This is a genomic window from Modicisalibacter muralis (assembly GCF_900102945.1).
Classification (GTDB): domain Bacteria; phylum Pseudomonadota; class Gammaproteobacteria; order Pseudomonadales; family Halomonadaceae; genus Modicisalibacter; species Modicisalibacter muralis.
Map to the genome: position 1 here is coordinate 1 of NZ_FNGI01000004.1, position 56168 is coordinate 56168.

Annotated in this window: 54 protein-coding genes, 1 rRNA gene and 1 riboswitch; of the genes, 16 read left to right on the top strand and 39 right to left on the bottom strand. The window is 63.1% G+C overall.

The features are described 5' to 3' along the window. The 4 genes from BLR92_RS08530 to BLR92_RS08545 form a co-directional block, all read right to left on the bottom strand. Positions 1-329, bottom strand: a 16S ribosomal RNA gene (locus tag BLR92_RS08530); the annotation flags it as partial. 498 nt (positions 330-827) lie between these two features. Further along, a complete protein-coding gene (locus BLR92_RS08535) occupies positions 828-1481 on the bottom strand; it encodes a LutC/YkgG family protein (protein WP_089727537.1) in 654 nt (217 codons plus the stop codon). Next, on the bottom strand, positions 1478-2914 hold the full coding sequence (locus tag BLR92_RS08540; protein WP_089727539.1) for a LutB/LldF family L-lactate oxidation iron-sulfur protein: 1437 nt from the start codon (positions 2912-2914) through the stop codon (positions 1478-1480). Before BLR92_RS08540 ends, BLR92_RS08535 begins: the two co-directional genes overlap by 4 nt. Continuing rightward, positions 2911-3666: a (Fe-S)-binding protein gene (locus tag BLR92_RS08545; RefSeq protein WP_089727541.1), complete on the bottom strand. Its 756-nt coding sequence runs from the start codon at positions 3664-3666 to the stop codon at positions 2911-2913. Before BLR92_RS08545 ends, BLR92_RS08540 begins: the two co-directional genes overlap by 4 nt. Before the next feature lie 351 nt (positions 3667-4017). On the opposite strand from BLR92_RS08545, the gene BLR92_RS08550 reads away from it, so the two are divergent. Genes BLR92_RS08550 through BLR92_RS08560 form a run of 3 tightly spaced genes read left to right on the top strand, consistent with a single transcriptional unit; the run spans position 4018 to position 8478 of the window. Continuing rightward, positions 4018-4803, top strand: a complete 786-nt coding sequence (locus BLR92_RS08550) for a GntR family transcriptional regulator (RefSeq protein ID WP_089727543.1) — start codon at positions 4018-4020, stop codon at positions 4801-4803. Positions 4804-4829: 26 nt separating this feature from the next. Continuing rightward, positions 4830-7103: a sensor histidine kinase gene (locus BLR92_RS08555; protein WP_089727545.1), complete on the top strand. Its 2274-nt coding sequence runs from the start codon at positions 4830-4832 to the stop codon at positions 7101-7103. Then, a complete protein-coding gene (locus tag BLR92_RS08560; protein ID WP_089727547.1) occupies positions 7096-8478 on the top strand; it encodes a sigma-54-dependent transcriptional regulator in 1383 nt (460 codons plus the stop codon). Before BLR92_RS08555 ends, BLR92_RS08560 begins: the two co-directional genes overlap by 8 nt. On the opposite strand, the gene BLR92_RS08565 is transcribed toward BLR92_RS08560, so the two are convergent. The 3 genes from BLR92_RS08565 to BLR92_RS08575 form a co-directional block, all read right to left on the bottom strand. Continuing rightward, the gene (locus tag BLR92_RS08565) at positions 8454-9125 is read right to left on the bottom strand and encodes a metal-dependent hydrolase (RefSeq protein WP_089727549.1); all 672 of its coding nucleotides are present in this window, start codon (positions 9123-9125) and stop codon (positions 8454-8456) included. The genes BLR92_RS08560 and BLR92_RS08565 overlap by 25 nt on opposite strands. Positions 9126-9222: 97 nt before the next feature. Continuing rightward, entirely contained in the window at positions 9223-9765 is a 543-nt protein-coding gene (locus BLR92_RS08570) for a gamma carbonic anhydrase family protein (RefSeq protein WP_089727551.1), read from the bottom strand. A 25-nt stretch (positions 9766-9790) separates the two neighbouring features. Further along, positions 9791-11131 (bottom strand): sodium-dependent transporter, encoded by a 1341-nt coding sequence (locus BLR92_RS08575; RefSeq protein ID WP_089727553.1) that lies wholly within the window; start codon positions 11129-11131, stop codon positions 9791-9793. A gap of 149 nt (positions 11132-11280) precedes the next feature. Here BLR92_RS08575 and prlC point away from each other — a divergent pair, with 149 nt between their 5' ends. Beyond that, positions 11281-13332: an oligopeptidase A gene (gene prlC / locus BLR92_RS08580; protein ID WP_089727555.1), complete on the top strand. Its 2052-nt coding sequence runs from the start codon at positions 11281-11283 to the stop codon at positions 13330-13332. Positions 13333-13353: 21 nt separating this feature from the next. Further along, on the top strand, positions 13354-13599 hold the full coding sequence (locus tag BLR92_RS08585) for a YheV family putative zinc ribbon protein (RefSeq protein ID WP_089727557.1): 246 nt from the start codon (positions 13354-13356) through the stop codon (positions 13597-13599). A gap of 93 nt (positions 13600-13692) precedes the next feature. On the opposite strand, the gene sodC is transcribed toward BLR92_RS08585, so the two are convergent. The 3 genes from sodC to BLR92_RS08600 form a co-directional block, all read right to left on the bottom strand. Next, a complete protein-coding gene (sodC, locus tag BLR92_RS08590; RefSeq protein ID WP_089727558.1) occupies positions 13693-14220 on the bottom strand; it encodes a superoxide dismutase family protein in 528 nt (175 codons plus the stop codon). A gap of 104 nt (positions 14221-14324) precedes the next feature. Beyond that, entirely contained in the window at positions 14325-15164 is an 840-nt protein-coding gene (gene metF / locus BLR92_RS08595) for a methylenetetrahydrofolate reductase [NAD(P)H] (RefSeq protein ID WP_089727560.1), read from the bottom strand. A gap of 201 nt (positions 15165-15365) precedes the next feature. Continuing rightward, entirely contained in the window at positions 15366-15947 is a 582-nt protein-coding gene (locus BLR92_RS08600) for a helix-turn-helix domain-containing protein (protein ID WP_245704151.1), read from the bottom strand. 148 nt (positions 15948-16095) lie between these two features. Between BLR92_RS08600 and tdh the strand changes: the two genes are divergently transcribed. Further along, positions 16096-17121 carry an L-threonine 3-dehydrogenase gene (tdh, locus tag BLR92_RS08605; RefSeq protein ID WP_089727564.1) on the top strand — a complete coding sequence of 342 codons (1026 nt, stop codon included), beginning with the start codon at positions 16096-16098 and terminating at the stop codon, positions 17119-17121. Between the two features lie 79 nt (positions 17122-17200). Next, entirely contained in the window at positions 17201-17941 is a 741-nt protein-coding gene (locus BLR92_RS08610; RefSeq protein ID WP_089727566.1) for a trimeric intracellular cation channel family protein, read from the top strand. Between the two features lie 10 nt (positions 17942-17951). On the opposite strand, the gene BLR92_RS08615 is transcribed toward BLR92_RS08610, so the two are convergent. After that, positions 17952-18899: a cation diffusion facilitator family transporter gene (locus BLR92_RS08615; protein WP_089727567.1), complete on the bottom strand. Its 948-nt coding sequence runs from the start codon at positions 18897-18899 to the stop codon at positions 17952-17954. A gap of 176 nt (positions 18900-19075) precedes the next feature. Here BLR92_RS08615 and BLR92_RS08620 point away from each other — a divergent pair, with 176 nt between their 5' ends. Continuing rightward, the gene (locus tag BLR92_RS08620) at positions 19076-20005 is read left to right on the top strand and encodes an AEC family transporter (RefSeq protein ID WP_089727568.1); all 930 of its coding nucleotides are present in this window, start codon (positions 19076-19078) and stop codon (positions 20003-20005) included. 5 nt (positions 20006-20010) lie between these two features. Here BLR92_RS08620 and BLR92_RS08625 read toward each other — a convergent pair whose 3' ends face one another. Next, positions 20011-20664: a glutathione S-transferase family protein gene (locus BLR92_RS08625; protein ID WP_089727570.1), complete on the bottom strand. Its 654-nt coding sequence runs from the start codon at positions 20662-20664 to the stop codon at positions 20011-20013. Beyond that, positions 20661-21536, bottom strand: a complete 876-nt coding sequence (locus BLR92_RS08630) for a UDP-2,3-diacylglucosamine diphosphatase (protein ID WP_089727572.1) — start codon at positions 21534-21536, stop codon at positions 20661-20663. Before BLR92_RS08630 ends, BLR92_RS08625 begins: the two co-directional genes overlap by 4 nt. Positions 21537-21701: 165 nt before the next feature. On the opposite strand from BLR92_RS08630, the gene BLR92_RS08635 reads away from it, so the two are divergent. From BLR92_RS08635 to BLR92_RS08650, 4 genes are all read left to right on the top strand, one after another. After that, positions 21702-22076, top strand: a complete 375-nt coding sequence (locus tag BLR92_RS08635; RefSeq protein WP_089727575.1) for a DUF6152 family protein — start codon at positions 21702-21704, stop codon at positions 22074-22076. Between the two features lie 9 nt (positions 22077-22085). Further along, on the top strand, positions 22086-22550 hold the full coding sequence (locus BLR92_RS08640; protein WP_089728034.1) for a hypothetical protein: 465 nt from the start codon (positions 22086-22088) through the stop codon (positions 22548-22550). A gap of 84 nt (positions 22551-22634) precedes the next feature. After that, complete coding sequence (locus tag BLR92_RS08645; RefSeq protein WP_089728036.1) at positions 22635-23081, top strand: DUF411 domain-containing protein; 447 nt, start codon at positions 22635-22637, stop codon at positions 23079-23081. A 7-nt stretch (positions 23082-23088) separates the two neighbouring features. Further along, positions 23089-23520, top strand: coding sequence for a YqaA family protein (locus tag BLR92_RS08650; protein ID WP_089727577.1), 432 nt, complete (start codon positions 23089-23091; stop codon positions 23518-23520). A 38-nt stretch (positions 23521-23558) separates the two neighbouring features. On the opposite strand, the gene mntR is transcribed toward BLR92_RS08650, so the two are convergent. Beyond that, entirely contained in the window at positions 23559-24056 is a 498-nt protein-coding gene (gene mntR, locus BLR92_RS08655; RefSeq protein ID WP_175488761.1) for a manganese-binding transcriptional regulator MntR, read from the bottom strand. Positions 24057-24258: 202 nt separating this feature from the next. Here mntR and BLR92_RS08660 point away from each other — a divergent pair, with 202 nt between their 5' ends. Further along, positions 24259-25395: a multicopper oxidase domain-containing protein gene (locus tag BLR92_RS08660; protein WP_089727582.1), complete on the top strand. Its 1137-nt coding sequence runs from the start codon at positions 24259-24261 to the stop codon at positions 25393-25395. Between the two features lie 4 nt (positions 25396-25399). Further along, positions 25400-26554 (top strand): ZIP family metal transporter, encoded by a 1155-nt coding sequence (locus tag BLR92_RS08665; RefSeq protein ID WP_089727583.1) that lies wholly within the window; start codon positions 25400-25402, stop codon positions 26552-26554. Between the two features lie 108 nt (positions 26555-26662). Here the strand turns inward: BLR92_RS08665 and BLR92_RS08670 are convergent, their stop codons facing one another. The 24 genes from BLR92_RS08670 to dmeF all read right to left on the bottom strand — a co-directional run bounded on the left by BLR92_RS08670 (position 26663) and on the right by dmeF (position 51168). Next, complete coding sequence (locus BLR92_RS08670; RefSeq protein WP_089727585.1) at positions 26663-27247, bottom strand: manganese efflux pump MntP; 585 nt, start codon at positions 27245-27247, stop codon at positions 26663-26665. 83 nt (positions 27248-27330) lie between these two features. After that, a complete protein-coding gene (locus BLR92_RS08675) occupies positions 27331-27975 on the bottom strand; it encodes a cation efflux transmembrane domain-containing protein (protein WP_089727587.1) in 645 nt (214 codons plus the stop codon). A gap of 120 nt (positions 27976-28095) precedes the next feature. Continuing rightward, a complete protein-coding gene (locus BLR92_RS08680; RefSeq protein WP_089727589.1) occupies positions 28096-28926 on the bottom strand; it encodes a carbohydrate ABC transporter permease in 831 nt (276 codons plus the stop codon). A gap of 1 nt (position 28927) precedes the next feature. Continuing rightward, complete coding sequence (locus tag BLR92_RS08685; RefSeq protein ID WP_175488762.1) at positions 28928-29896, bottom strand: carbohydrate ABC transporter permease; 969 nt, start codon at positions 29894-29896, stop codon at positions 28928-28930. Further along, on the bottom strand, positions 29893-30951 hold the full coding sequence (locus BLR92_RS08690) for an ABC transporter ATP-binding protein (protein ID WP_089727593.1): 1059 nt from the start codon (positions 30949-30951) through the stop codon (positions 29893-29895). Before BLR92_RS08690 ends, BLR92_RS08685 begins: the two co-directional genes overlap by 4 nt. Before the next feature lie 91 nt (positions 30952-31042). Beyond that, complete coding sequence (locus tag BLR92_RS08695) at positions 31043-32488, bottom strand: extracellular solute-binding protein (protein WP_089727595.1); 1446 nt, start codon at positions 32486-32488, stop codon at positions 31043-31045. Between the two features lie 170 nt (positions 32489-32658). Further along, positions 32659-33057 carry a Cd(II)/Pb(II)-responsive transcriptional regulator gene (gene cadR, locus BLR92_RS08700; RefSeq protein ID WP_089727597.1) on the bottom strand — a complete coding sequence of 133 codons (399 nt, stop codon included), beginning with the start codon at positions 33055-33057 and terminating at the stop codon, positions 32659-32661. A gap of 295 nt (positions 33058-33352) precedes the next feature. After that, positions 33353-34756, bottom strand: a complete 1404-nt coding sequence (locus BLR92_RS08705; RefSeq protein ID WP_089727599.1) for an NADH-quinone oxidoreductase subunit N — start codon at positions 34754-34756, stop codon at positions 33353-33355. Continuing rightward, a complete protein-coding gene (locus BLR92_RS08710; protein WP_089727601.1) occupies positions 34756-36255 on the bottom strand; it encodes a complex I subunit 4 family protein in 1500 nt (499 codons plus the stop codon). Before BLR92_RS08710 ends, BLR92_RS08705 begins: the two co-directional genes overlap by 1 nt. Next, positions 36252-38135: an NADH-quinone oxidoreductase subunit 5 family protein gene (locus tag BLR92_RS08715; RefSeq protein ID WP_089727603.1), complete on the bottom strand. Its 1884-nt coding sequence runs from the start codon at positions 38133-38135 to the stop codon at positions 36252-36254. The genes BLR92_RS08710 and BLR92_RS08715 overlap by 4 nt, the downstream gene beginning before the upstream one ends. Further along, the gene (gene nuoK, locus BLR92_RS08720; protein ID WP_089727605.1) at positions 38135-38440 is read right to left on the bottom strand and encodes an NADH-quinone oxidoreductase subunit NuoK; all 306 of its coding nucleotides are present in this window, start codon (positions 38438-38440) and stop codon (positions 38135-38137) included. Before nuoK ends, BLR92_RS08715 begins: the two co-directional genes overlap by 1 nt. Positions 38441-38467: 27 nt before the next feature. Then, a complete protein-coding gene (locus BLR92_RS08725; protein ID WP_089727607.1) occupies positions 38468-39088 on the bottom strand; it encodes an NADH-quinone oxidoreductase subunit J family protein in 621 nt (206 codons plus the stop codon). Further along, positions 39085-40011, bottom strand: coding sequence for a complex I subunit 1 family protein (locus tag BLR92_RS08730; protein ID WP_089727610.1), 927 nt, complete (start codon positions 40009-40011; stop codon positions 39085-39087). The genes BLR92_RS08725 and BLR92_RS08730 overlap by 4 nt, the downstream gene beginning before the upstream one ends. Further along, positions 40008-41318, bottom strand: a complete 1311-nt coding sequence (locus tag BLR92_RS08735; RefSeq protein WP_089727613.1) for an NADH-quinone oxidoreductase subunit D-related protein — start codon at positions 41316-41318, stop codon at positions 40008-40010. The genes BLR92_RS08730 and BLR92_RS08735 overlap by 4 nt, the downstream gene beginning before the upstream one ends. Continuing rightward, positions 41309-41656 (bottom strand): NADH-quinone oxidoreductase subunit A, encoded by a 348-nt coding sequence (locus BLR92_RS08740; RefSeq protein ID WP_089727615.1) that lies wholly within the window; start codon positions 41654-41656, stop codon positions 41309-41311. The genes BLR92_RS08735 and BLR92_RS08740 overlap by 10 nt, the downstream gene beginning before the upstream one ends. Before the next feature lie 201 nt (positions 41657-41857). Then, the gene (locus tag BLR92_RS08745) at positions 41858-42601 is read right to left on the bottom strand and encodes an acylneuraminate cytidylyltransferase family protein (RefSeq protein WP_089727617.1); all 744 of its coding nucleotides are present in this window, start codon (positions 42599-42601) and stop codon (positions 41858-41860) included. Positions 42602-43124: 523 nt separating this feature from the next. Next, positions 43125-44414: a sensor histidine kinase gene (locus tag BLR92_RS08750; RefSeq protein ID WP_245704152.1), complete on the bottom strand. Its 1290-nt coding sequence runs from the start codon at positions 44412-44414 to the stop codon at positions 43125-43127. Between the two features lie 10 nt (positions 44415-44424). Further along, entirely contained in the window at positions 44425-45090 is a 666-nt protein-coding gene (locus BLR92_RS08755) for a response regulator transcription factor (protein WP_089727621.1), read from the bottom strand. 21 nt (positions 45091-45111) lie between these two features. Next, complete coding sequence (locus BLR92_RS08760) at positions 45112-45828, bottom strand: c-type cytochrome (protein ID WP_089727623.1); 717 nt, start codon at positions 45826-45828, stop codon at positions 45112-45114. A 32-nt stretch (positions 45829-45860) separates the two neighbouring features. Beyond that, entirely contained in the window at positions 45861-46631 is a 771-nt protein-coding gene (locus BLR92_RS08765) for a copper resistance protein B (protein ID WP_089727625.1), read from the bottom strand. 11 nt (positions 46632-46642) lie between these two features. Further along, positions 46643-48469: a copper resistance system multicopper oxidase gene (locus tag BLR92_RS08770; RefSeq protein ID WP_089727627.1), complete on the bottom strand. Its 1827-nt coding sequence runs from the start codon at positions 48467-48469 to the stop codon at positions 46643-46645. Positions 48470-48633: 164 nt separating this feature from the next. After that, positions 48634-49875 (bottom strand): cation:proton antiporter, encoded by a 1242-nt coding sequence (locus BLR92_RS08775; protein WP_089727629.1) that lies wholly within the window; start codon positions 49873-49875, stop codon positions 48634-48636. Between the two features lie 105 nt (positions 49876-49980). Continuing rightward, positions 49981-50103 (bottom strand): hypothetical protein, encoded by a 123-nt coding sequence (locus tag BLR92_RS20075; protein WP_281242908.1) that lies wholly within the window; start codon positions 50101-50103, stop codon positions 49981-49983. A 129-nt stretch (positions 50104-50232) separates the two neighbouring features. Beyond that, positions 50233-51168 carry a CDF family Co(II)/Ni(II) efflux transporter DmeF gene (gene dmeF, locus BLR92_RS08780; RefSeq protein WP_089727631.1) on the bottom strand — a complete coding sequence of 312 codons (936 nt, stop codon included), beginning with the start codon at positions 51166-51168 and terminating at the stop codon, positions 50233-50235. A gap of 234 nt (positions 51169-51402) precedes the next feature. On the opposite strand from dmeF, the gene BLR92_RS08785 reads away from it, so the two are divergent. Further along, positions 51403-53976, top strand: a complete 2574-nt coding sequence (locus BLR92_RS08785; RefSeq protein ID WP_089727634.1) for a heavy metal translocating P-type ATPase — start codon at positions 51403-51405, stop codon at positions 53974-53976. Between the two features lie 49 nt (positions 53977-54025). Next, the gene (gene cueR / locus BLR92_RS08790; RefSeq protein WP_089727636.1) at positions 54026-54514 is read left to right on the top strand and encodes a Cu(I)-responsive transcriptional regulator; all 489 of its coding nucleotides are present in this window, start codon (positions 54026-54028) and stop codon (positions 54512-54514) included. A 97-nt stretch (positions 54515-54611) separates the two neighbouring features. Here the strand turns inward: cueR and ahcY are convergent, their stop codons facing one another. After that, positions 54612-56015: an adenosylhomocysteinase gene (gene ahcY / locus BLR92_RS08795; protein WP_175488763.1), complete on the bottom strand. Its 1404-nt coding sequence runs from the start codon at positions 56013-56015 to the stop codon at positions 54612-54614. A 17-nt stretch (positions 56016-56032) separates the two neighbouring features. After that, a riboswitch (S-adenosyl-L-homocysteine riboswitch) is annotated at positions 56033-56122 on the bottom strand. Between the last annotated feature and the right edge of the window lie 46 nt (positions 56123-56168).

Genomic DNA, 56168 nt, shown 5'->3' on the forward strand with positions numbered 1-56168 from the left:
CGTGTCTCAGTCCCAGTGTGGCTGATCATCCTCTCAGACCAGCTACGGATCGTCGCCTTGGTGAGCCGTTACCTCACCAACCAGCTAATCCGACATAGGCTCATCCGATAGCGCGAGGTCCGAAGAGCCCCCGCTTTCTCCCGTAGGACGTATGCGGTATTAGCCTGGGTTTCCCCAGGTTATCCCCCACTACCGGGCAGATTCCTATGCATTACTCACCCGTCCGCCGCTCGCCACCAGGAAGCAAGCTTCCCGTGCTGCCGCTCGACTTGCATGTGTTAGGCCTGCCGCCAGCGTTCAATCTGAGCCATGATCAAACTCTTCAGTTGCAATCATTGTGATCCTTGCCCTTCCGAAGAAGAAAGCGGATCAAGCTTGGCTCGAGCTCAAACGTCTCAAACTTGACGAGTCGCTTGTCTCGATCGTCGGTGACTGATCACCGCATCGTCGACAAGCGCCCACATGAATTACCTGATCGATTGTTAAAGAGCGGCCCCGGGCTCTTATAAGAAGAGTGGAGCGTCGCAGCCGAAAGTGAACACAACCGCCATTCCCTTCCTCGCCCCTCGGGGCGGCCTCGCTGCGAGAGAGGCGTATTCTACCGATCCGGGCCATTCTGTCAAGGCCGAATCGGCGGTGGCGCGCTGGCGATCGCGTTGTGGAAACTCACATCCGACATTGCATGCCGAACCAGAAACCCCAATGCAATCAAGCCGTTGCACTACCTTTTACCGCTGACAACGGTTGCTCGTTGCCGGCAGCGGATGCGTACTCTACGGCCTGGAGGGCGCCCTGACAAGCTCTTTTTACAACTAATGCATAAATCGCTAATGACGCACCAAAATCACCAGCTCGCGCGGGCCATGCACGCCATAGGCGAGGGTCTGCTCAATGTCCGCCGTCTTGCTTGGTCCGGAAATCAGCAGCGCATTGGTGGGCATATTGCCGGCCCAGTCATGCCGTTCGACGACATCGAAAAAGGTATCTTCGATGGCGTCGGCATCGAGCACGGCAATATGCAGCGGTGGCACCAGGCTCAGCCGGCGCGGCTCATCCGAGGTTGGCCATAACCACAGGCTGCCGGTCTCGGCGATACCACCACGCGTCGAGGTCAGCCCAGCCTCCAGTGAGTCGAACTGCTCGCGCTGCCAGGACTCGATATCGCGATCGGCGTCGGTCAGCTCTATCCCGCTATCCGCCAGCGCCGTGCGCGCCTCCTGGGCTATCGGGTGCTCGCGCCCCAGCCCCAGGCGCTTGATGTCCTTATCGGCCAGCATGCTGATCAGCGCTTCGATCCAGGCGGCATGGTCGGTATGGATGACTTCGCCATGCACCGAGGCGATCTTGTCTTCGAAACGCCTCAGGCGCTCCTCATGCGACCAGCCACGGCCAGTGACCACGCTAAAGTCACAGGCGGGCGCAGCCAGCGGTCCATCCAGGCGCTCTCGCAGGCGGCCGAGTATCGTGTCACGGGCACTCATGATTTGCCCTCCTGCTTAGCATCTCGACGATGTCGCTTGACCAGCGCATGCAGCGAGGTCGCCGCCGGTTTAGGCGCCGTGCGGTAATCGGTCCAGGGCCCTAGCTTCGCAGGCGTCAGCGCGCGCAGCTTGCCGGCTATGCCGGTACTTGCCCGCCAGGCGCCGGGGTGCGTAGCCAGCCATTGAAAGCCCTTCCACGCCAACACTTCGGAGCGATTACGCTTGGCCCCGGCGCCCGCGACATTGCCTCGCCCTTCGCCCACCGCCTCCTTGCGCAAGCGCACCAGCAGATCGGGAATCGGTATCTTCACCGGACAAACTTCGCCGCAAGCGCCACACAGGCTGGAAGCACTGGGTAGATCCTTGGTCGCTTCCAGCCCTTGCAGATGCGGCATCAGGATACTGCCGATGGGACCCGGGTAGGTGGTGCCGTAGGTATGGCCGCCAACTCGCGTATACACCGGACAATGGTTCATGCAGGCACCACAACGAATGCAGCGCAGCGTGTCGAGCAGTTCGTCGTCCTGATAGATAGCCGAGCGGCCGTTATCCACCAGCACCAGATGGACTTCTTCCGGGCCGTCATGCTCCTCGGGCTTGCGCGGCCCTGAGATCATATTGAAGTAAGTAGTAACGTGCTGCCCGGTGGCCGAGCGTGTCAGTAGCGCATATAGAGGCGCCACGTCGCGCAGATGCTCGACGACCTTCTCGATACCGGTCACGGCGATATGCACCGGCGGCACCGTGGTGGTCATGCGCCCGTTGCCCTCGTTCTCGACCAGGCACAACGTGCCGGTTTCGGCGACGGCGAAATTGACCCCCGAGATGCCCACGTCGGCGGCCATGAAGCGCTCACGCAGCTGTTGGCGTGCGGCAGCAGTCAGGTAGTCGACATCGCGGGTGCGCTCGGTGCCGGTCTTGGCATGCATGAGATCGGATATCTCATCGGTATTGAGATGGATCGCCGGCATGATGATATGCGAGGGCGTCTGCTCGTTGAGCTGCACCAGGTATTCGCCGAGATCCGACTCCAGCGCCTCGATGCCGGCCGCCTCGAGATGCGCATTGAGGTGCATCTCCTCGGAAACCATCGACTTGCCCTTGATCACGCGCTTGGCGCCACGCGCTTCGCATAGCCCACGAATGATCTCGCAGGCTTGCTCGCCATCTTCGGCCCAATGCACCTTGATACCGTTGGCCTGGCACTTGGCCTCGAGCTGCTCGAGCAAGTCCGGCAACTTGGCCAGCGCTCGCAAGCGGATGTTCGCCCCCAGCTCACGCAGGGTTTCCACGTCCCAATCGCCGAAGGCGTCGCGGCGCTTGCCCATCAGGCCATCCATCGCCTGACGAAAATTGGCGCGAATCTGCGGGTTGCCCAGCGCATCGTGCGCCTGGCGGTGAAACGCCTGCGGTGTATAGGTCTCGACACTCATGACGTGCGCCTCCACAGATAGCTGGCGATATGCTCGCCACGCAGCGATTTGTTCTGGTGCTCGAAACGCCCTCCGATATTCATCAGGCAACCGCAATCGGAAGTGACGAAATGCTCGGCGCCGGCAGCCTCAATGGCCTGGGACTTGTCTTCGACCATCGCCGCCGACACCTCGGGATGACGCACCGCGAAGGTGCCGCCGAAGCCGCAACACTCGGCGGCTCGGGCCTGCTCGACCAGGGTCACTTGCGCGAGCTGCCCGAGCAATGCCGGGGCGGTGTCGGCCAGACCCATTTCGCGGCGCGCACTGCATGAGGTGTGCATGGCCACGCGCTGCGGCTCACCTTTGTCGGCAAGCCGAACATGGCAGACATGCACCAGAAACTCGGTGAGCTCGAAGACCCGCCCGGCCAGCTCGCGGGCGCGGTCCTGCCGTTCGGTGCCGGCAAATAGTTGTGGGTAATGCGTGCGCATCATGCCGCCGCACGAACCCGATGGCACAATGACCGGCCAGGGTTCGGGAAACAGCGCCAATTGCGCTTCGGCGACCGCGCGGGCCTCGTCATGATAACCGGAGGTATAAGCAGGCTGACCGCAACAGGTCTGTTCAAAGGGAAAAATGACTTCGATCCCCTCGCGCTCCAGCAGGCGAATGCCGTCGAGCCCCGCCTCGGGATAGAACATGTCGATCAGACAGGTGCCATAGAAATAGACCTTGTCCGGCTTCGGCGGGTACAGTTTGAGCGGTGTCATGTCAGGCTCCTCGAGCCCGCCACCAACGCAGGGTCGGCCGGTAGGCACGGCATCGATTGTTTTATGCGGTAAATTGGTTTTACCAATTTACCGACGGTATCGGTGCACAGTAGGAGCAAGGCCAGGCCGGAGTCAAATATTGCTATGCGATTCCTACCGGCAAACCTCTTAGACTTTAGTATTGCCCCGCTAGATGGCGCAACAACCTATTGCCCGCATTGGAAAAACTTGACGCCCCGGGAATTGGCAAGCCGACCTGCAGTCGTTATTATTGGTAATACCAATTTTTACATTCGTGCGTCTCGGCCGCTTTTGCCGCCGCTCCATCATCACATTACCGGATTCTCGAGTATGGTTTATCAGCCGGTTCGACAACCGCGCATCGCCGACGTCATCACCGAGCGCCTCGAGGCGATGATTCTCGAGGGTAGCCTGACGCCCGGGCAGCGACTTCCGCCGGAGCGTGAACTTTCCGAACGCTTCGGCGTTTCGCGGCCCTCGCTACGCGAAGCGATTCAGAAGCTCTCGGCGCGCGGCCTGCTGACCAGCCGTCAAGGCGGCGGCACCTTCATTAGCGATGAGCTGAAAAGCGGCTATAGCGACCCGCTGCTGGAGATGCTCTCGCGCCACGGCGAGTTCAACCTCGACCTGCTGGAATTTCGCGACGCCCTGGAAGGCATCTCCGCCTACTACGCTGCGCTGCGCTCCACGCCCGCCGATAAGGAACTATTGATTCGCCGTTTCGAGGAACTCGATGCCAGTTACGCCGAACCGCGCCTACAGGATGACCCACACCGCGAGGCCAAGGCCGACGCCGCCTTTCATTTGGCCATCGCCGAGGCCGGCCACAACGTGCTGCTGCTGCATACCATTCGCGGTATCTTTCACTTGCTGGAGAAGAGTATCGTCGCCAACCTGGCACACCTGTTCGAAAGGCCCGGCTCTCGCGAGCAATTGATGAGCCAGCATCGCGCGCTGCTCGATGCCATTCTCGAGGGTCGCGCCGAGGATGCCCGTTCGCGCGCCCATGAGCATCTGGTTTACGTCGAGGAGGGCCTGCTCGAGCTCGAGCGCGCCGAGACCCGTGCCCAGCGCGCGCTGCGCCGCGCCCAGGCGCTGCCCGAGCGCCAAGACTGAACGCTGCCGATACCCGAGGGCCCGCCATGCAAGCCACTCGACTACCGCGCCCTTGGCGACACCTGCTGCTGTTATTGATCCCGCTAGGGTTGGTTGCGTGCGTCTGGCAGGCGGCGCAGATAGCCCGCGAGCAAGCGCTCGAGGCGCTCTACACCGAGGCCCACAACGAGCTGCGCCTGTCGGCCGCCGGGGTCACCGCCTACCTCTCACGCCACGATTATCTGCCTCGGCTGCTGGCCAATCGCGAAGCCGTCCAACAGGCCCTGGCGCACCCCAACGATCTTGCCGGCCTGATGCAGCTCAACTTGATGCTCGACAGCTTTCGCGCCATTGCCGACGTCTCGGACATCTACCTGCTCGATCGCCATGGCACCGCCCTGGCCGCCAGCAACTGGTATCTGCCGCATAGCTTCATCGGCGGCAATTACGACTTTCGCCCCTACTTTCGCGACGCCATGGCCGGACGCATGGGCCGCTTCTACGGACTCGGCACCCACTCGGGCGAGCGTGGTTATTACTTCTCGGCACCGGTGCGGCTCGCCGATGGCGACAACGACATCGACGGCGTGCTGGTGGTCAAGGTATTGATCGCGCCACTCGAAGCAGACTGGGCCAGCCAGAACGGCGAACTACTGATCAGCGACGATCATGGCGTGATCTTCATCGCTAGCCAACAGGGGCTGCGGCTGACCAGCCTGGCACCGCTAAGTGCCGACACCCGGGCGAAACTGAGCACCACGCGACGCTACGACGGCGCCGCACTGACGACGCTACCCGTCGAGCGACTCAGCGAGCGTGCCGATGGCTCGCGTATCGTACGTTTCAGCGAAGGCCCGCTGGCCGACGACCTTTACCTGTCGCTGGCCCGCGATCTACCGTCGTTGCACTGGCACATGCTGATACTCAAGTCGCTGGAGCCGCTGAAAGGCGCTCAGTGGCAGGCCGGTATGCTCGCCGCCGGCCTCTACGGCGTGGTCATCCTGGCCGCTGGCATCGGCTGGCAACGCTGGCGGCTACGTCGCGAACGCGAGCTGTTTGCCAAGCGCGAACGCCGCGCACTGGCCGAAGGCCAGGCCCGCGTGCGCGGCATCATCGATCGTACCCGTGCCGGCCTGCTGGTACTCGACGAGCAGGGCGCGCTGACCTACATCAACCCCACCGCCCAGGCGCTGTTCGGCCATACGTCATCGAGTGTCGAGAACCGCCGCCTGACGGAACTGCTCTCTCCCGCCGATGCGTCACGCATCGCCGCCTTGCGCCACGCCCCGGCGCCCAGCCCGGTGGAAGTGCTGGCGGTACGCGCCGGCGGCGATCGCTTTCCACTGGAACTGACGGTCAGCCCGCTGGACAGTCCTCATGGACCGCGCTGGCTGGCCACGATATTCGATATCAGCGAGCGCAAGACCCAGGAGCAAGCACTGGCGCGTGCCCGCGACCAGCTGGAGCAGCGTGTCGAGGAGCGCACCCGCGATCTGCTCGACTCCAACCGCCGCCTGTCCGGCGAGATCGACGAGCGCAAGCGCGCCGAGGCCAACCTGCGCCAAACCCAGGATGAGCTGATCCAGGCCGCCAAACTGGCGGTGCTCGGCCAGATGTCCGCCGGCATCAATCACGAGCTCAACCAGCCACTCGCCGCCATCCGTGCCTATGCCGAGAATGCCAATGTGTTCATCCAACGCGGTCGCAGCCAGGCGGCCAGCGCCAATCTGGCGCAGATCGTCGAGCTCACCGCACGCATGGCCGAGATCAGCGCCCAGCTCAAGCAGTTCTCGCGCAAGAGCGGCGACAATCTGACAGCGGTCTCCGTGCAGGCCTGCTTCAATTACGCGCTACGCCTGTATCGCGCGCGACTCAAATCCAGCGCGGTGACGGTCGACTATCGCTGGCCGGCCGGCGACGTCTGGGTGCGCGCCGATCTGGTGCGTCTCGAGCAGGTACTGGTCAACCTGATCGGCAACGCCCTGCAGGCGATGGCTGACTGCTCCGCTCCGCTGCTGATACTGAGCATCGAAACCAGCGGCCAGGAAGTACGCATCGGCGTGCGCGATACCGGCCCCGGCATTGCCGAGGCCCATCTCAAGCGGGTTTTCGAGCCCTTCTTCACCACCAAGACCACCGGCAAAGGGTTGGGGCTGGGCCTGTCGATCTCGGCGCGTATCGTCGACGACCTCGGCGGGCGCCTCGAGGCCGTCAATGACAGCGGAGCCCTATTCACCGTCAGCCTGGCGGCCTGCGCCGCGCCAGCAAGTGCCGGCGACGAAGCGACGCCCCCGCCCTCCAAGGAGCATCCTCATGCATGACCCGGTTGCGCCGCCGGTGCTGATCGTCGACGATGAAGAGCACCTGCGCATTACCGCCAGCCAGACCCTGGAACTCGCCGGCTACGCACCGCAGACGTTCGCCAGTGGCGAGGCCGCGCTCGACGCACTGAGCGCCGATTATCCCGGCGTGCTGGTCAGCGATATTCGCATGCCCGGCATGGACGGTCTGGCCCTGTTGCGCGAGGTGCGGCGCCGCGACCCCGATCTACCGGTGATCCTGGTGACCGGCCATGGCGATATTTCAACCGCGGTCGAGGCGATGCGCGAAGGCGCCTGGGACTTTTTGGAAAAGCCGTTCGCCGGCGAACGCCTGGCGGACGTGGTGCGCCGCGCCGCCGAGAAGCGTCAGTTGAGCCTCGAGAACCGCCGCCTCAAGGCCGAACTGGAGGCACAACGCGGCGCCCCTGGGCCACGCATCGTCGGCCGCACCCCGGCCATGCAACGGCTAACGGCGATGCTCCAACGCATCAGCCAGGTGGAAGCCGACGTGCTGCTGTTCGGCGAGACCGGCGTCGGCAAGGATCTCATCGCCCGCTCGCTGCACGAGCGCAGCCTGCGCGGTGGCCAGCCATTCGTCGCCATCAACTGTGGCGCGGTGCCGGAGAGCATCATCGAATCGGAGCTGTTCGGACACGAGAAAGGCGCCTTCACCGGCGCAGTCGAACGCCGCATCGGCAAGTTCGAACACGCCAATGGCGGTAGCGTATTCCTCGACGAAATCGAATCGATGCCATTGGCGCTACAGGTCAAACTGCTGCGCGTATTGCAGGAACGCAGCGTCGAGCGACTCGGCTCCAACCAGCCGGTGGCGCTGGACATTCGCGTGATCGCCGCCACCAAGATCGATCTCAAGGCGGCCGCCGAGAGCGGCGGATTTCGTGAGGACCTCTATTACCGCCTCAATGTGGTGACGTTGCCGATACCCCCACTGCGCGAGCGCCGCGAGGACATTCCGCTATTGTTCCAGCACTTCGCCGTGGTCGCCGCCAACCGTAGTGGGCTCGAGGCGCCACCGCTCGATGCCACCGGCGTATCGGTACTGCTGGCCCATGACTGGCCGGGTAACGTGCGCGAGCTGCGTAATCTCGCCGAGCGTTTCGTGCTGCTCGGCGGCGCCTACGACTATCGCCTCGACATGTTGCTGGAGGGTGCCGACCCAGGCCCCAGCGAGATGCCCCTGCCGCAGCAGGTCGAGCTGTTCGAGAAGAGCCTGATCAGCCAATCGCTGGCCAACCATCAGGGGCGCATCAGCGCGGTCTGCGAGCACCTTGGGCTGCCACGCAAGACGCTCTACGACAAGCTCAAGAAGTACGCGCTCAAGGCCGATGACTACCGCCACAACCGGCTACTCTGAGCCACCAGATCGAGCAATGCCGACCAGGGCGGCAGCCACGGCGCCAATCCCACGGCCAGCGCCAGCAAGAGTAGCGAATTGAGCGGCTCGCGGTAGGCGAACAATTTAAAGGCGGTGCCGAAGGAACGCTTGATCCGCGCACCGTCCAGATCGACGCTATAGATTTCGTCGAGCAATAGATGGATCAGGCTGCCAAAAACCAGCGCCAGCCCTTGGACCCAGGCAATCCCGGCGCTCTGCGCCAGCAGCTGATAGCTGAGCGCGCTGCCCCCCAACCCGCAGAGCGCCATCGCCAGCAACGAGTGCCAGATGCCGCGATGCACCGTGAAGCGCTTGAACACTTCGCTCAGCGCATAACGCACGCCGACATAGAGCCCGGCACAGGCCGCCAGCAGCACGCCCGGCGTCACCTGCCCGTGCAGGGCCAACGCACCGACGACGACCGCCAGCACGGCGCTCAGCGTGAAGATCAGCCGAATCGCGTGGGAGTTGTCGGAATCGATATCCGGCAGAATGCCGCCGAAGGCGGTCAGCATCGCCACCGAGAGCGCCTCGCTCGGCGACCATAACGACGCCTGCCAGCCGCCGAAGGCCAATAGCACGCCACCGCTCGCGGCGACGCTGAGATGAGTCCGAAAATCGGCCATGTACGCAAAACCCGAAACACTGGATGAAAAACCAGATTATGCGTAACACAGCCTGATAAAACAATCAGTTGCCAAATGGCGACACGACTTGCCGCGCTCAGCCATCCTGGCCGTCGGCCAGATATTGATCCTTCAACTTGACGTAATTGCCGGCGCTATAGACGAAGAACGCGCGCTCGCTGTCTTTCAGTGCGCGCAACGGCTTGGCCGGATTGCCGGCGTAAACGTAGCCGCTGGCGAGCGTCTTGCCCGGCGTCACTACCGCGCCGGCGGCGATGATCACCTCATCTTCGACGACCGCGCCATCCATGACAATCGCGCCCATCCCGACCAGCACGCGGTTCCCCACGTTGCAACCATGCAGCAGCGCCTTGTGACCGATGGTCACGTCGTCGCCGATGGTTAAGGGATGGCCGCCGGGATTGAATTCGCTGGCGTGAGTGATATGCAACACACTGCCGTCCTGCACGCTGGTGCGCGCACCAATGCGGATACGGTGCATGTCGCCGCGGATCACCGCCATCGGCCACACCGAACAATCGTCACCCAGCATCACATCGCCCAGCACCACGCTGCCTGGGTCAACATAGACACGCTCGCCGAGGCGCGGCGTCAAGCCCTGAAACGTTCGTAAGTGCATGCTCGTTCTCCTATTCAGGCAACTCTCACAACAAACCCGACAGCAACACCACCACCATCAACGGAATCGACACGTAGCGCACCAGCCCCTGCCATAGCCGAAAGCCCCCGGGGCTGGTATCCAACGCCCGTGCCGCGATCTCGTTGGGCAGCACCCAAGCGGCGAAGATGGCAATCATCACGCCACCCATCGGCAGGAAAATCGACGGCGGCACGCTGGTCACCCAGGCGAAGAAGGTCATGCCTGCGAACCAGTGCACATCGGCCATGCTCGAGAACGACAGCACCGAGAGCAAGCCCACCGCCCATACCAGAACGCCGACGACCGCCGCCGCCTGGCCGCGCTTGAGCCCGGCACCCTGCAACATCGAGACCATCGGCTCGGCGAGGTTGATCGACGAGGTCCAGGCCGCGAGTAGCAGCAACAGGAAGAAGCCGCCGAGCCAGAACGCACCGCCGGGTAGCTCGGAAAAAGCGATCGGCAACGTCACGAACATCAGTCCCGGCCCCTCGGCGGGGTCCATGCCCTGAGTGAACACCACCGAGAAAACCGCGATACCGGCCAGTATCGCCACTGCCACGTTGAGCACCACGACCGAGACTGCCGCCCGCGTCAGGCTCTGGTGATCCGGCATGTAGGCACCATAGGCCATCAACGCACAGGCCCCCACCGCCAGCGTGAAGAAGGCATGGCCCATGGCGCTGAGCACCACGCCGGCCGTGATGGCACCGGGATCGGGTGTGAACAGCCAACTGATCGCCTGGCCGAACCCCGCGGTGGTGGTGGCGTAGACCGCCAATATCACCAGGATGATGTAAAGCAGCGGCATCAACAGGTTGTTGAGCTTCTCCAACCCACCGGAAACCCCGGCGGCGACCACCGACATGGTCAGCAACATGAACAGTGTGTGGTTGAAGGTCATGCGCAGCGGATCGGCGAGAAACGCATCGAAGCTGGCGCCGATCTCGGCGGGCGAGCGAGACGCGAAGCTGCCGTTGACGGCGCTGACCAGGTATTCGATCGACCAACCCGACACCACCGAATAGAACGACAGAATGAAAAACACCGTGATCGCGCCGAACAGCCCCACCCAGCGCCAATGCGGCGTGGCTCCGGCCCGGCGCGCCAGATGGCTCAACGCCATCATCGGGCTGCGCCGCCCGGCGCGTCCGATCATGATCTCGGCCATCATCACCGGCACGCCCAACAGGGCGACGAAGATGATATACAACAGCAGAAACGCCGCACCGCCGTTCTCGCCGGTGATATAGGGAAAACGCCAGATATTGCCCAGACCCACCGCCGCGCCGGTAACCGCCAAAATGAATGCACGCCGCGAACTCCAGCGCTCCACCGTCTCACTCATCGATCCATCCCTTGCGTCACGAAAGGCAGCAAGCCTAATCCACCGCGAACTACATTGAAACAAGGCGCCCGCGCCCGCATCTAATGCCAACCGCCATGTTTGCGAAAAGCATGTTCATGATAAGCCTGTTCACGTCAAGGATTTCGCCGATGTCCAACAATCCGCTGCTCGAGACCCACGTCCTGCCGCCCTTCGGCGAGATTCAGCCCGATCATGTGGTGCCGGCGATCGAGCAAATCCTCGACGAGAACCGCAGCGCCATCGACCGCTTGGCCGAGCGTGCCGCTCAGCAGCACCCGACCTGGGAAAGCCTGGCCCTGCCGCTCGAAGAACTCAACGATCGGTTGTCCCAAGCCTGGTCGCCGGTATCGCACCTCAACGGCACCATGAATACGCCGGCGCTGCGCGAGGCTTACCAGGCCTGCCTCGGCAAACTCTCCGATTACGGTACCTGGCTGGGTCAGCATGAAGGGCTGTTCCGCGGCTATCAGGCGCTCAAGAATTCACCGGCTTTCGGCGAGCTCGATCATGCCCAGCGCCGCTCGGTGGACAATACCCTGCGCGACTTCCGACTCGCCGGTGTCGACCTGCCCGCCGATGAAAAGCGCCGCTACGGCGAGATCCAGTCGCGGCTGTCGGCGATCTGCAACACCTACTCCAACCATGTGCTCGACGCCACCCAGGCCTGGCACAAGGATATCGACGACGCGGCCGTCCTCGATGGCCTGCCGCAGAGCGCACTCGACACCCTCAAGGCCAACGCCGAGGCCAAGAACGCCAGCGGCTACCGCATCACGCTCGACTTCCCGAGTTTCTTCCCGGTGGTGACCTACGCCAACGACCGCGAGTTGCGGCGCGAGGTCTACACCGCCTTCGTCACCCGCGCCTCGGATCAAGGCCCGCAGGCCGGCGAGTACGACAACGCGCCGGCGATCGAAGAGATTCTCGCGCTGCGCTGCGAGCTGGTTAAGTTGCTCGGCTTCGACACCTATGCCGATTTCTCGCTGGCGACCAAGATGGCCGACTCGCCGCGCCAGGTACTCGATTTTCTCAACGATCTGGCAGGCCGCGCCCATCCCCAGGCCCAGGAGGAGTTCAACGAGCTCGAGGCCTTCGCCAAGGAAACGCTGGGGCTCGACGACCTGCAACCCTGGGATGTTGGCTATGCCAGCGAGAAGCTGCGCGAATCGCGCTATGCGATCTCGCAGGAGCAGCTACGTCCGTATTTTCCGGCACCCAAGGTCATCGACGGCCTGTTCAAGGTCACCGAGGCGCTGTATGGCGTGGCGTTCGTCGAGGACGACAGCGCCCCGCGCTATCATCCCGACGTGAAATACTTCGAGATCCGCGAGTGCGGCGTGCCGATCGCCGGCTTCTATCTCGACCTCTACGCTCGCGAGGGCAAGCGCGGCGGCGCCTGGATGGACGAGTGCCGGGTGCGCCGCCAGCGCGAGGATGGCAGCCTGCAATTGCCGGTCGCCTACCTGACCTGCAACTTCACCCGTCCGGTGGGCGGCAAGCCGGCGCTGTTGACGCATGACGAGGTCACCACGCTGTTCCACGAGTTCGGCCACGGCCTGCACCACATGCTGACCCAGCAGAACGTCGCCGACGTTTCCGGCATCAATGGCGTGGCCTGGGACGCGGTGGAACTGCCCAGCCAGTTCATGGAGAATTTCTGCTGGGAGCGCGAGGGGCTCGACATGATCGCCGCCCACGTCGATACCGGCGAGCGCCTGCCCGACGAACTGCTCGGCAAGCTACAGGCGGCGAAGAACTTCCAGTCGGCGATGGGCATGTTGCGCCAGATCGAATTCTCGCTGTTCGATTTTCGCCTGCACCATGAACTTTCGAAGCCATCGGCCGGCGACGTGCAAGCCCTGCTCGACGAGATTCGCGATCGGCTCTCGGTGGTGCCACGCTGCGACTTCAACCGCTTCCAGAATAGTTTCGGGCATATTTTCGCCGGCGGTTACGCGGCGGGCTACTACAGCTACAAATGGGCCGAGGTACTATCCGCCGATGCGTTCAGCGCCTTCGAGGAGGCCGGGGTATTCGACGCCGACACCGGCGCGCGCTTTCGTCACGAGATTCTCGAACAGGGCGGCTCGCGCGACGCCGCTGAGCTGTTCCGCGCGTTTCGTGGCCGCGAGCCCAGCGTCGATCCACTGCTGCGCCATAGCGGCATCCGCGCCGCCTGACAGACTTATCCAGGAGAACCCATGCCGATTCCCAAACGCTTTATCGCCGGTGCCATCTGCCCGCGCTGCGCCGCCATGGACAAGGTGCGTACCTGGGAACAGAACGGCATTCGCTACCGTGACTGTGTCGCCTGCGACTTCTTCGAGCAGCTACCCATCGAGGTACCCGCCACCCATGGCGAACTCGAGACGCGGGTCAATCGTACTCGTAAGGAACAGGAGAAAAGCGACATACAGACGGTGCGGATTCTAGACCCCAAGGGCTGACCTGTAACGCCGCGCCATAACGACGAAACCTCCCGATCAGGGGAGGTCTCGTCATATTCGGTAGATGTAAAAGTAGATGTAAAAAGCGTGGAATTACTGCCCGACGGCACCACAGGCGACACGCCCGGCGCCGCCACCCAGCTTGGGTTCGTCGGAATAGGTGTCGCCGCCTTCGTGAATCATCAGCGCGCGGCCCTCGAGATCGGCCACTTCCAGGCGTGGCGCCAGCACTGGCGTAGTGGCATTGCCTTCTTCATCGACCATCAACACCGGTAAATCGCCAAGGTGGCCTTCGCCATAAGGCCCCTGGTGCGTGCCGGTATCTTGCGGATCGAGATGGCCACCGGCGGCGCCCGCCGGAGTCGTCTCGCCACCCTCCTCCTTCGGCTCGCAGCTCGCGTTCTGATGAACGTGGAAACCATGCATGCCGGCGTTCAGGCCCGACAGATCGGGAGTCAGCAGCAAACCGTAGTCGGTGTCCTCGACGGTCACTGTGCCGATACTTTCGCCAACACCATCCGTGCTGACTTCATGCAGCTCGATTTCCTGGGCACCTTGGGCGGTGCCTGCCAGCAACAGCGAGGCGCCAAGTCCCAGCGCCAGATTGCTCAAGCGTTTCATGTCTAGCTCCTATCCATGGGTTCGACGTGCAACGTGCAATCTCAGGCTAGTCAAGGCATTCCGATACTGCCAAACGGGCCACTCGGTCCAACCAGTCAAGCGCGCTACGTCAGGTTGTCGAGAACCCTTAGCGTCGGCGCGGACTGGTTGAGGGTGTAGAAGTGCAGACCCGGCGCGCCGCCGTCGAGCAGCCGCTGGCAAAGATCCGACACCACCTCCTCGCCGAAGGCGGCAATGCTTGCGCTGTCGTCGCCGTAAGCTTCGAGCTGCTTGCGCACCCAGCGTGGAATGTCGGCGCCGCAGGCATCGGAGAAACGCGCCAGCTTGGTGTAATTGGTGATCGGCATGATACCCGGCACGATCGGCGTCTCGACACCGAGTGCGCGGGCCCGCTCGACGAAATGAAAGTAGGCCTCGGGATTGAAGAAGTACTGGGTGATCGCCAGATTGGCGCCGGCGCGCACCTTGCGCACGAAGTTCTCCAGATCCTTCTCGAAGCTCGGCGCCTGGGGATGCGCCTCGGGGTAGGCGGCCACGGCGATTTCGAAATGATCGCCGGTCTCGGCGCGAATGAACTCGACCAGCTCGTTGGCGTAGCGCAGCTCGCCGATGCCACCCATGCCCGAGGGCAGATCGCCACGCAACGCCACCAGGCTGTCGATATCGTTCTCGCGATAACTGGCCAAAAGCTCGCGCAGCGCGCCCTTGTCGCTGCCGACACACGACAGGTGCGGCGCGGTATTGATACCGCTTTCGCGCACGCGCTTCACCGTGGTGTAGGTGCGCTCCTGGGTCGAGCCACCGGCGCCGTAGGTCACCGAGAAGAAGCGTGGCTTACGCTCGGCCAGGGCATCGCGAGCCAGCATCAGTTTTTCCCGGCCGGTGTCGGTATTCGGCGGAAAGAATTCGAAACTGATGCCCAGTGGATGCTCGTTGGCGCTCATCGGTTCAACCCTCATGAATCTTGTTCAATAATTTTTAATCTTGAAGCTCGCGCACCCACCCAGCGGGCAGCGGCGAACCTTGATGGATACTGGCATTGTGCCCATCAAGGGTGCCCCGGGCCAATGAAAGTTTCGCGGATCACCTTCGATTGCAGTCATGTTCATCTGCGCGTCGCTCGCCGAGGTTCGCCGTGCCGTGCGCTACTGATAGGTGACGACCAGGAAGCACACCAATTCATCGTCGCTGTCGTTCTCGATGGTGTGCTCCTGATCGGCGTGATAGTGGGCCGAGTCGCCCTCGGCCAATGCGCAGCGGTTGTCGCCGGCCTCGACCAGGGCACGCCCCTGGGTCACGGTGAGCAGCTCGCGGGTGCCCTCGAAGTGAGGTGCACTGTGCAATCGGGCCCGCGGTGCGATGCGCAGCTCATAGAACTCGACGCTCTTTTCCAGGTGCAACGGTGAGAGCGTGCGGATGCGACACTCGCGGTCGTCGCGAAACAGATGGTTGGCATCATCGCCGCGCACCACCTCGATGCTCGAGGCGGTCCAGGGTTGGTCGACCAGCTCGCCAATGCTCAGGCCGAAGGCCTGGGCGATACGCAGGGCCACCGCCAAGGTGGGGTTGGCACGCCCACGTTCGATCTGGCTGAGCATCGAACGGCTGACGCCGGAGGCGGAAGCCAGTTGGTCGAGGGTGAGCCCCTTTTTCTTGCGCAGCTCGATCACTCGTTCACAGAGCACCTGGCCGCCACCATCACCCACTGTCGTCTGTCTTGCGGTCACTTGGGGCTCCCCGAAAATCCACAATAAGAGAATATTTTCTTGCATAGTGGAATTTATCTACTATGCTGGAAATAATTCCTTCATAGTAATCACTCAGATGCAGATTGCCAGAAGAAGAGTCCATTCAACACGCTTCGAGGAGACGACAATGAAGGCGCTGGTCAAACGCGAGGCGGCACCGGGCTTATGGCTCGAAGACGTGCCGCAACCGGAGATCGGAATCAATGACGTGTTGGTGCGGGTGAAGCGCACGGCCATCTGCGGCACCGATTTGCATATTTATAAGTGGGACAACTGGGCGGCGCAGACCATTCCAGTACCGATGGTGGTCGGCCACGAATTTGTCGGCGAGATCGTCGAGGTCGGCTCCAACGTCAACGACTTCCACCCGGGACAAATCGTCTCCGGCGAGGGTCACGTGGTCTGCGGGCGCTGCCGTAACTGCCTGGCGGGGCGTCGTCACCTGTGTGCTCACACCCGCGGTATCGGCGTCAACCGTCCTGGCGCGTTTGCCGAGTACGTGGTGCTGCCGATGTCCAACGTCTGGGAGCACCGCCCCGGGATCGACCTGGACGTGGCAGCGCTGTTCGATCCGTTGGGCAATGCCGTTCATACCGCCCTGCAGTACGATCTGCTCGGCGAGGACGTGCTGATCACCGGCGCCGGACCGATCGGTGCCATGGCCGCCGCGGTGTGCCGCCATGCCGGGGCACGTCACGTGGTGATTACCGACCTCAACCCCCAGCGCCTAGCCTTGGCCAAGACCCTGGGTGCGACCCGTACCGTAGATGTCACCCAGGAGAGCCTTACCGAAGTCCAGCAATCACTCGGCATGTCCGAGGGCTTCGACGTGGGCCTCGAGATGTCCGGTAACCCAGCGGCGTTCAAGGACATGCTGGCCAACATGTGCCATGGCGGCAAGGTGGCGATGCTCGGCATTCCCGGCGAGGAGCTGGCCATCGACTGGAACATCGTGATCTTCAACATGCTGACCCTCAAGGGCATCTACGGCCGCGAGATGTACGAGACCTGGTATAAGATGTCGGTGATGATCGACTCCGGGCTGGATATTTCGCCGGTGATCACCCATCGCCTGCACTACAGCGAGTTCCAGCAAGGCTTCGATGCCATGCTGGCAGGCGATGCCAGCAAGGTGATCCTGAACTGGGAGTGATCGGCTCCGTGTAAGCTACCCCGCTGCGCACCGGCCGGGCAGCTTGTGATCATCGCCCCGGCCCGTGACAGGAGAGAGAATGGACTGGGTATATCTGCTGGACCTGGCGGGCGTGGTCATCTTCGCGCTTTCCGGGGTGATCCTGGCTTGCCGCTCGCGTATGGACCCCTTCGGCATGCTGGTGCTGGCGGCGGTAACCGGTATCGGTGGCGGCACCCTGCGCGATCTGGTGCTCGGTGTACGCCCCGTGTTCTGGGTGTCCGATCCCACCTACCTGTGGGTGATTCTGGTCACCGTGGGCCTGGCGATCCTCGGCTTCCATTACATCCACCGCCTGACCCGCACTTTCCTGCCGGTCACCGATGCCTTTGGCCTGGCGCTGTTCACGGTGATCGGAGCACACAAGGCCCTGGCCCTGGGCGCACCCAGTGTAGTCGCCGTGTTGATGGGATTGCTGACCGGTATCGCCGGCGGCATGATTCGCGACGTTCTGGCACGCCGGGTGCCGATGGTACTGCGCCAGGAGATCTATGCCACGGCCTCGATCGCCGGCGGCACTGCCTACGTAACACTGGTCGCACTTGCCACCGACGAGGCCCTGGCCGCCGGCCTGGCCCTGCTGGTGACACTGGGGCTACGACTCGCGGCGATCCACTGGCACCTGACCCTGCCGACCTTCGCCTGGATCGTCAGCCCACCGGTCACACCGCCCACCGATCAAGCCACCGACACGTCTCCCCCCGCACCGACGCCTCCCCGCCGACCCAAGACCCGGGTCAGACTAATCAGTCCCGGACAATCGCGTCGCCGGCAACGCTGAGCAGCGCGGCCTAGCGGCGAGGCGGTGCTCCGACGGTTGTCTCGCAGTCGCCACCGGTCAGGCAGGCCTCGCCCTCGAGTTGCAGGGTCGCATGGCTGATCCCGAAGCGCTCGCGAAGCAGCGCATAAGCGTCGGCGAGCACGCGATTGTGATCGGCATCGTCGCGTACCACCAGGTGCAGGCTAAGCAGTGGGTCCTGCGGCGTCAGGCCCCATACATGCAGGTCGTGCAGGTTCTCGACGCCATCCAGCGCTTCCAGCGCCTCGCGAATCTGGGCGACCTCGACGCCATCCGGCGTTCCTTCGAGCAGGGTATGCGCCGAACGGCGCACGATCTGCCAGGCGCCGCGCAGGATCAGCGCCGCGGCCAGCATCGAGAGCAGCGGATCGGCGGCGTTCCAGCCGGTGAATAATATGATCAGCGAAGCGGCGATGGCGGCAACCGAGCCGAGCAGATCGCCCATCACGTGCATGGCCGCGCCGCGCAGATTGATGTTGCCCTGATCGCCTCGGTGAAGTATCGCGAAGGCGGCGATGTTGACGAACAGGCCGATGACCGCGATGGACATCATCGGCACGGCGAGCACATTGACGGGCGACAGCAGGCGCTCGATGGCTGAATAGAAAACCCAGATCGCGATCGCGAACAGGGTCAGGCCGTTGACGAACGCCGCCAGCACCTGGAAGCGTCGATAGCCGAAGGTGCGTTGGCGATCCGGCGAACGCACCCCTAGGCGAAACGCCACCAGCGCCAGGCCCAGCGACGCGCTATCGCTGAACATGTGGCCGGCGTCGGCCAGCAGGGCGAGCGATCCCGAAACGATGCCGCCGACGATCTCGGCGAGCATGAAGCCCGCAGTGAGCAGCAAGGCCCAGCGCACCCGCTTTTCGCTGTCGGCGGTGACCGTCGGGGTATGGTCATGAGCATGATCGATGTGCGACGAGTCATGATGCGCCATACCATTCTCCAGCCAAGGCAATTCGCCACCATTAAACGCCCTGTAGCCACTACAGGGTCAAGAACCGCCTGGCTGAATTTCTCGGTATCCGGCGAGGCGTATCGAATCCTGACCTGCCATTTTTTCTGCGTAGCGGGCATGATGACGCATTCTCGGCCCAACATGCGAAAGCGCTGATGCTCGACGTCGATCTCTCACAACCGTTGTGGATGCTGCTGACCTTCGTCGGCCTCGGCTGGATCTGCGCGCGGCGCCTGGCAGTGGACCCGCGCCCCATCGCCACGCTGCTGATCTACATCATCGCGCCACTGACCTTCTTTCGCGGTCTGGTTCTGGGCGGGCCCTCCGTCGATTACCTGCTGTTGACGGCGGCGCTGTTCGCACTGGCGAGTGCGATCTGTCTCGCAGTCAGCTACCTGGCACGCCCGTTCTTCGCCCCACAGGAGGCATCGCTGCTGGCCTTTTCGGCGGGCACCGGCAACACCGGCTACTTTGGCCTGCCCATCGCCATGGTGCTATTGCCGCCAGAGGGCGTGACGCAGTATCTGTTCTGTCTGCTGGGCATTACCCTGTTCGAGTTCAGCGTCGGCTACTACATTAGCGCGCGCGGTCAATTCTCGGTGCGTCAGAGCCTGACCAAGATCGTACGCCTGCCATTGATCTACGCCTTCATTGCCGCCTTGATCGTCGCTGGACTCGAGCTACCGGTGCCCGGCACGGTGCTGGAGGGGCTTGACTACTTCAAGTACTGCTACACGGTGCTGGGCATGATGATCATCGGCATGACGCTGGGGCGAGTCTCGATGCGCGCGATCGATAGCCGTTTCATCATTGCCTGCGTCGCCGCGCGCTATGTGCTGTGGCCGCTGGTCAGCCTGCTCGCGGTACTCGCCCTACAGGCCAGCATCGGCATTTCCCCGCAGTTTGCCATGGTGCTGTTACTGCTTGGCGTGGTGCCGATGGCCGCCAACGTGGTGGTGGTGGCCATCGAGTTGAACATCCGCCCCGAGAAAGGCGCCATCGCAGTGCTGCTGACCACGCTGGCCGCGCCGCTGCTGATTCCGCTGTATCTATCCGCGCTGCTGACGTTGTCCGGCTTGCAATGAGTCGCTTAGGCGACGTTCAAATCCAATAGCACCTGACTACCGGACGGACGCTCGCGCAGGCGCTGCACATAAGCGCTGAGCAGTGGCGCATCGGCCACCAGCGGCGCGGCGCGAGGCAGCTTGCTCAGGTAATCGAGCATCGGCACGGCCAGCGCATCGGCGATGGTGAATCGCTCGCCAACCAGGAACTCGCGCTCGCCCAATTGCGCCTCCAGCAGCGTCAGCATGCGCGCCACCTCCGGCTCGGCTTCCTGTACCCTATCCATGCGGATGCTGCCGTCCTCGCCCTGTGGAAACAAGAGCTCCTTGAGATACCGGCGCATGATCGCCTGATCGACATACAACGTGAGAACCGCGCTCCACTGATCGACCTGGGCGCGCTGCCAGGGGTCTTCAGGCTGAAGCGCCGGGCCATCGAAGGCGGCATCGAGATAACGGCAGATGCTGGCGGTCTCGCACAAGTGGCGTTCCCCATGCAGCAACACCGGCACCTTGGCGAAGGGGTTCAGCGCCAGATGCCACGACCCTTGATACTCGCGCTTCTCGCCGCCGACGACATCGCCCAGCGTGTAGGCAACGCCCTTCTCCTCGCAGCACAACTGCACGCTGCGCACGAAATTGCTGACCCGTGGACCGTAGATATGCACCGACTCGTTCATGGCGTGTCTCTCGCAGGGGAACGCCTTGCAGAGTAGCCTGCGCGGCCCCGTGTTTCGAGCCCCATGCAAAGGCCCGGCGCGGCGACCGGTACCGGTGCCACCTCGGGCTCGATACCGATCACCGCACCCTGCCAGTCGATCAGCCGCAACTGGCCCTCGGCGGCTTCCGCCAGCGCCGTGCAGTGCTCGACCCAGTCGCCGTCGTTGCAATACAGAATGCCATCGCGGGCGCTGAACCCCGCCTTGTGGATATGCCCACCGATGTAACCATCGAGCCCCTCGTGCGCCGCTTGATGAATCGCCGCCTGCTCGAACTGAGCGATGTAGCGCTGCGCGGTGCCGACGCGGCGCTTGATGGCGCTGGCCAGTGACCAGTAAGGCAACCCCAGGCCGCGGCGCATACCGTTGCACCAGCGATTCAATCGCAGCACGAATTGGTGCATGCCGTCGCCCAGCGTCAACAGCCAGGGCGCGATACGCACATGCGTATCGAACTCGTCGCCATGACTGACCAGCATGCGCCGGCCATCGGCGGTCTCGTGGATCATCCGCCGCTCGATACACACATTGTGGATATGCAGCCCGCATAGCCGCCGAAAGGCCGCGTCATGATTGCCGGGTATGTAGATCACCTCGCAGCCACCTCGCGCCAGACGCAGAATACGCGCCACCAGCCGTTGCTGTTCTGGCGGCAGTACCGCACGCTTGCGCATCGCGATCAGATCGACCACATCGCCGACCAGATACAATCGGCGGGGGCGCACACGGCGCAGCAGGCCGGATAACAGCGCCGCCTGGCAGTCCGGCGTACCAAGATGGATATCCGAGATGAACAAGGTGCGATAGTCGTTGTGCGGCTTGGCGGGTTGCATGAGCGGGCCCCTTGAGGAAAGCGCGCCCAGTATCGCGGTACGCGGTGACGCCAATATGTCGGCTGCGAGTCAAAACGATGACGGCCGCAGCAGCGACACCGACTTGCAGAGCCACCCAGCACAGCTAGCCTTGAAAGACGCTAACCCGCGACGGAGGTGACTGTCATGATTCACCGCCCCTTGCTCTTTCTGGCCATTGCGATTGTGTCGCTCGGCTTCACGACCGGCGCCGCGTTCGCCCACCATGGCTGGAGCTGGGCCAGTGATGAGCAGATCGAGCTGACCGGCACCATTATCGAGGCCCGCCTGGGCAATCCGCATGGCGAGCTGACGCTTGACGTAGACGGCACGCACTGGACAGTGGAAGTGGGCCAGCCATGGCGCAACGACCGCGCCGGGCTGGAGCAGGGCGATCTGGCCGAGGGTGTTGAGGTCCGGGTACTCGGAGCGCCATCGGCCGATCCGAACGAGAAGCTGCTCAAGGTAGTCAGGCTATGGATCGGCGACAACGAGTACACTCTCTACCCCGACCGCGTCTGACCCGTGCCGATGGATGCGCTGCTGGCGCTACTGACCGAATCGCCACCGGCCCAGTGGCTACGCTTCTCGCGCTGGGGCTATGCCGTCGTCAATACCCTGCATGTGCTGGGAATCGCCCTGCTGGTGGGCGCCATCGTGCCGCTCGATCTGCGTCTGCTGGGATTGTGGCGCCGTGTTACGCTTGAGCCTTTGGCGCAACTGTTGCAAAGCGTGGCGCTAATTGGCTTGCTACTGGCGATCAGCGCCGGCGCGTTGCTGTTCATCACTCGCGCCGATGAATATGCCGCCCAGCCGCTGTTTGCGATCAAACTGACCCTGATCGGGCTGGCCATCCTCAACGCGCTCGCGCTGAACGTCGCCCCCGGCCTCGCTCGTGCCTCAACCGCTCGGCTGCGGGTTGCCGCCGGTTTCTCCCTGCTGCTATGGCCCGCCGCACTGGTGGCTGGCCGCTTTCTCGCCTTCGTCAGCGGCTAAAGATGCTTGACCCTTGAGCAGGGTATAGCTTTAGCATCAAGGCAACTGCGCGCACACTGACTGATTGACTTGAAAGGTATGATGATGAAACGAGCACTGACATCGACGCTGAGCGCTGGACTCCTGATGCTGTCGCTATCACCGGCTCATGCCGACATGGCCATCGACGACACCGCGAAACTCTACAAGAACCCGGGCTGCATCTGCTGCGACCAATACGCCGATTATCTCGAATCCAAGGGAATGGATATCACGATCATCGAAAGTCAGAACCTCGGCCAGGTAAAGGCATCCGCTGGCGTGCCCTTCTCGCTGGCCGGTTGTCATACCATGATGCTCGGCGACTATATCATCGAAGGCCACGTTCCCTTCGTCGCCGTCGAGCGCCTGTTGACCGAACGACCCGATATCGATGGTATCGCCCTCGCCGGCATGCCGCAGGGCTCACCCGGCATGCCCGGTCCCAAGCAGGGGCCGTTCGAGGTCATGAGTTTCGACGACCGGACCACCGCCCCGTTCATGTCGATCTGAATGATCGATGTGGGAGCTAACCAGCTATTTTGGCCTTTTCGTGGCGGCATTGGGTGCCGCCACGCTTCTCCCCTTTCAATCGGAAGCCGTGCTAGTCGGGCTGCTGTTCAGCGACCAGCACCTGGTCTGGGTCTTGCTGCTGGTAGCAACCATCGGCAATACGCTGGGCTCGGCGATAAACTGGCTACTGGGGCTGTATGTCGAGCGTCTCCAACATAAACGCTGGTTCCCCGCTAGCGACGCCAAGCTGGCTAAAGCCAGGCAGGTCTATCACCGCTATGGCCGATGGTCGTTATTGCTGAGCTGGGTGCCGTTCATCGGAGACCCGCTCACCGTGATAGCGGGAGTCATGCGCGAGCCGTTCTGGAGTTTCCTGCCGATCGTAGCCCTGGCCAAGGGCGCACGCTATGTCGTTATTGCCGCCCCCTTCCTGCATTGATTCCATTGTACTTCTGATGGCTGCGGCCCCCATGCTGTCTATTTTTCTTTAGCGGAGTCAGCCAGTGTCGGTCGCGGCTTTTTAGCCAAACTTTCGGCTCGGATCACACGCTCGAATGCCGCCAACGTTTCTTCGCTGACGTGATGTTCAATGCCCTCGGCGTCGCGTTGCGCGGTCTTCTCACTGATGCCAATGGCGCGCAAGAAGTCCACGACGATCTCATGCCGGCGTTTTGAGTGCACCGCGAGTTCGCGTCCCTTCTCCGTCAAGAAGACCGCCCGGTAAGGCTGGCTGGAAACAAGTCCCTCCCGCTGAAGTCGGGCAATGGTCTTCACCGCCGTGGCATGAGCCACCCCGAGCCGCCGCGCAATGTCAACCGCACGCGCCTCCCCAGTCGTGTTGATCAGATCGGCGATGAGCTCAACGTAATCCTCCGCCACCTCGCTCTGATGGGCTTCCCGCACCCGCTTAAAGTTGGCTGCCTGCTGATCCGCATCTGGCAGTGCCGAGCTGGCGCTCGATTCCGATTTCGTCATCGCTGTGATACCCCGATTTTTTACATCACTACTTTTTAAATCACTAAACATAGAAGAGCCGCACGGCTGGCGCGCTCAGGTTGACACTATCTCGTTCGTACATTTTATAGCCCGTGCTATATTATTTAGCTACGTACGCACTATCGAGCCCTTACTGGAAATCTCTCTGGAGAGGTCCATATTCCGGCATCGGAGCAGAGCAATGCAATCCTGGTTTAAGTACCCGGTGACACGACGGTTCCTGCTAGGGGTTGGCGCGTTGCTTGGCGGTACATCGGCGGTTCGACTGGCATTCGGGAAAGCGCCGCCGCCATACCCCCAAGACGATACGCATGCTGCTCAGTCCAACCCGGCAGGTGGGCACGGTACCCATAACGGCATGACTACGGTGGGTGAGGTGAACAATGCTCGCAACGGCTTCGACCCTCACGAGATCCTGACCGATTGGGATAGAGGCACTGTCTCTCGCCTGCCGGACGGAGGTATTCTCCGAGAATTCGAGATTACGGCCGAGGATAAGGAGATCGAGATTGCGCCAGGCCTTCTATTCCCCGCCTGGACCTATAATGGCCGGGTACCCGGCCCGACGCTGCGTGTAACCGAGGGCGACCGGGTGCGGATCCGCTTCCGGAACCTCGGCTCGCATACGCACTCCATGCATTTTCACGGTATTCATTCCGCCCGCATGGATGGCGTTCCGGGCGCCGGAAACGTGCCTCCGGGCGGCATGTTCGTCTATGAGTTCGATGCCTTCCCGTTCGGCTGCCATCTCTATCACTGCCACTCGATCCCGCTGAAGCGTCACATCCATAAGGGGCTTTATGGTGCCTTTATCATCGATCCGGATCCGGACCGCCACCCGGAACAGGCCGATACCGCCCGCTCACGCCTCCTTGGCTCACTCGAGAATGCGCGCTGGCAGGAGTTCGTACTGGTAATGAATGGCTTCGATACGAACTTCGATGATGAGAATGAGGTTTACGCGGTTAACTCGATCGCTCACGCCTATTCCAAGCGGCCCATCGCCGTCGATCGGGCTCGCCCAATTCGGCTCTATCTGGTCAATGTCACGGAGTTCGACCCGATCAACTCGCTCCATCTGCATGCAAATTTCTTCGATTATTATGATCACGGCACCACGCTCAGCCCCACTCAGCGGACGATCGACACGATCATGCAGTGCCAAGGCCAGCGTGGAATCCTTGAGATGACATACAAGGATCATGAGCCGGGCGTGTACATGTTCCATGCTCATCAGTCGGAATTCGCCGAGCTTGGCTGGATGAGCCTGTTCAATGTGCGGGATGTAGCATTGCAGCAGCAGGCTTCGGGAGAGTAATCCGATGAGTCGCACCATTCTCTGGGTCGTTCTTCCAGTCCTGTTGATCATCGCCGTCATGACTGCCTTTCTAGCCAGCGATCCCTTGCGCTCCTTGACCGGAGCCGTACCGCCCGTCGAAGAATTGACAGTTGAGCGTACCCTGCTTGATGAAAATGGTATCGCGCTTCGGGTACGTGCCGGCGGATCGGAGCCGATGACGATTGTCCAGGTACAGGTCGATGGCGCCTATTGGGCCTTCACGCAGACTCCGCGGGGGGCACTGGAGCGCATGGAAACGGCATGGTTACAGATCCCGTATCCCTGGGTGCAGGGCGAGACGCATCACTTAACTCTTTTGACCCCGAGCGGGGTGACCTTCGATCACACCATCGATGTCGCCGTTGCGACGCCTACCGCAAACGCCGATACGCTGCGCACCTTCGGCATGGTCGGATTGCTCGTCGGGATCGTCCCGGTGACACTCGGCATGTTGTTCTACCCAGCGCTGCGCTCGGGTGGCACGCGGACTTTCCAGTTCGTCCTGGCGTTAACGGTCGGTCTCCTGGCCTACCTGTTGATCGACACGTTTGGAGAAGCGTTGGAGTTAGCGGTAGAAGCCGCGCCAGGGTTCCAGGGCAGTACCTTGGTCTGGCTCGTTGCTGCATTGACATTCGCGGTGCTGATGGCTGTCGGCCGGCGGAAGGGACGTGCTCTTGCCGGTGTGAGCCTCGCTACCTCGATCGCGCTCGGGATCGGCTTGCACAATCTGGGCGAAGGACTGGCGATCGGGTCGGCGTACGCAACCGGCTCGGTGGCACTCGGCTCGTATCTGGTGCTCGGCTTTACCCTACATAACCTGACCGAAGGCATCGGCATCGTGGCCCCCATGGTCAAGCAGCGGCCAAGCCTGTGGGTGTTCGCCGCTCTGGCGGCCCTGGCCGGGCTGCCCGCCGTGGCCGGTGTATGGATCGGCAGCTATGCCTTCTCGCCCCACTGGGCAGCGCTGGCGTTCGCCGTCGGGGCCGGTGCTATCCTCCAGGTCATCATCGAGGTCGGTGCGCTGCTGGCCCGCAACGCGCGCGACGAAGAACGACTGTGGCTCTCCGGTACTGCCCTGTCCGGGATCGGCGCGGGTGCCGCTGCGATGTACGCCACCGCGCTGCTCGTTCAGATATGACGGCGAACCTGATCATTCTCGGGCTGGGCGCCATGACACGGCTTGCCAGTTTCATGATCGAGCTGTTTCCGTCTCTGGCAATGCCGGAACCCTGCATAAGCAACGACGTTAAAGAACCCCCGCCTCATGCATATGGGTATAGAAAATCGAGGCGCCGATACCCAGCAGTACCACGCCGCCGAGGATCTCGGCCCGGCGCCCCAATAACGCGCCAACCCTGGGGCCGATCAGCAAGCCGGTGGTGCTGATACACAGCGATACCAAGCCGACGATCGCGACGGCGGTCCAGATATGTACGGCAATGAAGGCAAAGGTCACTCCGATCGCCAAGCCGTCGATGCTGGTGCCAATCGCGGCGATCAGCGTCTTCAACCCGCCATTGTTATCGGCGCTGGTGGAGGATGCCGGCGCCTCATCGGCGCCGCTCAATCCTTCGTGGATCATGTGCCCGCCCACCGCGCCAAGCAACAGCAGGGCGATCCAGTGATCGACGCCGGTAATCAGTCCGGCGAAGCTCGAACCTAGCAGCCAACCCAGCAGAACCATGCCGGCTTCGACGAAGCCGAACACGCATCCGGTGCGGATTGCCGTTTGGAGCTTGACCGTTTGCGACGAAGCGCCGCGCGCGACGCTAACGGCGAAGGCGTCTGCTGATAGGCCGACAGCAACCAGGAAGTTTGACGCAAGAGACATGGGTAGCCCTGATATATGGGTGCAGCGCTTATCATACCTGAACGGGCCGGGGTCGCATGCCGTCCGGCCACGACGCGGCGCTATCAGGCCTCCCGGGGCTCCCCTCGATGGCGGCGCAACTCGCTCGTCGCCTGACGGGCAATCTGCACCGCCGCCGACAACGCCAGACCGGCGAAGATGGCGCCCACTACCAGGTCCGGCCAGGCGCTACCGCTGCCGAACACGCCAAGCGCCGCGAGCAGCACGGCAGCGTTGCCGATCACGTCGTTACGCGTGCACAACCAGACACCGCGCATATTGCTATCACCGTGGCGATAGCGCAGCAATACGCCCAGCACGGCGAAATTGGCCAGCATGGCCAAGAGGCCGATAGCGCCCATGGTCGGTGGATGCGGTGAGCTGCCGGTGGCGAAGTTGTAGAGCGTTATGCCGAGGATCCCCACGCCGAAGGCGGCCATGGTCAGCGCCTTGATCAGCGACGCCCGCGCGCGCCAGACGAGACCCAAGCCCAGCACCCCCAAGCTAATCGCGTAATTGGCCGCATCGCCAAGAAAGTCCATCGAGTCGGCGAGCAGCGAGACCGAATCGGCACGCAGACCTGCGCCGATCTCGACCGCGAACATCACGCCATTGACCACCAGCGCGAACCACAGGACCTTGCGATAGCCCGGCGGAATCGCCGTCTGGCAAGCGCTCGATGCTTCGTTCGCACAGCAGCGTGCACTCATCGTGTCGACTCCTCTCGTGTAGGGACAACTCGAACGATAGAGGTTGTAGCCACTATAGGGTCAAGCACTTTGGATTCCGAGGCCAGACTTTGCACCCTATTGCCGGCACGGGCGGCAATATCAGGTCGCGTTCTTGAAGCCACCCACCAGATAATTGAAGAACAGGCCGTACGCAATCGCCAGCGGGATAGCGACGACCAGCGTGGCCGCCATCAACTCCGGCCAGTAGAAGACATCGCCACGGATCAGCTCGGTCGGTACGCCGGCACTGATGTTGCGGGCCGCTGAGGCGTTAATGAAGGTCGCCGCATAAATGTAATTGCCCAGCGACAGCGAAAACGCGAAAACGGCACAGGCGCCGATGCCCGGATAGACCTGCGGCAGCACGACCTTGCGGAACGCCGTGAATTGTCCACAGCCATCGAGTAACGCGGCCTCGTCGAGCGTGCGTGGTACCGAGCGGAAAAAACCCAGCAACAGCCAGGTACAAAACGGAATCGTGATGGTCGGTAACACGATCACCAGCGACCAGATGCTATTGGCCACCCCTAGCCACACCACGATTTGGTACATGGGAATGAACAGCAGGCTGGGCGGGATCAGATACACCAGGAAGATGGCCATGCCCGAGTGCTCGCCCCAGCGCCCGGTCAGCCGGGCGAGCGCGAATGCCGCCGGCACCGCCAGTAGCAACGTGATCGCGACGACGCACACGCCAACGATGGCGGAATTCCACAAGAACGTGGGGAAATTGGTCCGGGTGAACAGGAACACCAGATTGCTCAACGTCGGCGGCTCATCGAAAAAGAACGGGCTGATGCCGATCGAGTACAGATCGCCGCTGGTCTTGAAAATCGTCAGAAACGCCCAGAGCACGGGCAAGATCGCGAACAGCGTCAGAAATCCGATGCCGCCGTAAAATCCGGTCTTGCGCGCGAGGCTCAAAAACATGCTATGCCTCCTGCGCGCGGTAGGCGGCACGCAGCGCAAGCACCGACACGACCAGCAGAAACGGAAACAGAAACAGTGCAATCGCCGCGCCCTGGGCCAGGCTGCCACCGGCGATCCCCTTGAGATACGCCCAGTACGGCAACACCTGAGTCGAATGCCCCGGCCCGCCGCGGGTGAGGATTTCGATCATCGACATCTCGCCGATCACCAGCAGGCTGGTGAACAGGATCGCCACGATCAGCATGGGCTTGAGTGCCGGGATGGTGATGCGAAACAGGATGCGGAACACCCCGGCCCCATCGATACGTGCCTGCTCGAAGCGCTCCTCGGGAATCGACAGCCGCCCGGCGAGCACGATGATCGTGGCCAGCGGCAACATGCGCCAGACATCGGCCACGATAGTCGAGGCCAGCCCCAGCCATTCGCGGCCCAGATAATACATATGGCTGTATGGCCCGAGCGGGCTGCCCGGCCCCAGCACGCCCAGTTCGACCAGAATCCAGTCCACCGGACTGAAGGTCGAGTCGAGAAACCACAGCCAGACGATGGCGGCCAGCGACACCGGCATGGCCCATGGCAGAATGAACAGGGTCTGGAACAGGCGCTTGCCGCGAAAGCTGTACACCAGCAACTCGCTGGCCAGTGTCGCCAGCACCAGGATCAGGCAGATGACCCCCGCCGTCACGATCAGGCTGTTGCGTAGCGCGAGCTGGAACGCGTCGGTTTGGATCACCGTGGCGTAGTTGGACAGCCCCACGAAGTTGTCCAGGCTCGGATCGCCGATGGTGGCGTCGCTCAGGCTCAGCGCGATCGCCAGCACGAACGGAAAACCGACGAAGGCGACGACATAAAGCACGGCTGGACCGAGCATCAGCCACGCCAGCACCTTGGGCTGATCGAGCCACCGGGCCAACCGTGCCAGCGCACCGCCGTCGCGCGCCGTGGCCACGGTAGCGGCGGCCTTGCTCACGCCGCCACCCCCGCCTGCGAGGCCTTGCGCTCGCCGCTGGCGCGATCGAACAGCCGGACATCGGCCCGCGCGCCGACGAAGCGCCATTGCTCGCCAGGCGAGAAGCGCGGCTCGATGCTGGCCGGCAATCGGGCCACCACGTGCTGGCGCTGCTGGTCGATATCCGCCAGCCCGGACTGCACCGTACCGTAACCCAGCCACTCCGAGCCGAGGTATTCCACGTGTTCGATGGCGACCTGCATATCCAACACGTAGTCGCCGTCGGGTGCGTCGGCGTGCAGACGCAGGTGTTCCGGCCGCAGCCCGGCGACGGTGTGCTCGTCCAGCGGCAGCAGGTTCATCGGTGGGTTGCCGATGAACCCGGCCACGAACAAATCGGCCGGGTCATTGTAGAGTTCGCGCGGCGTCCCGACCTGATGCAGACGGCCCTTGTTGATCACCGCCACGCGATCGGCCAGACCGAGCGCTTCGAGTTGATCGTGGGTGACGTAGAGCGTGGTGATGCGCGTGCGGTCGTGCAGCTCGCGCAATTCCGCCCGCGCCTGGCTGCGGATCTGGGCGTCCAGCGACGACAGCGGCTCGTCGAAAACGAACAGCTCCGGGTCGCGTACCAGCGCACGCGCCAGCGCGACCTTCTGCTGCTGGCCGCCCGACAGGCGGGTCGGCCGGCGATCCAGAAGGTCGTCCACTTCCAGAATCCGCGTGACTTCGTCGAGCTTGGCCTGATGCTGGCTCTTGGGCACCTTGCGCGACACCAGCGGAAACAGGATGTTGTCGCGTACGCTCATGTGCGGATACAAGGCGAACGACTGGAACACCATGGCCACGTTGCGGTCTCGCGGCGGAATGCCCAACACCGACTGCCCGTCGAGCAGAATGTCGCCGGAACTGGGTTTTTCCAGGCCCGCGATCATGCGCATCAGCGTACTCTTGCCCGATCCCGAGGGTCCCAGAATGGCCAGCAGTTCGCCTTCTTCGGATTTCAGGTCGAACCCATTGACCGCCTGAATACGACCATAATGTTTTTCAAGCGCGCGCAATTCCAGCACCGACATATGGCAGGTCCTTATATCGGGTTACGAACGGTAGCGGATGGCGACGCGCCAGCCGCGCCGCCATCGAACAGACATTGGACCGGCACGCTCGCTATTCGCCGCCACCGACAAACCCGCGCTCACGCCATTTCTCGAAGATCTTGCGGATCTGGGCGGCCGCGTTGTCGACGGCTTCCTCGGGCGATGCCTCGCCACGCGCCACATTGGCCATCATGGTCGACAGAACATGCGTCTGGTAGACCTCGCCGACCGCCGGATTGGCATAGCCGGGGTAACCCAGCCAGACGGTCCATTTCGGCGCCGTTCCCAGAATGGCGAGCTTGTCCGCCGGCTCAGAGCCCCAGGGGTCGTTGTCCAGCCAACCGCCTTCCTTGAACAGCTGTGGCACTTGGGAGCGGAATGCCGGGAAGTTGTAGAACTTGGCGTAATAGCTGGCGCTGCTGTAGTTGTTCTCCAGATCAAGGGCGAACTTCTTGGCCGCCGCGATCTTGTCCTTGTCGGTCACGTAATCGGGCATGACGTAGATGAACCACACGTGCGACGGCATCCGCGCCTCGCCACCCGGCCCCTCCAGGCCCGGCCGAAATCCGGTGTTCTCCGTCACCGGGCTGCCGATTTCCTGGGCGCTGCGGAAAAACGAGATCGAGTTCTGGATATACGACGCCGTACCCGCGATATAGGTCTGGTTGTTGGACGCCGGGTTCCAGGCGAACACTTCCGGCGTCATTGCGTTCTCGAACAGCTTCTTCTGGTACTCGACGGCCGCCAGGGTCTCCGGCGAGTCGAACACGACGTTGCCGTTCTCGTCCTGCACCGAGCCGCCGAACGACCAGATCAGCGCACGCGTATAGAACTCCGAGTCCAGCTCGGGCGACATGCCCACCGCCACCGGGATGCCGGTTTCTTCGAATATCTTGGCACCGCCTTCCAGCAGGTCCTTGTAGCTTACCGGGCCGTCGGGATAACCCGCCTCTTGCCAGAGGTCGGTGCGGTACACACCCGGGTCCGGCACCCAGCCATGACAGAAGCCGTACCATATGTCCTTGGCGGGCAGATAGCTCGAGTGTCGACAGGTCTGTGCTCTTTCGCCGAACGCCGCCTTGGCGGCGGCATTGACGTCACCCAGCGGCTTGAGGCCTTCGATGAACGCCGCCGGGGCGGCATTCATTTCAAACAGCGTCGGCCCCTGACCGGCGCCGATGGAAGCCGCCAGGGTCGAGGGTACATCGCCGATGCTGATATGGTTGACGGTCACATTGACATTGTGCGCCTCGCCCCATTTCTGCGCGTACTGGTCGAACCACTCGTCGTAACGCGGGACGAAGTGGCTCCACTGGGTAAGCGTGATGGAGGTGCCATCCGGGAACTGATCGGGAAACTGCATCTTCCCGTAACTGGTCGGAAACTCAGGCGCTGCTGGCTTGAGCTCCTCGCCCAATGCGGCCGTCGATCCGATGGAGAAAATGGCCAAAGCTGCCAAGGCAGCGGCAGCTATCTGCCCAAAACGATGCGTGTGTTTCAAGACCGGTGGTGACATTACGTTCTCCCCCAGCTAGTATTGTTTTTATCACACCAACGACATGTCATCGGTGCGGCTGTAATCCACGACCCTGATAGTTCCCAGCGGGACATAATCACCGCCTATAACACAACGGGACTCCACAGTCGGGCCAACCGCTTTAATCACACTAGCCAACAACGGCTACTCTAGCGAGTTTCCGCGCTAATCCCCGTCAAAATCCCGCAGTCGGCCGCTTCATGCACGCCGCTACAGCGCGTCCGCAGTGCGACGAGTTGCTTCTCCAGGGCCTGCAGCGAGTTGATTTGCGCGCGAACATGCGCTATACGGCCATCGAGCATGCCATTGACGGCGGTACAGGGTTGGTGCGGCTCGTCCAGATAACCCTGCAGTTCGCCAATCTCCGCCAGCGACAGGTTGAGCATGCGGCAGCGGCGCACGAAAGCGAGCCGCTCGACATGCTGTTGCGTGTAGATACGGTAGCCATTCTGTTGGCGCTCTGGCGATACCAGCAGGCCTTCTCGCTCATAGAAGCGAATCGTCTGCACATCGACGCCCACCAACTTCGCCAACTGACCAATACGCATCTCATTACCTCCAATGCCGGCGACTCGTTTACTGTCTTTACCCTATAACCATTATAGGGTTTCCTCACAAAGGAGTCTTGGGCCTCGACTGCACAAAGCTGCCATCGGCACTCATGCAATATTGGTGTGGATCTCGGCCCAGGTGACGCTTGCCTCCAACCCATGCGGTTGTCGATTCACCAAGGCCAGTTGCGCCTGTTGCCGCTGGGCCAGCTCGATGACGCAAGTTGCTCAGCGCGCATGCGGTGGGAAGAAGTTGCAATAGGTCTCGCGAACGAAACGGCCTGGCGCGCCATCACAACGCAAAGCGCAGCGACGCCATCAGGCCCAGCCCCCACTCCACACCGAGGCTCGCCACGAGCAGCACGACGACGCTCGCCAACATCGCCAGCCACGACCAGATGCCAAGTACGTGCACCTCGCCCTCTGGCGCCTTGAACATCGTCACCGCGATCACCCGAAGATAGTAGAACAGCGAGACCAGCGTATTGATCGCGGCGACCACGGCCAGCCAGCCATAGCCGGCGGCGATGGTCACCTCGAAAAGCAGGAACTTGCCGAAGAAGCCGACCAGCGGCGGAATGCCGACCAGCGACAGCAGCGCCACGATCAGCACCGCCGTGACGATGGGTTGCGCCCGCGCCAGGCCGCGATAGTCATCCAGCGCGGTGCGCCCGCGCAGGTGTGTAATCACGGCGAAGGCGGCCAGGTTGGCCAACGCATAGGCGGCGAGAAATGCCAGCAGGGCGCGCAGCGCCTGAGGGTGAGCGCCGATAACCACCACCGCCATCAGCGCATAGCCCGACTGCGACACCGACGACCAGCCGAGCAGGCGGCGCACGTCGCTCTGGCGCAGCGCCGCCAGGTTGCCCAGCGTCATGGTGACGGCGGCAATCAGAGCGACGATGGCCGGCCACGCCTGGTCCACCGGCAGTAGCAAGACGAAGCGCGCCAGCGCCACCGCCGCGCCGATCTTGGGCGCCACGCTCAATAGCGCGACGACCGGCGCCGGGGCGCCCTGGGCAACGTCGGGCATCCAGGCGTGCGCCGGAAACGCCGCCAGCTTGAAGCTAAGGCCGAGCACGATGCACGCGGTGGCGATCGTCAGGGCAAACGGATCGGCGTCGACCAGCGCCTCGGCAGTGCGCGCGTAATCGGTATCGCCGACCAGGCCGAACAAGACCACCACGCCGATCACCAGCAAGGCGTTGGTCAATGCGCCGATCAGGAAGTACTTCATGCCCGCTTCCAGCGCCGGCGCCCAGCCACGATGGTAGGCGACCAGTGGATAGCTGGCCGTCGACGACAGCAGCACACCCACCACCAGCTGCATACTGTCGTTGGCCGAGGCCATCATGATCATGCCAAGCAGCGCGAACAGGATCAGCGCGTAGTACTCGCCGTGCCGCCGGTCGCTGCGCATCCACTGCGGCGACAACGACACGGTCACCGCCCCACTGAAAAGCATCAGCCACTTGGCGGCGATCGCCGGGCCATCCAGCGCCCAGACGCCGGAAAAACTCAGCATTGGCGCCCGCGACCACTGCATCACGCTGAATCCCGTCGCCAGGGCCAGCGCAACCAGCGCCAGCCCGGCGGCCCAGGCCTGGCGATCATGCGATGAAAAGGCGGCGAACAGCACGATGATCACCGCGCCAACCAGCAGGATGAGTTCGGGAAGCAGGTCACCGACCGGCATCAGCGACCCCCTACCAGCACGGCGGAGGACGCCTCGATCAGTGTGAGCAAGAAGCGCGGCGCGATGCCGATGACCACGATGCCCAGCGTCAGCACGGCGAGCACGCCCCATTCGGCCCGGTTCAGGTCGGGGAAGTCGACGAGATGCAGCGGCCGACTGCCGAAGAACAGCCGGCGCAGCAGGTCCAGGAACAGCGCCGCGGTGATCAGTATGCCGACCACGCCGATCACCGCCAGCCACGGATAGACGGCGAAAGTGCCGGCAAATATCTGGAACTCGGCGACGAAGCCGGCCAGCCCCGGCATGCCCAGGCTGGCGAACGCCGCCAGTACGGTGAAGCCGGTCAACAGCGGCGCCTGGCGGGCCAGCCCACCATAGCGGTCAAGGTCGTATTCGCCGGTACGCTGCCAGAAGGAGCCGCAGATCAGGAACAGCGCGCCGGTGATCAGGCCGTGGGCGACCATTTCCACCGTGGCCCCGGTCAGCGCCAGCCGGCGGGCCACGTCAGTATCGCTGAACGCGGCGGCGGCCACGGCGATACCCAGCACCGTGTAGCCCATGTGGTTGATCGAAGTGTAGGCGATGCGCCGCTTCAGATTGCGCTGGCCCAGCGCGACCAGTGCACCGTAGACGATCGCTACCAGCGCGATGATAGCGATCGCCAGCGCGTAACGGGCGAAGGCGTCCTGCATCATCGCGAAAGGCAGGCGAATCATGCCGTAGGTGCCCATCTTGAGCAGCACCCCGGCGAGGATCGCCGAGGCCGGCCCCGGCGCATCGACGTGGGCCTGCGGCAGCCAAGTGTGCAGCGGCACCAGCGGCGTCTTGATCGCCAGGCCCAGCATCAGCGCCAGGAACACCAGTCCGGCATAGAGCCCGCTACCGGCCAATGGCTGTCGCTCGATCAGCACACGCATGTCGAAGCTATGCGGATCGAGCGACAGATACAGACCGATGATCGCCAGCAGCAACGCCAATGAGCCGGCAAAGGTGTAAAGGAAGAACTTGAGCGCCGAGACCTGCGGCTCGCCGTGCCCCCAGCGGCCGATCAGGAAGTACATGCCGACCAGCGTCAGATCGAAGAACACATAGAACAGCAGCAGGTCGAGCGCCAGGAACACGCCCAGCGACATGGCCTGCAAGAACAGCAGCCAGGCATAGTACTGAACATGGTCCTGGCGCGGCTCGCTGCGGGCATCCAGCGGATAGGCGATGGCGGCGACGAACAGCAGCGCGCTCATGGTCGCCACGGCCAGCGCGATGCCATCCACGCCGACCCGATAGGCCACACCCAGCGACGGTACCCAGCGCACCTCGTCGACGTGCTGGAACAGCGGCCCCGACGGGTCGAAGCCGAACCAGGCCACTATCAACGCCAGCAACGACAACGCCGCAGCACCCGTGGCGAACCAGCGAGCGCGCATGGCGCTCCAGCGCTTTGAGCCGGCAAGCGCAAGAGCCCCCAGCAGCGGAACGGCCAGCGCAACGGTGAGAATCACAGCACGACTCCTATCACGAGCATGATCAGGACGATGGCAAAACCGGCGGCGATGCCGGTGTAGTAGTGGTGGGTCTGACCGCTCTGGGCGCGGCGCGCCCACTGACCGCCCCAGTCGGCCAGGCGCGACAGCGAGCCGGGCAGGCCCTCGGCGAGAAACTCGCCGCCTTCGGCATTGCGCCGCGCCAGCCACTTGCCGAAGGCGGCGGTGCCGCGCAACCCGGCATCGACGACGTCGTCATCGAAATGCGCCAGTCTTTCAGCGACAGCGATCACGCCCATGGCGATGCCTTGGGTCAGTGTCGGTAGGCCGAACCAGGCCGCGGCGAACGGCTGCCAGGCGCGCGGCATCGCCAACCAGCCGTGTCGTGTCATGCCGATCCCCCAGACGATGCCCAGCAGCACCAGTGCCAACGAGACGCACAGCAGCCACGGATGGCTTGGGGGACGATCTACATTCAGCAGCGCGACCGCCGTTTCGTGCACCTCGGGCCACCACACTAGCGACAGCAACAGCGTCACGCCGGCCAGCGCGCGAAGCGCCCAGATCGCGGCACCCGGCGGCGCGGGAGCGCCGCTGCGCGGCAATCGTGCGTCGCGACGCGGGCGACCGTAGGCCAGTAGCTGGAAGCGCGTGGCGTAGAGCGCACTCAAGCCCCCGGCGAGTGCCGCCAACAGCGCCAGCCACGTCGCCTGGTGGTTGGCCGCCGAAGCGATCTGCTCCTTGCTCCAGGCTGCGCCCAGCGGGATCATTCCCGCCAGCGCCAGGCTGAATATCACGGTGATCACTGCCACGCCCGGCAGGCGACGGCCCAGGCGCATGGTGTCCAGCCGATAACTGCCGGCTTGGCGCTCGGCCAGCCCCGCCGAGAGGAACAGGCCGGCCTTCATGAAGGCATGCGCAACGAAGTGCAAAAGCGCCACACCGGGAAAGCCTGCACCCACCGCCAGCCACATCAGCCCGTACTGCGCCGAGGTCGAGGCCGCCAGCAGTTTCTTGGCATGACTCTGGGCGATGCCGACCACGCCGCCGGCCAGCGCGGTGGCCAGGCCAATGACGATCGCCGTGGGCATGAACCACGCGACGCCGGCAAGGATCGGCTGCAATCGCACAAGTAGGTAGATACCCGCCGCGACCATGGTCGCCGCATGCAGCAGCGCCGAAACCGACACCGGCCCCGACATCGCCGCGAACAGCCAGGCCGAGAACGGCATCTGGGCCGACTTGGCCGCCGCCGCGAGCACGATGCCCGCCACCGCGACATGTAGGTAGCCGCCATCGAGCGTGGCCAGATCGGCGTAGCCGAAGCCGCCGCTACCGGCGAACGTCGCCGCCGCCGCGATGTACAGCCCCAGGTCGCCGAAGCGCGTGATCACGAAGGCGCGCGCGGCGTCATGGGCAATTCCATTCTCACCCCAACGCTGGGCGATCAGCGCCCATGAGCAGGCGCCGACCAGTTCCCAGGCGATCAGCAGCGTCAACAGATCGTTTGCCAGCACCAGCAGTTGCATGGCGCCAACGAAGGCCACCAGCAGCGCTAGCAGGCGCGCATCGCCCGAGGTCGCATGGAGCCGGTCGTCGCCCAGCTGCAGGTCGTGATAGCCGGTGTAGACCACGATAGGCAGCGCGATCAGCGGTACCGTCAGCGCGAACACCGCGCCCGCCGTGAAGAGGGTCAGGGTCAGCGCCAGGCTATCGCTCCAGCGGTAGGCGTCGGGATTCGCGCCCCAGTCACCGATCACCGCCACACCGGCCAGCGCCAAACTCGCCAGCACGACCAGCGCCGCACACAACGTCAGCCCGGCGCGTTCCCGCCGGCGACCGTACACATACACCAGCGGCGCCAGCAGCAGCGGCAACAGCGCGACCGACCACAGCATCAGTGCTTCAGCTCGCTCAGCGCCTCGGTCATATCGGCCTGCTTGCCGCGGTACACCGCCACCACGAGGGCAAAGCCCATGGCCATCTCGATGGCCATCACCGCCATGACCACGATGGTCAATAGCTGGCCCGGTGGCGCGCCGGCCCCGCTAAGCGCCCAGAACGCCACGGCGGCGAGCATCACGCCATTGAGGATCAACTCGAGTCCCATCATCAGCATCACGAACGACTGCTGGGAGAGCGCGCCATACAGGCCGATGCCGATCAGCGCCGCCGCCAGGAGTAGTAGCATCATCAGTGTCATAAGCGCCTCCTTGCCCGTCAGGCTTCGTCAATGATGATGGTGCTGGTGGCCACCCTCGCTATCTTCCCCTTGCGCGGGCTGGCCCGCCGGCTCGCCGCCCGGCATCAGCCCCGGCGGCACCGAGCCCGTCTCGGCGCCACCATAGCGCCCGCGATGGCTCGACAGCACCACCACGCCGATCATCGTGGTCAGTAGCACGATGCCCGCCGACTCGAAGATCAGCATCGACTCGCCGAGCAGCTCACGCCCCAGCGCGGCTACCGGCTCGAGATCGGCCGGCAGCGGGCGCTCGGGAAACTCGGCGAACAGCGCCATGGCGCCTAGCACCATGAAACCAACCGCGCCCACCGCCATGGCGACGCGCTCCTGGTGAACCATTTTCATCGGATTGAGCCCGGCGGGGTTCATCATGAACATGACCATGAACAGCGCCATGACCATCATCTCCACGGCCATCATGAAGAACATCGCCACGCCCAGGTATACCGCCGTCAGCAGCAGCATGATCGCGCCCACGGCGATGAACGAGACGAGCAGGAAAAACGACGCGCGCACCATCGAGTCGGTGCAAAACACCCGCCAGCCGCTGTAGATCGCCAGCACGGCCAGCAAGAAGAAGGCAATATCGACGCCGATGCCATGGTTCATAACAGCGCCTCCAAGCCGGCCCACACCAAGTCGACAAACGATAATGGCAACAGCACCACCCACATCAGGGTCACGCAACGCTCCGGCGACAATCGCGGCAGCAAACGCCCCGCAAGCAACAGCGCGAGCAGCACCGCGAACATCTTCAGCACCAGCCATAGTGGACCCGGCAGCCATGGTCCCAGCCAGCCGCCGAGAAAGACGGTGGCGGCCACGCCGCTGAAGGCCACCAACATCGCCGCCCGAGCGAGGTTCCAGGCCAGTCGCGGCGGCCCCGACACCTCGGACGCCGTGCCGCCGGCCAGATCGGTCGAGTCGGCCAGGTTGAGCGGTCCCCAGAAGCTCACCCCTAGCCCGACGATCAGAAACAGCGGCAGGCCCAGCGGCTGGCGGATGACATTCCATAGCTCCGCCTGTGAGGCCACTACCTGGGTGAATTGCAGCGATTCGGCGGGCAAGGCCACGCCGATCAGCACGAACATGCTGATCAGGATGTAGGACAACCCTAGCGCCACGTAGCGATAGGCGCCGATCAGTGCCAGCGGCGCATTGGCCGACCAGCCGTGCAGGAAGATCACTACCGTAGCCAGTGCCTCCACGCTGCCCCATAGCACCACGCTGGTGGCCAGGTCGGTGGCGACCAGCGACGCCGACCACGGCACCAGCGCCAGCCCGACCGCTGCCAGCATCAGATAGAGTAGCGGCGCCAGCCGCCACGCCTGCCAGTCCGGCGCCTCGGTGACGTTGGCCGATTGCGTCAGCAGCCAGGCGCCGCGCGCCAGCGGCGCAAGCCAGGCGCTGCCGGCACGCGACAGGCCGAGCGCGCCGGCGATCAGCCGATCCAGCACCGCGACCGCATAGGCGCCAATGCCCAGCGCGAGAAGCACCGTAAGCGTCGGCAACACGAGTTGTTCCCAGATCATGCCCGATACTCCTCGGGCGGCGTCGTGCGCGGCTCGGCGACGCTCGCGTCCAGTGGCCATTCGGAAACCGCCGCCAGGTCCAGGCTGGCGATGGCCGCCAACGCCTCGCCCCATTCGAGCCCTGGCAACAGCTCATCGAGCAAGTGGCTGGCGTCCTGGGGTCGCTGGCCCTCGCGCCAGGGGCCGCGCGGCGTCTCGACGCTGCCCACCTCGCTCGTCTGCACGTCCCGGGCAGCGGCCTGCCTGGCCAGCGCCAACGACTGGTCAATCTCTGCCAATGCCTGCCACCAGCGGGCCCGCGTATTGCCTTCTTGCTGACATACCGGTGTGAAGCCCAGGCGGCGATAATTGGCATCCTCGCTGCGCAGATCGTCGGCCAGTCCCGCGGCTCGCGCGGCGGGCCCACCGATCTGGCGCGCCTGCTCGTCATCGAGCGCAGCGCTGGCCGTCATGGTCAGGTCGAAGAAGCCGCAGCGCGCCAGGCGTCGGCGCAGCCCATCAACACGGCTATCCGGCGTGAGCGATCGCGCCAGGCGCAAGACATGCAGGCCGACGCTCTCGAGGCCAGCGAGCCACAGGCCGTGAAACAGGCGATACAAATGGTAGCGAGCCCGCGCCAGCTCGAGTTCGGCAATCGACACCGGTTGCTGGCGGGCGTCAAAAAACACTGCATCGAGCCCCAGCGGATAGGGCGCGTGCTGCACGGCCCAGGTCTGGACGAGATCGCCTTGCAAGGTGACCTCGGCTTGCATGCCGGGCGGCAACGCCGGAAAGAATGGCCCAAGCCGAAACGTCAGCGAATCGAGCGTGAGGCCATCGCGAAGATCGTCGTGCATGTTCATGGCCATGGGTCGCCCATAGGGCACGCCACCCATCATGCCCTCGCCACCGTGGCCATCGTCGCCCAGCCCTTCCCATGGATTGGGCGGCTCGTCCGGCAGCAAGCGTGGCGAACTGCCACGGCGGCCGAGCATCACGTCACGGTGCGCCGCGATCAGCGCGTCGGACAGGGCGCTGGGGGCGTCGATACGGGTGGCATTTTCCAAACCATCCAAGGGCTCGCTACGCCACCATAGCGTGGCGAAAGGCCGTGGCACTTGATCGTGCACCCGGCGCAATGCCGCATGCTGATCGGGCGGCACGCCACCGGCCACCAACAGCACGCTGGCATGACGCGGCGAACCGACGAGCTCGACGCCCGGATCCAGCGCCAACTCGCGCAGCATGGCATCGCCATGAACGCCCAAGGCGGGAAATACCGGCACCGGCGCGCGCGCCGCCAGGCGTCGCAACCAGCTCACTGCCACCTGAACACTCCCTCGCGCCAGGCGTAGACGATGCCCACCGACAGGATGGCGAGGAACATTCCCATTTCCATCATCGCCATCATGCCCTTCTCGACGAAGACCACCGCCCATGGATACATGAACATCATCTCCATCTCGAAGGCGATGAGCAGTAACGTCATGGGGTAGTAGCGAACGTGATAGCGATTCCAGGCGTGGGTGTCGGGGAGCCCGCCGCCCAGAAACGGCGCGCGCTGGGGATACGTCGGCAACGATTGGCGGCGCACCGTCGGCCACTGCACCGCCAAGCCGGCGCATAGGATAACGAGCATAATGATGAAGAGTGTTAGCAGCTCCATGCGATCCCTCGCGTCGCTGAGCCAACGGCGTAGTATTCAGCCTGGGCCGTCGAGCCATGATCCATTCATAACCCAAGGCTAGACGATGTTTCCAATCCAAGCCGAATGGAGCGGATTTTCACTGACGTAACGAGCCGGAATAGTGTGCGCAACAGTCTATATTTCAGTCACAACATCGTTCATATCGTGGTCGAGCGAAGACTAGTCATTGTCTTTCGAAACACCAAGGGAAAGAAAAGCGCCAGCGACCAGAAAATCAAAATCATCATCAATATCTATCGATGCTTTCTTGTCCATTATGATAGAAAAGCTCGGCGTGACACCGAAAGTTTTCTGGTGATGAAACTTATTCGTATCAACCAGGTATATTGCACCATTCAAGCGATAGAACACTGGCAGATCCTGACTCCTCCTGCCTTCCATCACCGGCTTTAGAAATTCATCCAGGCTGCCATCTCGAGGCAGCGTATTGCACCACAATGGCGGGTGTTCCATTTCACACACTGAAATGACACTGCTCGCCCCGGTGGCATCCATTCTCTCTACCGCCGCCTTGATGTCCTGGACCCTTCGCAGTGGAGATGTCGGCTGCAACAACATTACACGCCGTGACGTGATGCCCTGCTCGGCCAGGGTGTCCAGGGCATGCAGGACCGTGTCCACGGTCGTGGCGGTGTCGCTGGCGAGCTCATCGGGGCGACGGATGGTCTCGACCCGAGCGCGGTCGGCGATATCCAGCACGTCGTCGTCGTCCGTGGTCACAACGACCAGGCTGATTACGCCCGAGGCCTTCGCGGCGTCCAGGGTCCATTGAATCAGCGGTTTGCCGGCCAGGGGCAGGATGTTCTTTCTTGGTAGCCGCTTACTGCCACCGCGTGCCGGCACGATGGCGACGATATCGAGCTGGGTAGTACCAGCCTGTTCCCGGTGTATTGTTGGGCTCATTCGCGATCCCCTATGCCAAGACAATTGGCAGAAATGCAGGGCGTGATAGCGAACGTGGCCACTGTTCCCGGCGTGGGTGTCAGGAAGCCCGACTCCAAGGAACCACGCTCCGATGGCGCATGGACAGCCACTACGCCGCGAGTCCGTCGCCGATGAATGAGCCTAATAACGAGAAGCGTGAGCAGCTTCATACATATCCCTCGTATCGCTGACACAGCCTAAGGCAGAATCTTTCCTGCCCTACGACAGCGTTCAACCTGCCGTGGATGGCCGAAATCCCATTCAGCCATCCATAACGTATCAAACTAGCACGTTTTCCTGAATGCAAGCTGGATTCGATAGCGGGCTCAAACGTGCCTGGGTTGCCCACCCAGGCGAGGCCGCGAAGCAAACGATAGTCTTCTTTAAATTTTCAGGCTAACAAGCTTGTGGAAGGTCAGCCTCTTGGCTGTCGTGCGGGCAGCGCGCACAGGCGTGAATGTGTTGGCGGCAAGAAGATTCGCCACCATTTTCCAGCCGGCCACTAACCGGGGAGTTGAATATGTACGCGGAGGCCGCCCCCTCGCGATGTAAGAAAGGCCAGTTTTCCCGCATATTGGTCGATCAACTGTTTCAATATGGCCAACCCTAGACCATGCCCCGGCGTGCTTTCATCGAGGCGGGAGCCTCGCTGGCCGAGTTGCGATAGCTCGGAAGGTTCTACGCCGGGACCATCGTCTTCGATTTCGATCTTCAGTCCATTATTCGCGTACAGACGGCAAACGATATCCCTGCGTGCCCACTTGCCGGCATTATCCAGCACGATACCCAGTATTTCGCTCAAATCCTGCCGTTCTATTGCCATCGTGTAATGCGCTGCCAGAGACGTCTGCAGTTCGAAGCGCTTGTCGGGATATAGCGTTCCCAGCATGTCGATCAGCGCTTCGGCCTCGCGCACGACGACCGCGTGCTGGCCGCTACCTGGGCCAGCAAAACGTGCCCGACGCAGTTCGGAGTGTAACTGCGCCTGCATGCCTTCGAGCCTGGCCAGCATTTGCCGGCGACGATGGTCGTCGATGGGACGCCTGCCGCGTAATACCTGGGTAACGGCAGCCAAGGGTGTATGCAGCGTATGCGAAAGATTGGCTACCGCTTCGCGCGATCGATTGAGTCTGCGCTGCAATTCATCCATGAAATGATTCAACTGATAGAGCAGGCCATCCAGTTCGGAGGGCGCTTTGAGATCGAGGCGCTCCCGTTGACCCGCCTGAAACTCGGCGAGTTGGCCCTGCAAACGCGATAACGGGCGCAGGCTACGATTGACGGCAATCAGGTTGAGTAGAATCAGCAGCAGCAGGAGCAGGCCCGCAGCACCGCCAACCCACCAATGCAGGCTATCGAGTCCGGACTCCACCGACTCGTAGTCTTCCGCAATCAGCAGCACACCGGCCTGACCATCGATGGTAAATGCCTGGCGGTAGACGAGCAGATGCCGGCCTTGCCAGTGGATATCAATCAGTGCCTCGTTGGCTGAGTCAAGCAGCGGCGTCAAGGGTTCTTTCCAGCGCGGGTGAGACGTGGTGATCTCGCCATCCAGGCGCAGCAGGTAAAGGTGATGAAACACCTGCGAGGCCGGAGAACCGGATGCCACCCCGGGCGAGACCAGCGGTTGGTGTCGCTTAAGTCTCTGGATCGTGTATTGCGCTTCCTGGCGCAGCCGCTCGCCGAGAAAATCGCGGGCCAGATCGCTCAGCAGCATGCCATGCAGTAACCAGGCCACGCCCACCACCACCAGCGCCACCAATCCCAACCGGCTCAAAAGGTGTATACGCAAACTTCTTCGGTCAATGTGAAGGAAAGACATAACCCTGCCCGCGACGCGTTTGGATGCAATCCTTACCCAATAGGCGCCGTAACCGGCCAATATAGACTTCGACCAGGTTGGGCGCCGCGGCGTCTTGTTGTAGCGCGTAGAGTTGATCGAGCAGGCGGGATTTCGAATGCACCCGGTCAGGATGGCGCATCAGGTAGCGCAGCAGACAGAATTCGGTAGCGGTCAACGGCTCCCAGCCCTCGCCACTCCGGCACACCCGTTGGGATACTTCATCGAGCATGACGCCGTTCACGCTCAGCGCCGCTCCCTGGGCACCAGTGCCGCGACGTAACAAGGCATGCAGCCTGGCTAGCAATTCCGCCTCATGATAGGGCTTGGTGAGATAGTCATCCGCGCCGCGCCGTAGACCGATAACCTTATCCTCCCAGCTATCGCGTGCCGTCAGAGCCAGTATCGGCAATTGCCGTCTCTCGTTGCGCCAGTGCTCCAGCAACTCGAGGCCGGAACCATCGGGCAGGCCCAAATCGAGGATCACCAGGCTGTAATCCTCGCTAGCCATCAAGGACCGCGCATCACGCACCCGCGCGGCGATATCGACGCGGTATCCTTCGTCCTCCAGGGTTTCCGCCAGGCTCTCGGCCAACAGGTCGTCGTCCTCGACGAGTAACAGGCGCATGCGTACCTCTCTGGCTACACCTCAGTGAGTATGGCCATCGGCGTAGTGGTCGCTGCTGCCTTTCTTCCCGGTCTCCTGGGCAGCGCCTGAGATCGACGAATCCATCCCGTCCATGTCGCTATGCGAGGCGGCCGCCTGTTTGGATGAGTCGCCCATCATCCCGCTCATGTCGCCATGGGTGTGGTCATGGCCATCATTCCGGGCGTGTCCTTCGCCGGCTCGCTCGCCTGAGGGTGAATCGCCCGGATTCACCAGCGCGGCATATTCCTGCTCGGAGAGCTCGGGCAGTTGCTGCAGGAACGCCACGATCTCCCAGAGCTCTCCATCTTCATGAGTAGCCCCCCAGGCAGGCATGCCGGTCATCTTGATGCCGTGCTTGACGATCCAGAACTGAGCGGCCGGCCCCCAGTGAATCGGTTGTGTCAGGGCGGGGGGCATCGGATTGAGACCGGCGCGCAGGGCCGTCTCCTCGAGCCCGGGTTTTAGATGGCAGGCAGCACAGAGGGCATCGTAGGCTCGCGCCCCCTGCGCAACCATGTCACGGCCATCGAGGTCGGGAACGGTAACATCGCTGGCCTGCGACTCGATGGAGTTATGCATCGTGGTATGGATCACCCATTCCCCTAATGGAGTATGTTCGTCACTCGCCGCCACATCATAGACCCCGCTATAGACGAAGGCGACGCCCCCAGCGGCTAAGGCGATCAGGGCTAGAATCACACCGTAAACCAGTTTCATCTTATTCTCCCAAAAGGGGTGTCACCCACTGTCTAGAACCACATCCGAACGCCAGCGACAACGCCGGCACCTTCCGTCGAGTCACCATCGTCGCGCGTCATGTCGGCGGTATCGCCGTATTGCTTTTGCCAATAGGCGCCGACATAGGGCGCGAACTCGCGGGTGATTTCATAGCGTAGCCGCAAGCCCACACGGGTGGAATTCAACCCTTCGCCGACGCCAAACTCCTCGACCTCGCTCGCCGCCACCGCGACCTCCATGCGCGGCTGCAGGTAGGTTCGTTGCGTCAGGCGCAGGTTGTATTCCGCTTCCAGATCCGCCGAGATATCGCCGTCATCGCTGACCCGCAGCGAGGCATCCACCTCGATACGATACGGCGCCGTGCCCATCAGGCCCAGCACGGCGAAGATTCGCTCGGGATGATCGCCGGATGCGATACCGCCCTGATAGCCGATGCCGCCCTGGAGCTCCCAGAAGTCGGCGATCAGATAACTGTAGAGTAGATCGAGCGACTCGAACTCGGCACCCTCGTCGTCGCCCTGCACGTTCTCGCCCTCGCCCTTGATATACACGCGGTGAAAGTCACCGCCATACCAGCCCTGAAAATCCCACGCCACGGCCTCTTCGTTGTCATCGGCCCAGACGTACTCCAGGCGGTCGACGAGAAACTTGCCGAAATAGTGCTCCGTCATCGGCGTGCCCCAGCCCGGGGGAGCGTCATAACCGTCCTCGGCATACCCACTTGCGGCGAACGTCATTGCGGCCAGGGACGCGACCGCCATCAGAGGCGTTCTGTTGTTCATCGGTTGGCTCCTCAGGCGACCTTGACGACGCGGAACATGCCGGCATCCATGTGGTAGAGCAGGTGACAGTGGAACGCCCAGCTTCCCGGTGCATCGGCGCTGATCAGGGCCGATACGCGTTCGCCGGGCTTGACGTTGAGGGTATGCTTGCGCGGTATCAGTTCGTTGCCGTTCTCCAGTTCCATCCACATCCCGTGCAGGTGAATGGGGTGCTCCATCATGGTGGTGTTGACCAGGATCAGGCGCAGCCGCTCGCCATGTTCGAAATGGATGGGGCCGTCGACTTCGCTGAACTTCTTGCCATCGAACGACCACATGTAGCGCTCCATGTTGCCGGTCAGCTGCAGTTCGAGTTCGCGCCTGGGCGGGCGCCGGTCCGGCCAGGGCGCATAGGCCCTGAGATCGCTGTAGACCAACACGCGGCGCTCGGTGCTATCGAAGCCTATGCCGGGCTCATCGTAGCGCGAGCCGGACTGCACCGCTCCTGCCGGCAGTAGGGTGCTGCCTCCAGCGGAGTGATCCATGCCTTGTATGCCGCCATTCATTCCGGAGTGGTCCATACCCTGCATGTCATCCATGGAGGAGTGATCCATGCTCGAATGGTCCATGCCCTGCATGCCATCCATGGCGGAATACTCCATGCCTTGCATGTTGCCACTCATATTGGAGTGATCCATGCCCGCCATGGCCATACCACCATGCGCGACCATCGCCTCCATGCCGCGGTCGTCGATCCTGCGCAGCTCGGGTACGGGGGCGACCATGCCCAGACGGGGCGCCAGGGTGCCTCGCGCATAGCCGCTGCGGTCCATGGACTCGGCGAATAGCGTGTAGGCGTGGTCCGACTCGGGCTCGACGAGCACGTCGTAGGTCTCGGCCACCGCGATGCGGAACTCCTCGACGGGCACCGGCTGAACCGGCTGGCCATCGGCGGCGACCACGGTCATCTTCAAGCCGGGGATGCGCACATCGAAATAGCTCATCGCCGAGCCATTGATCACGCGCAGTCGCACCCGCTCGCCCGGTTTGAACAGCGCCGTCCAGTTATCACCGGGCGCATGGCCATTCATCAGGTAGGTGTAGGTGCTGCCGGTCACGTCGGCGATGTCGCGCGAGCTCATGCGCATCTCGGCCCACATCGTGCGCTGGGCCAGGGTATCGGCGAAACCGTTCTTTGCCACGTCAGCGAAGAAATCGCCAATGGTGCGCTGCTGGTCGTTGTAGTACCCCTCGGCCACTTTCAAATGTCGGAAGACCTCCATGGGATCTTCGTAGGTCCAATCGGTTAGCAGCAGCACGTGCTCGCGATCGTAGGAAAACGGTTCGGGCTCGGCGGCATCGATGACCAGCGGGCCGACGTGACCGACCTGCTCCTGAAGCCCCGAGTGGCTGTGATACCAGTAGGTGCCGTTCTGATTGACGGGAAAGCGCGCGGTGAACGTCTCGCCCGGCGCGATGCCCGCGAAGCTGAGCCCCGGCACGCCATCCATCTCCGCCGGCAGGATGATGCCGTGCCAATGTACCGAGGTATCCTCGTCGAGCAGGTTGGTGACCTTCAGCACCGCATCCCGGCCTTCGCGCAGGCGAATCAGCGGGCCGGGGCTGGTACCGTTGAGTGTGATGGCGCTGGTGCGCCTGCCCGCGATCGGCAGCGTCTCGCGGCGTACCGCGAGAGAAATCTCGCGGCCCTGCTCAATCCCCTGCGGATAAACGTTGCCTAGCCCGGCGGGATTGGCCCAGGCGGGACGCAGGCCCAGCGCGGCGGTGGACAAGCCCAGCGCGGAGGCGACCTTGAGCAACTGGCGCCGGGACAGCGTGGATACGGGAGAAGATGCCATGACACGGTTCCTGATGAGAGAGAATCGGAGCACGTAGAGTGGCGGCCAGTATGCGAAGGTAGGCTGAAACCAGGCTGAATATCCCGGCGGCCATGCAAAAAATCGCCCGCAGGCGGCGGTATCATCGAGTTACCCAACGAGGCCGTTGGCAGGCCTCGCGCGTCTCACTCCTTCTGCCCACCGAGCACCCGGGTCACAACACGTCCGATGGTCAGCCCTTGGACAAAAATCGAGAACAGCACGATCAGGTAGGTCACTGTCAGCAGGACATCGCGCGTCTCACCGTCCGGCAAGGCCAGCGCCAGAGCGACCGAGATGCCTCCGCGCAGGCCGCCCCACGTCAGGATCCGCACTGCGCCGCGCCGAAATCCCAACTGATCGCGTAGCAGCATGACCGGTCCGCCGATGATCGTGAAACGCACCACGAGAATGGTCATCACCAACCCGGCGCCGACCCAGAGATGCGCCAGCTCGAAGGGGATCAGCAGGACCTCGAGACCGATGAGCACGAAGAGTAGCGTGTTGAGAATCTCGTCGATGAGTTCCCAGAAGGCATCGAGATGCTCGCGCGTAGTATCCGACATCGCGCTCTGGCGTGCCTTGTTGCCGACCAGCAGGCCGGCCACCACCATGGCGATGGGGCCCGAGATATGCAGATGCAGCGCCAGGGAGTAGCCGCCCAATACCACGGCCAGCGAAATGAGCACTTCGATGCGGTACTCGTCGATGCTGCGCATCAGCCAGTAGGCCAGGGTACCGATGGCCAGCCCCAGCAGTATGCCGCCTCCCGCTTCCTGCAGGAACAGCTTGCCGGCGTGCATGAAAGTCAGCGCCTCGTCGCCCGAGGCGGCGCCGAGCAACAGCGTGAAGACCACCACGGCGACACCGTCATTGAACAGCGACTCGCCGACGATGCGCAGTTCGAGATCCACCGGCGCATTCGCCTTGCGCAGAATGCCCAGCACCGCGATGGGGTCGGTCGGCGAAATCAGCGCACCGAATACCAGGCAGTACATCCAGGGCACCGCGAAGCCGAAGGCGCCAAGCAGGGCGTAGGCTGCCGAGCCGATGATCAGGGTCGAGATCACCACGCCCAGCGTGGCCAGAAAGCCTATCGACCAGCGGTAGTGCCGCAACCGATCGAGATCGATGTGCAGGGCGCCCGCGAACAGCAGCAGCGAGAGCATGCCATCCATCAACAGCTCATTGAAGTCGATACGCGATATCAGGGACTCGGCCTGGTTTTCGATGGCGGACAGCCCCAACCACGCCAGGCCATGCATGCCCCAGGACAGGGCCAGGGCAATGGCCATGACACCGATGGTGGTGGGCAGGTGGATGAACTGATGGTTGAACCAGGCGAGTATTGCCGTAAGCGAAACGATGATCGCGATCAGTTCGAGCATGGGAAAGCTTCCTTGCCGAAACGTCTCGGGCACAAGCACATGAAAGCGCTGCCTTGGCAGGCGGCGTCAGGCCAGGCGCGGCCGGCTGACGGGGTTTCCAGCGCGTTATTGGGTGTTCTCTTCCGCCCCTTGCTCTTCGGCTGCCTGGCCCTCATGGGTCTGGCCGGTGGTGGCATTTTCCGGTGTCGGCTCGAGCGTGGCAGCCAGTACGAACTTGCGTGTTTCCATGATCCAGCCTCCTCACCTCCGTTGAGTCGCAAGCAACCATTGCACTACCCAGCGTAGTCGGCCAAGGCCGCGACGGCAGGCACGGCCAGATTGCAATAGCCATCGACACCGTTCCTACCAGTAATGGCTTCAATCACAACGTTGCACCTCGATCGTGGTGTGGACCACGCCCGCATGCCGGGGAATGCATTCCTTGTAGTACGAGGGCTCCCGCGGTTGGTGGGTCACCACGCTCAGGGCCGCCGCATGAATCCCGGGGCCGATCTGCCAGACATGCAAATCGGCGATCCGATCATCGCCTTCGCCCTCGATCGCCTCGCGCACCTGGGCGCGCACCGATGGGTCGCTGCGGCGATCGAGCAGTACGCCGCTGGTGTCCTTCAACAGCAGCCACGCCCAGCGAATGACTAACGCGGCACCCAATAGGCCGATGGCGGGATCGAGCCAGACGGCACCGGCATACTTGCCGACGAGCAGCGCCACGATCGCCAGCACGGAGGTCATGGCGTCGACGATCACATGCAGATAGGCGGCACGCAGGTTGTGATCCTCGCCGGGGCGAATGGCGTGGTCGTGGTCATGGTCATGATGCGGCCGATGAGCAAGGCCGTGGCCGCCGAGGATTAGCGCACACAGGACGTTGATTGCGAGCCCCGCGATGGCCACCGCAATCGCCCAATCGAACTGAATGGCGACCGGACTGATGGCCCGCTCGATGCTCTCCCAGGCCATGATCACGGCGAATCCGACGAGCAGCAGCGCCCCGGTGAACCCGCCCAGTGAATTGACCTTGCCCGTGCCAAAGGAGAATTCGGGGTTGCGTGCGTGCCGGCGCGCATAGATGTAGGCGAAGGCCGCAATGCCCAGACCCAGCGCATGCGAGCCCATGTGCAACCCATCGGCCAACAGCGCCATGGAACCGAAGGCGACCCCGGCGGCGATCTCGATGCCCATAGTGACTAGGGTGATCGCTACGACCAGCAACGTTCGGCGCTCGCCGGCCTGGGGGCTGTCCTGGCCGAAGGTGTGATCGTGTTTCCAGGGCTCGAGATTCGTCGTATGCATGACGTCTACCTGTGTTTTTTTATAGCGCGAGGTGTCAACGATCCGAGTATTACCCACAGGTTGACGAATTGTCAGGTTAGGGATTCCCATGATGGCAAGGTCAAGTCACCCCGCTAAAATTCCACGTCGCTCAAAAACGCCTTTACGTCATTTCGAACCGAGGCTTGACCTTCCCATCGTTGGAAGGTCGACAGTTCGGCGTAATCCATTCCTAGCCAGCGAGGATTCGCCACCATGGCTTCGGTAAATACTTTGCACGACAACGACGTGAAGACACCGACCAGCTCGGAAGCGTCTTCCCGGAGCGGCCAGTTGAGCCTCGCTATCGCCGGCATGAATTGCGCATCCTGTGTCGGGCGCGTCGAGAAAGCGCTCCAGGGTCTCCCCCAGATCGAGACCGCCAGCGTCAATCTCGCCACCGAGCGTGCAGATATCACTGTCTCCTCCATGCCCGAGCCGGCTGTTCTCAAGGAGGCGGTGGCCAAGGCGGGTTACGAAGTCATCACCGAGTCGCTCGAGTTGACCATCGAGGGTATGAGCTGCGCGTCGTGCGTGGGGCGCATCGAAAAGGCTCTGGATGGGGTTCCTGGCGTCGTGGAAGCGCAGGTCAACCTGGCCACCGAAAAGGCCCAGGTGCGCTACCTCGCTGGGCTGGTCGACGCGGCGACCCTGGAGGACGCGGTGCGCTCCGCAGGTTACGAAGCGCGGCGTATCGGCGATGACGCTGGCGGCGATCGTCAGGCGCGGGCTCGGGAAGAAGAGCTCGCCTCACTCAAGCGTGGCATCCTGCTGGCGGCAGCGGCCACCCTGCCGATCTTCGTCCTGGAAATGGGTAGCCACGTCTGGGGCGGGTTGCATGAATGGCTGATGGGCTCGCTGGGCCAGCAGAATCTCTTCTATCTGTTCTTCGTGCTCGCCAGCCTCGTCCAGTTCGGGCCGGGGTTGCGTTTCTATCGTAAGGGCTGGCCGGCGTTGATGCGTGGCGGCCCCGACATGAACTCGCTGGTCATGCTCGGCACCAGCGCCGCCTATGGCTATTCGCTGGTGGCGACCTTCCTGCCCTCGGTGCTGCCCGAAGGCACGGTGAACGTCTACTATGAAGCCTCGGCGATGATCGTCACGCTGATCCTGATCGGGCGCTACATGGAGGCGTTGAGCAAGGGCCGCACCAGCGAGGCGATCAAGCGCTTGATGAGCCTGCAGGCCAAGACCGCCCGCGTGATCCGCGGTGGCGAGACCATCGAGGTCGCGCTCGATGAGGTCCGGGCCGGCGATATCGTCCAGGTTCGCCCTGGCGAGAAGGTGCCGGTCGACGGCGAGGTGACCGAAGGCGCGTCGTATCTCGACGAGTCGATGATCAGCGGCGAACCGGTGCCGGTGCGCAAGACCGAGGGCATGGAGGTCGTGGGCGGCACGCTCAACAAGACCGGCAGCTTCGCGTTTCGCGCGACCAAGGTCGGCGGCGACACCATGCTGGCCCAGATCATTCGCATGGTCGAGGCGGCACAGGGCTCGAAACTGCCGATTCAGACCCTGGTCGACCGGGTCACCGGCTACTTCGTGCCGGCCGTGCTGGCGGTTGCGGCATTGACCTTCGGTATCTGGCTGATCTTCGGCCCCGCTCCGGCGCTGACCTTCGCGCTGATCAATGCGGTGGCCGTGCTGATCATCGCCTGCCCATGCGCCATGGGCCTGGCCACGCCGACCTCGATCATGGTGGCCACCGGCCGCGCCGCCGAACTGGGCGTGCTGTTCCGCAAGGGCGAGGCGCTGCAGAGCCTGCGTGGCGTCGACACGATCGCGCTGGACAAGACCGGCACCCTGACCAAGGGCCGCCCCGAGCTGACCGACCTGGTGGTTGCCGAGGGATTCGAACGCGACGACGTGCTGGCCACTGTTGCCGCGGTCGAAGCGCACTCGGAACACCCGGTCGCCGAGGCCATCGTCGCGGCGGCGCGCGCATCGGGCAGCACGTTGTCCCGCGCCAGCGATTTCGAGGCGACACCCGGCTACGGCGTCTCGGCCAAGGTTGATTCACGAGTCGTCGAAATCGGCGCCGATCGCTTCATGACCCGACTGGGATTGGACGTCGCCTCTTTCGCCGATACGGCCAGTCGCCTGGCGGACGAGGGCAAGACACCGCTGTACGCGGCGATCGATGGTCGTCTGGCGGCGATCATCGCCGTCGCCGACCCGATCAAGGAGACCACGCCGGGCGCCATCATCACGTTGCACAAGCTTGGCCTGCGCGTGGCCATGATCACCGGCGACAACCGGCGCACCGCTGAGGCCATTGCGCGCCGGCTGGGGATCGACGAGGTCATCGCCGAGGTGTTGCCGGATGGCAAGGTCGATGCCATCAAGCGCCTGCGCGAAGGTGGGCGCAAGCTGGCCTTCGTCGGCGATGGCATCAACGACGCCCCGGCGCTGGCCGAGGCGGACGTCGGTCTGGCCATCGGCACGGGCACCGACGTGGCCATCGAAAGTGCCGACGTGGTGCTCATGTCCGGCGATCTGCGCAACGTGCCCAATGCCATCGGCCTTTCCCAGGCCACCATCGCCAACATCAAGCAGAACCTGTTCTGGGCCTTCGCCTATAACGCCGCGCTCATTCCCGTGGCGGCCGGGGCGCTGTATCCGGCCTATGGGATACTGTTGTCACCCATCTTCGCCGCCGCGGCCATGGCGCTGTCCAGCCTGTTCGTGCTGGGCAACGCCTTGCGCCTGCACCGCTTCACGCCGCCCATGGGCGGCGACGAGGACGCCGGACGCAATGAGCCGGTCGCGCTGGAAGCGATGGGTAACTAGCTTTTTAGATGAACCGCCAACGTTCAAACGCCGAAACCGGGAGATCACCATGAATATCGGGCAAGCGGCAAGAATATCCGGGGTTTCCGCCAAGATGATTCGCTACTACGAGAGCGTCGGATTGATTCCCCCGGTCGCGCGAACGGAGTCGGGCTACCGCGTCTACTCACAAACCGATGTGCATTCGCTGAAGTTCATCCAGCGCGCCCGCAGCCTGGGCTTCTCGGTCGAGCAGATGCGTGAGCTGTTGGCGCTGTGGCAGGACAGGAGCCGGGCCAGCGCCGACGTGAAAGCCGTCGCGTTGGCCCATGTCGAGGAACTCGAGGAGAAGATCAAAGGGCTGCAGGCCATGCGGGAAACGCTCACGCATCTCGCCGAGACCTGCCATGGCGATCACAAGCCGGATTGCCCGATCATCCAGGATCTCTCCGAAGGCCATGAACCCGGAGCGCGGCCCGGCAAGCAGTCCGCGAGCCAGGAGCATTCCGGCAGCGCGGATAGCAAGACTCTGAGACTGCGGTTGGGCGCTTCGAGATAGCTCGCCACCTCTCTACAACGCCTGACCGAGCTGGCTTCGTGCATCGATAGAAACACCGCCCCGGGGGCGGCGCTGAGCATGGCAACGAGAAAGCGGTTCAGTAACGATATTCATCCGGTTTAAAGGGGCCGTCGGCCGGCACGCCGGTGTATTTGGCCTGTTCTTCGGTCAACCGGGTGATGACCCCACCGAAGCCCTCGACCATGTAGCGGGCGACCTCCTCATCGAGATGCTTGGGCAGCACGGTCAGGCTCAGGCCACCGGGCTTGTCGTCGTCGGCAAGATCGGCGTAGCGGCGCTCGTAGAGGTGGATCTGCGCCAATACCTGGTTGGCGAACGAGCCATCCATGATTCGCGACGGGTGCCCGGTGGCGTTGCCTAGATTCACCAGGCGGCCCTCGGAAAGCAGGATCAGATAGTCGTTGCTTTGCGGATCGAAATTGCCGGGATCGCTGTCGCGGTAGATCTTGTGAACCTGTGGCTTGACCTCCTCCCAGTGCCACTGGCGACGCATGTAGGCGGTATCGATCTCGCTGTCGAAGTGGCCGATGTTGCACACCACCGCGCCCTTCTTCAGCGCCTTGAGCATCGGCGCGTCGCAGGCATCGACATTACCGGTGCAGGTGACCACCAGGTCGATCTTGCCGAGCAGGTCGCGATCGACGCTGGCCACGCCCTGATTGATGCCATCGACGTAGGGCGAGACCAGCTCATAGCCGTCCATGCACGCCTGCATGGCGCAGATCGGATCGACCTCACTGACCTTGACGATCATGCCTTCCTGGCGCAGCGACGCCGCCGAACCCTTGCCGACATCGCCATAGCCGACCACCAGCGCCTGCTTGCCGGCCATCAGGTGGTCGAGCCCGCGCTTGATGGCATCGTTGAGGCTGTGGCGACAGCCGTACTTGTTGTCGTTCTTGGACTTGGTCACCGCGTCGTTGACGTTGATCGCCGGCACCCTGAGCGTGCTGTCGCGCAGCATTTCCTGCAGGCGATGCACGCCGGTGGTGGTCTCCTCGGAGATACCATGAATGTTGTCGAGCAACTCGGGACGCTTGTCGTGGAGCAGCGCGGTCAGATCGCCGCCATCGTCGAGAATCATGTTGGGCGTCCAGCCATCGGCGCCTTCGACGGTCTGCTCGATGCACCACCAGAACTCTTCCTCGCTCTCGCCCTTCCAGGCGAACACCGGGATGCCGGCGGCGGCGATCGCCGCGGCGGCGTGATCCTGGGTCGAGAAGATATTGCACGACGACCAGCGCACCGAGGCGCCGAGTTCGATCAGCGTCTCGATCAGCACGGCGGTCTGGATGGTCATGTGGATGCAGCCGGCGATGCGCGCGCCGGCGAGCGGTTGCCGGTCGCGGTACTTGGCGCGAATCTTCATCAGCGCCGGCATTTCGGTCTCGGCGATGCGAATCTCGCGGCGGCCCCAGTCGGCGAGGGCGATATCGGCGACCTTGTAATCCTGAGCGACGGCACTAGCCATGGCAGTCATCGTGATACTCCATTCCCGGGGAATGGGCGCCGTTGCATTTGCACGAACCTGCCCGAGCCTCGCGCACGGCCATTGTGGGCACATGCGCTGCAGCGCCCCTCGGGCAGCAGCAACAGGGCGTGGTCGTCGATCGACCACATCGGCAGTTCACTA

Bases quoted from the DNA above. Each gene is read 5' to 3' on its own strand.
- BLR92_RS08535 (WP_089727537.1), bottom strand. From the start codon at position 1,481: ATGAGTGCCCGTGACACGATACTCGGCCGCCTGCGAGAGCGCCTGGAT.
- BLR92_RS08540 (WP_089727539.1), bottom strand. From the start codon at position 2,914: ATGAGTGTCGAGACCTATACACCGCAGGCGTTTCACCGCCAGGCGCAC.
- BLR92_RS08545 (WP_089727541.1), bottom strand. From the start codon at position 3,666: ATGACACCGCTCAAACTGTACCCGCCGAAGCCGGACAAGGTCTATTTC.
- BLR92_RS08550 (WP_089727543.1), top strand. From the start codon at position 4,018: ATGGTTTATCAGCCGGTTCGACAACCGCGCATCGCCGACGTCATCACC.
- BLR92_RS08555 (WP_089727545.1), top strand. From the start codon at position 4,830: ATGCAAGCCACTCGACTACCGCGCCCTTGGCGACACCTGCTGCTGTTA.
- BLR92_RS08560 (WP_089727547.1), top strand. From the start codon at position 7,096: ATGCATGACCCGGTTGCGCCGCCGGTGCTGATCGTCGACGATGAAGAG.
- BLR92_RS08565 (WP_089727549.1), bottom strand. From the start codon at position 9,125: ATGGCCGATTTTCGGACTCATCTCAGCGTCGCCGCGAGCGGTGGCGTG.
- BLR92_RS08570 (WP_089727551.1), bottom strand. From the start codon at position 9,765: ATGCACTTACGAACGTTTCAGGGCTTGACGCCGCGCCTCGGCGAGCGT.
- BLR92_RS08575 (WP_089727553.1), bottom strand. From the start codon at position 11,131: ATGAGTGAGACGGTGGAGCGCTGGAGTTCGCGGCGTGCATTCATTTTG.
- prlC (WP_089727555.1), top strand. From the start codon at position 11,281: ATGTCCAACAATCCGCTGCTCGAGACCCACGTCCTGCCGCCCTTCGGC.
- BLR92_RS08585 (WP_089727557.1), top strand. From the start codon at position 13,354: ATGCCGATTCCCAAACGCTTTATCGCCGGTGCCATCTGCCCGCGCTGC.
- sodC (WP_089727558.1), bottom strand. From the start codon at position 14,220: ATGAAACGCTTGAGCAATCTGGCGCTGGGACTTGGCGCCTCGCTGTTG.
- metF (WP_089727560.1), bottom strand. From the start codon at position 15,164: ATGAGCGCCAACGAGCATCCACTGGGCATCAGTTTCGAATTCTTTCCG.
- tdh (WP_089727564.1), top strand. From the start codon at position 16,096: ATGAAGGCGCTGGTCAAACGCGAGGCGGCACCGGGCTTATGGCTCGAA.
- BLR92_RS08610 (WP_089727566.1), top strand. From the start codon at position 17,201: ATGGACTGGGTATATCTGCTGGACCTGGCGGGCGTGGTCATCTTCGCG.
- BLR92_RS08615 (WP_089727567.1), bottom strand. From the start codon at position 18,899: ATGGCGCATCATGACTCGTCGCACATCGATCATGCTCATGACCATACC.
- BLR92_RS08620 (WP_089727568.1), top strand. From the start codon at position 19,076: ATGCTCGACGTCGATCTCTCACAACCGTTGTGGATGCTGCTGACCTTC.
- BLR92_RS08625 (WP_089727570.1), bottom strand. From the start codon at position 20,664: ATGAACGAGTCGGTGCATATCTACGGTCCACGGGTCAGCAATTTCGTG.
- BLR92_RS08630 (WP_089727572.1), bottom strand. From the start codon at position 21,536: ATGCAACCCGCCAAGCCGCACAACGACTATCGCACCTTGTTCATCTCG.
- BLR92_RS08635 (WP_089727575.1), top strand. From the start codon at position 21,702: ATGATTCACCGCCCCTTGCTCTTTCTGGCCATTGCGATTGTGTCGCTC.
- BLR92_RS08640 (WP_089728034.1), top strand. From the start codon at position 22,086: ATGGATGCGCTGCTGGCGCTACTGACCGAATCGCCACCGGCCCAGTGG.
- BLR92_RS08645 (WP_089728036.1), top strand. From the start codon at position 22,635: ATGAAACGAGCACTGACATCGACGCTGAGCGCTGGACTCCTGATGCTG.
- BLR92_RS08650 (WP_089727577.1), top strand. From the start codon at position 23,089: ATGTGGGAGCTAACCAGCTATTTTGGCCTTTTCGTGGCGGCATTGGGT.
- mntR (WP_175488761.1), bottom strand. From the start codon at position 24,056: ATGACGAAATCGGAATCGAGCGCCAGCTCGGCACTGCCAGATGCGGAT.
- BLR92_RS08660 (WP_089727582.1), top strand. From the start codon at position 24,259: ATGCAATCCTGGTTTAAGTACCCGGTGACACGACGGTTCCTGCTAGGG.
- BLR92_RS08665 (WP_089727583.1), top strand. From the start codon at position 25,400: ATGAGTCGCACCATTCTCTGGGTCGTTCTTCCAGTCCTGTTGATCATC.
- BLR92_RS08670 (WP_089727585.1), bottom strand. From the start codon at position 27,247: ATGTCTCTTGCGTCAAACTTCCTGGTTGCTGTCGGCCTATCAGCAGAC.
- BLR92_RS08675 (WP_089727587.1), bottom strand. From the start codon at position 27,975: ATGAGTGCACGCTGCTGTGCGAACGAAGCATCGAGCGCTTGCCAGACG.
- BLR92_RS08680 (WP_089727589.1), bottom strand. From the start codon at position 28,926: ATGTTTTTGAGCCTCGCGCGCAAGACCGGATTTTACGGCGGCATCGGA.
- BLR92_RS08690 (WP_089727593.1), bottom strand. From the start codon at position 30,951: ATGTCGGTGCTGGAATTGCGCGCGCTTGAAAAACATTATGGTCGTATT.
- BLR92_RS08695 (WP_089727595.1), bottom strand. From the start codon at position 32,488: ATGTCACCACCGGTCTTGAAACACACGCATCGTTTTGGGCAGATAGCT.
- cadR (WP_089727597.1), bottom strand. From the start codon at position 33,057: ATGCGTATTGGTCAGTTGGCGAAGTTGGTGGGCGTCGATGTGCAGACG.
- BLR92_RS08705 (WP_089727599.1), bottom strand. From the start codon at position 34,756: ATGCCGGTCGGTGACCTGCTTCCCGAACTCATCCTGCTGGTTGGCGCG.
- BLR92_RS08715 (WP_089727603.1), bottom strand. From the start codon at position 38,135: ATGCTGTGGTCGGTCGCGCTGTTGCCGCTGCTGCTGGCGCCGCTGGTG.
- nuoK (WP_089727605.1), bottom strand. From the start codon at position 38,440: ATGACACTGATGATGCTACTACTCCTGGCGGCGGCGCTGATCGGCATC.
- BLR92_RS08725 (WP_089727607.1), bottom strand. From the start codon at position 39,088: ATGAACCATGGCATCGGCGTCGATATTGCCTTCTTCTTGCTGGCCGTG.
- BLR92_RS08730 (WP_089727610.1), bottom strand. From the start codon at position 40,011: ATGATCTGGGAACAACTCGTGTTGCCGACGCTTACGGTGCTTCTCGCG.
- BLR92_RS08740 (WP_089727615.1), bottom strand. From the start codon at position 41,656: ATGGAGCTGCTAACACTCTTCATCATTATGCTCGTTATCCTATGCGCC.
- BLR92_RS08745 (WP_089727617.1), bottom strand. From the start codon at position 42,601: ATGAGCCCAACAATACACCGGGAACAGGCTGGTACTACCCAGCTCGAT.
- BLR92_RS08755 (WP_089727621.1), bottom strand. From the start codon at position 45,090: ATGCGCCTGTTACTCGTCGAGGACGACGACCTGTTGGCCGAGAGCCTG.
- BLR92_RS08760 (WP_089727623.1), bottom strand. From the start codon at position 45,828: ATGAAACTGGTTTACGGTGTGATTCTAGCCCTGATCGCCTTAGCCGCT.
- BLR92_RS08765 (WP_089727625.1), bottom strand. From the start codon at position 46,631: ATGAACAACAGAACGCCTCTGATGGCGGTCGCGTCCCTGGCCGCAATG.
- BLR92_RS08770 (WP_089727627.1), bottom strand. From the start codon at position 48,469: ATGGCATCTTCTCCCGTATCCACGCTGTCCCGGCGCCAGTTGCTCAAG.
- BLR92_RS08775 (WP_089727629.1), bottom strand. From the start codon at position 49,875: ATGCTCGAACTGATCGCGATCATCGTTTCGCTTACGGCAATACTCGCC.
- BLR92_RS20075 (WP_281242908.1), bottom strand. From the start codon at position 50,103: ATGGAAACACGCAAGTTCGTACTGGCTGCCACGCTCGAGCCGACACCG.
- dmeF (WP_089727631.1), bottom strand. From the start codon at position 51,168: ATGCATACGACGAATCTCGAGCCCTGGAAACACGATCACACCTTCGGC.
- BLR92_RS08785 (WP_089727634.1), top strand. From the start codon at position 51,403: ATGGCTTCGGTAAATACTTTGCACGACAACGACGTGAAGACACCGACC.
- cueR (WP_089727636.1), top strand. From the start codon at position 54,026: ATGAATATCGGGCAAGCGGCAAGAATATCCGGGGTTTCCGCCAAGATG.
- ahcY (WP_175488763.1), bottom strand. From the start codon at position 56,015: ATGACTGCCATGGCTAGTGCCGTCGCTCAGGATTACAAGGTCGCCGAT.